Source organism: Anditalea andensis (assembly GCF_000714815.1).
GTDB classification, from domain to species: Bacteria; Bacteroidota; Bacteroidia; order Cytophagales; family Cyclobacteriaceae; genus Anditalea; species Anditalea andensis.
Map to the genome: position 1 here is coordinate 57,672 of NZ_JMIH01000013.1, position 57,671 is coordinate 115,342.

44 protein-coding genes and 1 tRNA gene (2 of these 45 cut by a window edge) are annotated in these 57,671 nt (G+C 39.3%); 21 read left to right on the forward strand and 24 right to left on the reverse strand.

Going from position 1 to position 57,671, the window contains the following annotated elements; genetic code table 11:
• The 6 genes from EL17_RS03180 to EL17_RS03205 all read right to left on the reverse strand — a co-directional run.
• Nucleotides 1-1,610, reverse strand: the 5' portion of a protein-coding gene (locus EL17_RS03180) for a polysaccharide biosynthesis protein (RefSeq protein WP_035070007.1). The gene continues 301 nt to the left of window position 1, outside the view; only the first 1,610 of its 1,911 coding nucleotides appear in the window; the start codon lies at nucleotides 1,608-1,610; the stop codon falls past the left edge of the window.
• A 376-nt stretch (nucleotides 1,611-1,986) separates the two neighbouring features.
• Entirely contained in the window at nucleotides 1,987-3,549 is a 1,563-nt protein-coding gene (locus EL17_RS03185) for an alpha-amylase family glycosyl hydrolase (protein ID WP_394332155.1), read from the reverse strand.
• Between the two features lie 75 nt (nucleotides 3,550-3,624).
• Nucleotides 3,625-4,686 (reverse strand): class II fructose-bisphosphate aldolase, encoded by a 1,062-nt coding sequence (gene fbaA, locus EL17_RS03190; RefSeq protein ID WP_035070201.1) that lies wholly within the window; start codon nucleotides 4,684-4,686, stop codon nucleotides 3,625-3,627.
• Nucleotides 4,687-4,929: 243 nt separating this feature from the next.
• Nucleotides 4,930-6,411, reverse strand: coding sequence for a hypothetical protein (locus EL17_RS03195; protein WP_164674933.1), 1,482 nt, complete (start codon nucleotides 6,409-6,411; stop codon nucleotides 4,930-4,932).
• Between the two features lie 77 nt (nucleotides 6,412-6,488).
• Nucleotides 6,489-6,752, reverse strand: coding sequence for a hypothetical protein (locus EL17_RS23030; protein ID WP_084166101.1), 264 nt, complete (start codon nucleotides 6,750-6,752; stop codon nucleotides 6,489-6,491).
• 589 nt (nucleotides 6,753-7,341) lie between these two features.
• Entirely contained in the window at nucleotides 7,342-7,833 is a 492-nt protein-coding gene (locus tag EL17_RS03205; protein WP_035070013.1) for a DinB family protein, read from the reverse strand.
• Between the two features lie 131 nt (nucleotides 7,834-7,964).
• Between EL17_RS03205 and EL17_RS03210 the strand changes: the two genes are divergently transcribed.
• Together EL17_RS03210 and EL17_RS03215 are read left to right on the forward strand one after the other, a co-directional pair.
• On the forward strand, nucleotides 7,965-8,936 hold the full coding sequence (locus tag EL17_RS03210) for a helix-turn-helix transcriptional regulator (protein WP_035070015.1): 972 nt from the start codon (nucleotides 7,965-7,967) through the stop codon (nucleotides 8,934-8,936).
• A gap of 53 nt (nucleotides 8,937-8,989) precedes the next feature.
• The gene (locus tag EL17_RS03215) at nucleotides 8,990-9,481 is read left to right on the forward strand and encodes a DinB family protein (protein ID WP_035070017.1); all 492 of its coding nucleotides are present in this window, start codon (nucleotides 8,990-8,992) and stop codon (nucleotides 9,479-9,481) included.
• A 707-nt stretch (nucleotides 9,482-10,188) separates the two neighbouring features.
• Here EL17_RS03215 and EL17_RS03220 read toward each other — a convergent pair.
• The 4 genes from EL17_RS03220 to EL17_RS03235 form a co-directional block, all read right to left on the reverse strand.
• A complete protein-coding gene (locus EL17_RS03220) occupies nucleotides 10,189-10,404 on the reverse strand; it encodes a hypothetical protein (RefSeq protein WP_164674934.1) in 216 nt (71 codons plus the stop codon).
• A 44-nt stretch (nucleotides 10,405-10,448) separates the two neighbouring features.
• A complete protein-coding gene (locus EL17_RS03225; RefSeq protein ID WP_084166102.1) occupies nucleotides 10,449-12,407 on the reverse strand; it encodes a glycoside hydrolase family 13 protein in 1,959 nt (652 codons plus the stop codon).
• Nucleotides 12,408-12,807: 400 nt separating this feature from the next.
• The gene (locus EL17_RS03230) at nucleotides 12,808-14,403 is read right to left on the reverse strand and encodes a RagB/SusD family nutrient uptake outer membrane protein (protein ID WP_035070021.1); all 1,596 of its coding nucleotides are present in this window, start codon (nucleotides 14,401-14,403) and stop codon (nucleotides 12,808-12,810) included.
• A 65-nt stretch (nucleotides 14,404-14,468) separates the two neighbouring features.
• Entirely contained in the window at nucleotides 14,469-17,471 is a 3,003-nt protein-coding gene (locus tag EL17_RS03235; RefSeq protein WP_035070023.1) for a SusC/RagA family TonB-linked outer membrane protein, read from the reverse strand.
• A gap of 552 nt (nucleotides 17,472-18,023) precedes the next feature.
• On the opposite strand from EL17_RS03235, the gene EL17_RS03240 reads away from it, so the two are divergent.
• The 9 genes from EL17_RS03240 (at nucleotide 18,024) to EL17_RS03280 (ending at nucleotide 29,210) form a co-directional block, all read left to right on the forward strand.
• Nucleotides 18,024-19,061, forward strand: coding sequence for a LacI family DNA-binding transcriptional regulator (locus EL17_RS03240; RefSeq protein ID WP_035070025.1), 1,038 nt, complete (start codon nucleotides 18,024-18,026; stop codon nucleotides 19,059-19,061).
• Between the two features lie 204 nt (nucleotides 19,062-19,265).
• Nucleotides 19,266-21,692, forward strand: a complete 2,427-nt coding sequence (locus EL17_RS03245) for a glycoside hydrolase family 31 protein (RefSeq protein ID WP_035070027.1) — start codon at nucleotides 19,266-19,268, stop codon at nucleotides 21,690-21,692.
• A gap of 24 nt (nucleotides 21,693-21,716) precedes the next feature.
• Nucleotides 21,717-23,087 carry an alpha-amylase family glycosyl hydrolase gene (locus EL17_RS03250; protein WP_084166103.1) on the forward strand — a complete coding sequence of 457 codons (1,371 nt, stop codon included), beginning with the start codon at nucleotides 21,717-21,719 and terminating at the stop codon, nucleotides 23,085-23,087.
• 3 nt (nucleotides 23,088-23,090) lie between these two features.
• Nucleotides 23,091-24,455 (forward strand): MFS transporter, encoded by a 1,365-nt coding sequence (locus tag EL17_RS03255; RefSeq protein WP_035070031.1) that lies wholly within the window; start codon nucleotides 23,091-23,093, stop codon nucleotides 24,453-24,455.
• Between the two features lie 96 nt (nucleotides 24,456-24,551).
• The gene (locus EL17_RS03260; RefSeq protein ID WP_035070035.1) at nucleotides 24,552-25,028 is read left to right on the forward strand and encodes a GyrI-like domain-containing protein; all 477 of its coding nucleotides are present in this window, start codon (nucleotides 24,552-24,554) and stop codon (nucleotides 25,026-25,028) included.
• Nucleotides 25,029-25,059: 31 nt separating this feature from the next.
• Complete coding sequence (locus EL17_RS03265) at nucleotides 25,060-25,824, forward strand: creatininase family protein (RefSeq protein WP_035070207.1); 765 nt, start codon at nucleotides 25,060-25,062, stop codon at nucleotides 25,822-25,824.
• Between the two features lie 204 nt (nucleotides 25,825-26,028).
• Complete coding sequence (locus EL17_RS03270) at nucleotides 26,029-26,622, forward strand: GNAT family N-acetyltransferase (RefSeq protein WP_051719784.1); 594 nt, start codon at nucleotides 26,029-26,031, stop codon at nucleotides 26,620-26,622.
• Nucleotides 26,623-26,910: 288 nt separating this feature from the next.
• Nucleotides 26,911-28,023: a PAS domain-containing sensor histidine kinase gene (locus tag EL17_RS03275; RefSeq protein ID WP_035070039.1), complete on the forward strand. Its 1,113-nt coding sequence runs from the start codon at nucleotides 26,911-26,913 to the stop codon at nucleotides 28,021-28,023.
• A 320-nt stretch (nucleotides 28,024-28,343) separates the two neighbouring features.
• On the forward strand, nucleotides 28,344-29,210 hold the full coding sequence (locus tag EL17_RS03280) for a type 2 periplasmic-binding domain-containing protein (RefSeq protein ID WP_035070042.1): 867 nt from the start codon (nucleotides 28,344-28,346) through the stop codon (nucleotides 29,208-29,210).
• 97 nt (nucleotides 29,211-29,307) lie between these two features.
• On the opposite strand, the gene surE is transcribed toward EL17_RS03280, so the two are convergent.
• The 4 genes from surE to dnaG all read right to left on the reverse strand — a co-directional run bounded on the left by surE (nucleotide 29,308) and on the right by dnaG (nucleotide 34,084).
• Nucleotides 29,308-30,090: a 5'/3'-nucleotidase SurE gene (gene surE / locus EL17_RS03285; protein ID WP_035070045.1), complete on the reverse strand. Its 783-nt coding sequence runs from the start codon at nucleotides 30,088-30,090 to the stop codon at nucleotides 29,308-29,310.
• Nucleotides 30,090-30,686, reverse strand: coding sequence for a hypothetical protein (locus EL17_RS03290; RefSeq protein ID WP_240485927.1), 597 nt, complete (start codon nucleotides 30,684-30,686; stop codon nucleotides 30,090-30,092). Before EL17_RS03290 ends, surE begins: the two co-directional genes overlap by 1 nt.
• A gap of 149 nt (nucleotides 30,687-30,835) precedes the next feature.
• Nucleotides 30,836-32,071, reverse strand: coding sequence for a bifunctional 3,4-dihydroxy-2-butanone-4-phosphate synthase/GTP cyclohydrolase II (locus tag EL17_RS03295; protein WP_035070051.1), 1,236 nt, complete (start codon nucleotides 32,069-32,071; stop codon nucleotides 30,836-30,838).
• A gap of 81 nt (nucleotides 32,072-32,152) precedes the next feature.
• On the reverse strand, nucleotides 32,153-34,084 hold the full coding sequence (gene dnaG, locus EL17_RS03300) for a DNA primase (RefSeq protein WP_035070053.1): 1,932 nt from the start codon (nucleotides 34,082-34,084) through the stop codon (nucleotides 32,153-32,155).
• Nucleotides 34,085-34,266: 182 nt separating this feature from the next.
• On the opposite strand from dnaG, the gene EL17_RS03305 reads away from it, so the two are divergent.
• The 6 genes from EL17_RS03305 (at nucleotide 34,267) to EL17_RS03330 (ending at nucleotide 41,752) form a co-directional block, all read left to right on the forward strand.
• Nucleotides 34,267-35,358, forward strand: a complete 1,092-nt coding sequence (locus tag EL17_RS03305; RefSeq protein WP_035070055.1) for an Mrp/NBP35 family ATP-binding protein — start codon at nucleotides 34,267-34,269, stop codon at nucleotides 35,356-35,358.
• 4 nt (nucleotides 35,359-35,362) lie between these two features.
• Nucleotides 35,363-35,611 carry a NifU family protein gene (locus tag EL17_RS03310; RefSeq protein ID WP_035070057.1) on the forward strand — a complete coding sequence of 83 codons (249 nt, stop codon included), beginning with the start codon at nucleotides 35,363-35,365 and terminating at the stop codon, nucleotides 35,609-35,611.
• 19 nt (nucleotides 35,612-35,630) lie between these two features.
• On the forward strand, nucleotides 35,631-38,708 hold the full coding sequence (locus EL17_RS03315) for a T9SS-dependent choice-of-anchor J family protein (RefSeq protein ID WP_035070059.1): 3,078 nt from the start codon (nucleotides 35,631-35,633) through the stop codon (nucleotides 38,706-38,708).
• A gap of 126 nt (nucleotides 38,709-38,834) precedes the next feature.
• The gene (locus tag EL17_RS03320) at nucleotides 38,835-39,602 is read left to right on the forward strand and encodes a PASTA domain-containing protein (RefSeq protein WP_035070060.1); all 768 of its coding nucleotides are present in this window, start codon (nucleotides 38,835-38,837) and stop codon (nucleotides 39,600-39,602) included.
• Nucleotides 39,603-39,614: 12 nt separating this feature from the next.
• Entirely contained in the window at nucleotides 39,615-41,444 is a 1,830-nt protein-coding gene (locus EL17_RS03325) for a T9SS type A sorting domain-containing protein (RefSeq protein ID WP_035070071.1), read from the forward strand.
• A gap of 2 nt (nucleotides 41,445-41,446) precedes the next feature.
• Nucleotides 41,447-41,752 (forward strand): rhodanese-like domain-containing protein, encoded by a 306-nt coding sequence (locus EL17_RS03330; protein ID WP_035070075.1) that lies wholly within the window; start codon nucleotides 41,447-41,449, stop codon nucleotides 41,750-41,752.
• A 234-nt stretch (nucleotides 41,753-41,986) separates the two neighbouring features.
• Here the strand turns inward: EL17_RS03330 and EL17_RS03335 are convergent, their stop codons facing one another.
• Nucleotides 41,987-43,105, reverse strand: coding sequence for a site-2 protease family protein (locus EL17_RS03335; RefSeq protein ID WP_035070078.1), 1,119 nt, complete (start codon nucleotides 43,103-43,105; stop codon nucleotides 41,987-41,989).
• A complete protein-coding gene (locus EL17_RS03340; RefSeq protein WP_035070080.1) occupies nucleotides 43,080-43,727 on the reverse strand; it encodes an HAD family hydrolase in 648 nt (215 codons plus the stop codon). The genes EL17_RS03335 and EL17_RS03340 overlap by 26 nt, the downstream gene beginning before the upstream one ends.
• Nucleotides 43,728-43,913: 186 nt before the next feature.
• On the opposite strand from EL17_RS03340, the gene EL17_RS03345 reads away from it, so the two are divergent.
• Nucleotides 43,914-43,987: transfer RNA gene (locus tag EL17_RS03345), tRNA-Ile, on the forward strand.
• A 242-nt stretch (nucleotides 43,988-44,229) separates the two neighbouring features.
• Here EL17_RS03345 and EL17_RS03350 read toward each other — a convergent pair.
• A complete protein-coding gene (locus tag EL17_RS03350) occupies nucleotides 44,230-45,438 on the reverse strand; it encodes an MFS transporter (RefSeq protein ID WP_035070213.1) in 1,209 nt (402 codons plus the stop codon).
• A gap of 256 nt (nucleotides 45,439-45,694) precedes the next feature.
• On the opposite strand from EL17_RS03350, the gene EL17_RS03355 reads away from it, so the two are divergent.
• Nucleotides 45,695-47,068, forward strand: coding sequence for a DUF5723 family protein (locus tag EL17_RS03355; RefSeq protein ID WP_164674935.1), 1,374 nt, complete (start codon nucleotides 45,695-45,697; stop codon nucleotides 47,066-47,068).
• A 141-nt stretch (nucleotides 47,069-47,209) separates the two neighbouring features.
• Here the strand turns inward: EL17_RS03355 and EL17_RS03360 are convergent, their stop codons facing one another.
• The 6 genes from EL17_RS03360 to EL17_RS03385 all read right to left on the reverse strand — a co-directional run bounded on the left by EL17_RS03360 (nucleotide 47,210) and on the right by EL17_RS03385 (nucleotide 54,559).
• Nucleotides 47,210-47,587, reverse strand: a complete 378-nt coding sequence (locus EL17_RS03360) for a DUF4174 domain-containing protein (protein WP_051719786.1) — start codon at nucleotides 47,585-47,587, stop codon at nucleotides 47,210-47,212.
• Nucleotides 47,588-47,833: 246 nt separating this feature from the next.
• The gene (locus EL17_RS03365) at nucleotides 47,834-48,676 is read right to left on the reverse strand and encodes a glycosyltransferase family 2 protein (RefSeq protein ID WP_035070084.1); all 843 of its coding nucleotides are present in this window, start codon (nucleotides 48,674-48,676) and stop codon (nucleotides 47,834-47,836) included.
• Nucleotides 48,673-49,734, reverse strand: coding sequence for a hypothetical protein (locus tag EL17_RS03370; RefSeq protein ID WP_164674936.1), 1,062 nt, complete (start codon nucleotides 49,732-49,734; stop codon nucleotides 48,673-48,675). Before EL17_RS03370 ends, EL17_RS03365 begins: the two co-directional genes overlap by 4 nt.
• Before the next feature lie 6 nt (nucleotides 49,735-49,740).
• Nucleotides 49,741-50,811: a glycosyltransferase family 4 protein gene (locus EL17_RS03375; protein ID WP_035070091.1), complete on the reverse strand. Its 1,071-nt coding sequence runs from the start codon at nucleotides 50,809-50,811 to the stop codon at nucleotides 49,741-49,743.
• 321 nt (nucleotides 50,812-51,132) lie between these two features.
• Nucleotides 51,133-52,590 carry a glycosyltransferase gene (locus EL17_RS03380; RefSeq protein WP_035070093.1) on the reverse strand — a complete coding sequence of 486 codons (1,458 nt, stop codon included), beginning with the start codon at nucleotides 52,588-52,590 and terminating at the stop codon, nucleotides 51,133-51,135.
• Nucleotides 52,591-53,047: 457 nt separating this feature from the next.
• Nucleotides 53,048-54,559, reverse strand: a complete 1,512-nt coding sequence (locus EL17_RS03385; RefSeq protein ID WP_051719787.1) for a BCCT family transporter — start codon at nucleotides 54,557-54,559, stop codon at nucleotides 53,048-53,050.
• Nucleotides 54,560-54,970: 411 nt separating this feature from the next.
• Between EL17_RS03385 and EL17_RS03390 the strand changes: the two genes are divergently transcribed.
• Both EL17_RS03390 and EL17_RS03395 read left to right on the forward strand, forming a co-directional pair.
• Nucleotides 54,971-55,828, forward strand: a complete 858-nt coding sequence (locus EL17_RS03390; RefSeq protein WP_035070095.1) for an AraC family transcriptional regulator — start codon at nucleotides 54,971-54,973, stop codon at nucleotides 55,826-55,828.
• Nucleotides 55,829-55,905: 77 nt separating this feature from the next.
• Nucleotides 55,906-56,622 carry an FAD-binding oxidoreductase gene (locus tag EL17_RS03395; RefSeq protein WP_035070097.1) on the forward strand — a complete coding sequence of 239 codons (717 nt, stop codon included), beginning with the start codon at nucleotides 55,906-55,908 and terminating at the stop codon, nucleotides 56,620-56,622.
• Between the two features lie 370 nt (nucleotides 56,623-56,992).
• Here EL17_RS03395 and EL17_RS03400 read toward each other — a convergent pair whose 3' ends face one another.
• Nucleotides 56,993-57,671 carry the 3' portion of an NAD-dependent epimerase/dehydratase family protein gene (locus tag EL17_RS03400; protein ID WP_035070099.1) on the reverse strand. Its footprint extends 266 nt past the window's final position, so the window shows 679 of its 945 coding nt (coding positions 267-945); its start codon lies beyond the right edge, outside the window; the stop codon is at nucleotides 56,993-56,995.

Here is a 57,671-nt window from a genome sequence, read left to right on the forward strand (position 1 = left end):
CCGCTTAATTTAATCATCTTTTTGGCAAGGTCTACTATTTTGACAGGTTCTCCCATATCGAATACGAATATCTCCCCACCATTACCCATAACCCCTGCTTCCAGTACCAGCTGACAAGCTTCAGGTATGGTCATAAAATAGCGGGTAATATCAGGATGAGTTACAGTAACCGGTCCTCCTCTTTGAATCTGGTTTTTAAATAGCGGTATGACCGAGCCATTAGATCCCAATACATTACCGAATCTGGTGGTCACAAATTTAGTTCTTTTGGCACCTGTTCCTTCCAAAGCATCATTTAATGACTGCACATACATCTCAGCTATTCTTTTGGAAGCTCCCATTACATTTGTCGGATTGACAGCTTTATCCGTGCTGATCATCACAAACTTTTCTACGTGATTGGAAACAGCGAGATCTGCCAGATTTTTGGTACCAAGGATATTACATTTTACAGCTTCTTCAGGATAAGCTTCCATCATTGGAACGTGCTTATAAGCGGCTGCATGGTATATGATCTGCGGTCTGTATTTGGTAAGAATCTTAGCGATAGATTTCCTCTTTCTGATATCCCCCAATAGCGTTACAATCTGCGTAGGAAGGTTCAAAGCATTCATTTCCTGCTGAAGATTATATAATGCCGACTCGGACTGGTCTAACATGATCACTTTCTCAGGCTGATAATGAGCAATCTGCTGAACCAGCTCACTCCCTATAGATCCTGCTGCTCCAGATACCAGTACTACTTTACCGAAGAGGTCCTCCTTGACCCTACTATTGTCCAGATCTATCGATTCCCTAGAAAGAAGGTCTTCTATTTTGACTTCTCTTATACCATTGGGCATCAGGCTCCCATTTATCCACTCGTTTACAGGCGGAATAATGGTAGCATGTATCCCTAAGCTCAGACATTCGTCTATAATCTGCCTTTTTCTATTCGAGGATAGCTTCTGCACGGAAATCACCAGTTCCTGCACATTATATTTTTGTACTATTTCTGGGAGCATTTGCAGTCCCATGTATATTTTAGCACCTGAAAGTTTTTTACCGGCCTTATTGATATCATCATCTAAAAATGCAACTACCCTTTTCTTTACTTTATTATCATTGGCAAAAATACTCTGTGCGAGAATACCTGCTTCACCGGCTCCGAACACTACTATAGGTGTGACATCTTTCTCATTTTTCTTAATGTATCCAAATAGCTCCTTTATTACCATTCTATATAAAATCAACCAGAATAAGGCTATCCCAGAAGCGATCATCAATACAGCAAAAGATATGATCCATCCCGCATCTAATAAGTAATAGGATATAATATTAGCTCCAGTTAATAAAAGGAAGTTTATACCGATCATTTTTGATAGGATCAAACCATCCCGCACGCTGGTATGGCGTACTATCCCCATGTAGCTTTTGGTAATGATCATGGAAAGGCAGCCTGTAAGGATAAACCATACAACCCCTTTTACAAGTGCTACCTGATTAAAATGAACGATTTCAAAATTGAACCTTAATAGGAAGCCTAATAAGATGGCATAAGATAAAACAATGCCGTCCAATAGCGCTATTACCCATCTGGGAAGAATATTTATTTTTTGAAGGAAGCCCATATGCTAAAAATTAATATGTTAAAGTTCAAATACTTGTTTTTGCATTTCAAATATAAATAAAAACTTTTCATAAAATGCATAAAGCTGTATAAATAATTAATTAAAAATAAATCTTATATCATTAAAACTACCAGAATACCGCCATATTCACCCCTTAACCTATTGAATATTAAGGTATTAATTTAAAACATGTCTTTTTTTGAACGAGTATTTCTTTTTAAATAAATTTTCAAAATTTAAAAGTTGGTTTGGTTAACCACTCTTTATCTAAAAATACAATTTAATAATCCAAAATGAATATTTTCCATGAAGTGGATAACATGAACATTAAAAAAAGCCTTTTCCAAAAGGGAAAAGGCCTAAGTATAGAAAATCATTATTTAAGAATAATCGAGCTATATGGTTTCAGTTTAATCTTTTTATGACTGAGGATAGCTGATTCTAGTTGATATAGCACATCGGTCACCCCCTCTGGCTGCTCTATCTCTACCTCCTGGTCGCTGATGTTATGAAAAACATGTGCTTTCTCACCCTGATAAGATCTAACATACGCCATAATTGCCTTTGGAGTGTCAACTGCAGCAGCCTGAAGGTCACCTAATGTCAGGACTTTGCTGCTCTGCCTTAATTGGATGACCTGTTTATAGTGACTGAAAAAACTTTCCGCGTGGTCTTTTTGCTGAGCTAAAGGTGTGACGGTCTTATCTGTAGAATGCTTAGGGGCTATCCAGGTAGTTCTGCCTGTATCTTTTGTTTCTACATCCCAAAGAAAAGGCTCTCTAATATGTTCATCAGGTTTTTCACCGAGCATACCGATCTCTTCCCCGTAATACAAATAAGGTGCTCCGGGCATAGTCATCAGTATGGCAAGGGCCTGCTTTGCTTTCATCCTGTCCCCATTGAGACTGCTGAGCAGCCTCGGCTGGTCATGATTAGATGAAAAGGTAGCATCTATAAAATCATCAGTGATATTGTTATAATAACTCAATATCTCTATCTGCCGCTCCACCAGCTTATGGCCATCTGTCTCTTTATATGCATCCAGGAGGGTATAGTGGAAATCGAAGTTAAAGAGTGCGGGCAATCCTGGAAGGTAAGGCGCTACTACTTCCTTCATATCATATACCTCTCCTACCAGGTAGACATCAGGTTTCACTTTCTCCATTTCAGCTCGGAAAGCTTTCCAAAAGGCGTGGTTGTCATCTGGCCTATCATCGGGGTATATGTGTTTGGCGGCATCCAGCCTGAAGCCATCTACACCTATTTCTTCAAGCCAATATCTGCCTATTTCGTATATTTCCTCTCTTACTGCCGAATTGTCAAAGTTGAGGTCAGGCATCCCTCCGGTGAAAAAACCATAATAATAATCCTCCCCTTCTCCTGGATCATGCCATTGTCGGATATTGTCCGAATCAAGAGTAGTTTTCTTTTTATTGATGTGATCGGCTATGGTATCTTTATGTGCCCATACATAGTAATCTCGGTAAGGATTCTCCCTACCTTTTTTTGCTTCCATAAACCAGGGGTGCTCGTCACTGGTATGGTTGATGATCATATCGATTACTATTTTAATGTTATTTTTATGTGCCTTTTCTATCAGTTGCTTAAAATCTTCCATTGTCCCATAGTCTGGGTGGATAGCTTTATAATCTGTCACATCATATTTATGGTAACTCGGAGATGGCATCAGAGGCATAAACCAAATCGCGTCCACTCCTAGCTCCACGACATGGTCTAATTTTTCCGTCACTCCTTTAATATCCCCTATACCATCATTATCTGTATCGTAAAAAGACTGGATGAATATTTCATAAGTGATCCCAGCCTTAGGCCATAGGTCGCCTGGTCTACCGTTACCGGGAAGCTCTGAAGTTTGGGCACAGCTAGACATCATCAGACCTGCACCGGCTATACAAAGGGCTTTTTTTATTATATGCATATCTTAATATGGTATTAAAAAGAAAAAGCCACTAATATCTTAGTGACCTTTTAGCTCTAATTCTTTACTAGTTAATTAATTTCTATCTATACAGTTCAACATGTCAAATGCTATTTCAAGACGTTTGACGAAATTCTCCTCCCCTTTTCTCAACCAGTTACGGGGGTCATAAAACTTCTTATTTGGTTTGTCATCCCCTTCTGGATTACCCAGCTGGGTCTCGAGATATCCTTCATTGGCATGATAGAATTTAAGGATACCTTCCCAGAATGCCCACTGCATATCTGTATCAATATTCATTTTTACAGAACCATAACTATTGGCTTCTCTGATTTCTTCCACAGTAGACCCTGAACCACCATGAAACACAAAACTTACCGGTTTCCCAGATGTCCCGTATTTTTCATTGATGAAATCCTGTGAATTTTTTAGTATTTTAGGAGTAAGACTTACATTACCTGGTTTATATACGCCATGAACATTACCAAATGCAGCTGCAATGGTAAAGCTGTCACCTATTTTCTTTAGCTCTTCATAAGCATAAGCCACTTCCTCAGGCTGGGTATATAATTTGGAACTGTCTACATCCGTATTGTCTACACCATCTTCTTCCCCACCGGTTACACCTAGCTCTATCTCTATACCCATCTCCAGCTTACTGAATTCTCTAAAATACTGGGCAGAGGTCTTTATATTTTCTTCCAGGCTTTCTTCTGATAAGTCCAGCATATGTGAACTGAAAAGCGGCTTACCAAAAGCTTGATAATATGCCTTACCTTCCTCTAAGAGACCATCTATCCACGGTAGTAGTTTTTTGGCGGCATGATCTGTATGAAGGACTACCGGTACACCATATGCTTCTGCCATTTTATGCACGTGCATAGCACCAGATACACCACCGGCTATAGAAGCCTGCTGCTTATCGTTGGCCAGGCCTTTTCCGGCAAAAAACTGAGCTCCTCCATTGGAAAACTGGATCATAACTGGAGAGTTTACTTTCTTAGCAGTTTCAAAAACTGCATTCACGGTACTAGTATTGATCACATTTACCGCTGGTAAAGCAAATTCGCTTTCTTTGGCATAATCTAAAAGGTCTTTAAGTTCCTGTCCGTACTTTACTCCTGGTTTGAATTTCATAAATTTAAAATTTTTATCAAGGTTAAATGGTATATGAAAAGACGCTGCCATTTGCCGACTTGATCTATCATATTACCAAAGATATAAACACTATACTAAAAAATCACCCCTTTTACAGGTAAAGTTCTTCGTTCCATCTGATATAAACAGCCAAAACCCTTATGGCTTGACAGGAAATCGATTGAGATTTAAAAAAAATTAAAATGGTCACAAAGTAAATGGATCACCTACTAGGTCATGAGATTATAATTCCACCTCACAATAACACAGATGTTCTTCACGAACAGGCTCAGTTTGGTAATCAGGCATCGTCACTTCCAGCATATATATGATCGATAAATGCTTAATTCTCTTTTCTGGATTTAATGAATTCCATTCAGTAATTAAATAGTCGCAAAGATAAGGTCTATAATGGGCATTGTCTATTGGAAGTATATTTTCACCATATTTTCGCCATCGATCATTTTTTACAAGATCTGATATCAGTTCCGGTCTTTCCATACTGAGTGGGGCACCATCCCTGAGCAAGTCTATGTTGTTGCCATTCTCCTGAACTCCTAAATATATAAACCAACCATCATCCTTATAGACTGAAGGGGCAAACATCCCCCACTGCTGATGAAGTTTAAATAGATCCCCTATCCATATCATATTATCAGGAATGACTTTTTTACCCACTGTCTGCATGTTCCAACCCAAAACATAAATTAAGGCCAGCGAGACGAGGATTTCAGAATATAAAACAGGTTTGGGTGGATGGATTGTTTTCTCTTTAGAAGATATATATTTTAAACGCAATCGGACAACAGCACCTTCCCATTTTTTGATGGTTTCTCTGAATCGATATTGTACTTTATCCAAGAAATCAGTAGGGATGAGACCTATCATAATCACTACTCCCGTTATGGAAAAAAGTCCTACGTTCATCGTCAGGAATATCCCAAACTGCAGTAAGGCTATAGCGACTATAATGACCATACGTATCCACTTGTTAAAAAATGGTACAAAAAGCAACAGTGGCAAAAAAAACTCAATATAAAAAACGCTTGCCGTCATATACGTCATCAGATCATAATAGGGATACATCAGCCTGCCTATAGGTCTGGTCAGCTGGTCAAGACTTAAGGCATAATATATGGCGGTATAATCAGTCCTCCACTCCGGAGAGGACTTAAGCAAGGCAGAAAAATAGTACAAAAAAGCTATCTGGCATATATATGCTATTCCCGCAAAAGATTCGTATACATGAGATTTTTTCACCTGTATATTTTTCAATGAATCAAAGGAATACAAATAACCCCAAGGAAGGAAAATCCCCCAGAATACCATCATCCTAAGCAGGTGGTCTCCTGCTTGAATTATAAGCGGGTTCCTATTATGTAAAGACATAAGAAAAATCCAGGTAAGGATGGTGCTCCACTTAGTCTTATACCCTACTAATAGGCAAAAAACGCAGGCCGCGTAGATAGCAAATAGGACGGAAAGTAAGTAGGGATGCTCCGTTAGATTGAAAAGTGAAGTGTAGTATGGGTTCCATAGATAAGCAAATAATGCCTTAAGCGGTAACACCCCCTGTCCGGAATAGAATGCCTTCAGATCAGAAATCCTAAATATAATATCCGTAAGCAATATTACAGATAGGGCTATGCGCATCATGGCAATAGCCCTTAGATCCACTATAAATACAGATCTGATACTTTTAACTAAAAAATTTTGTTCCTGCATATTCATAATTACAAAAAGGCCCTTTCAATAAAAGGGCCTTTTTGTATAATTGTTTGAAAAAATCAGAAAATTCAGCATTATCCTCCAGTAGTTCCTCCGCCAGTAGTACCTCCTGTGGTTCCTGTAGTGCCACCAGTGGTGCCGCCTGTAGTACCTGTAGTCCCACCTGTAGTAGTACCGTCAGTAGTTCCAGTAGTAGTAGTAGTATCAGGAGGAGCTGGCTGAGCGTCGTCATCATCGGTACAGGCACTCATTCCGAGCGCAAACATTAAACAGACTAACAATGTCATTTTCAAGATCGAATCCAGTTTTGATGGCTTTTTTTCATTAGAATTTGTCATAGAATTAAAATTTTAATTTAAACATTTTACTCAGATATAATACAGAACAAAGAGATAAAGTAAAAGTTTTAATTTTATTACACCATATTTTAATTTAAACAAGAATATTTATCACTACAACGTATAAAAATTACCTAAATATTATTATTATCTAATAATAGTAATAGATAGTAGTATTTTTAAACTGAATTTTGGATAGATTTTTTTTATAAAAAATTCTTATTACTTATAAAATTTAATTCAATGCTATCCTTCCGCAGTTGATACACAAACTAATGAATAATCAACAGGCTATTCGAATAATACTCTCAAGCCTACTGCCGGAATCTGCTTAGAACTTAAAAATTTTTCAGGAGGAATGTTTTTATCTTAGCGCCTTACTATAGGAAAATTTAAACGCCCCCTTTCCATCAAGTGTTTATGTAATCACAGGCCTACCAAACATATGAAAACGTGAAATGATAGGCACAAAAAGCATCATACTCCTATTTCAGTAAACCTAAAGGGTAATTAAACCTGAATAGAAAAGCCTACTTCAACCATAAATTTAGTGATACAGGGTACTGATTTAGCACCCTGTCTCTGAAAACTATCTTTCCCAAAAAGGAGGAGGGGTGATACCTAATGCCCGCAAATAAACATATGACTGCCCTCTGTGGTGGATTTCATTATCAATAAAATACAGAATAGTGGAAATGATGGTGCCCTCATATTGACCAAAAGCCAGTATGCTTTTTTGGAAAGCATCCGTAGAAAGTTTTTCCCACAAACCTGGAAGGGTTTCTGAAGTCTTATCCCACATTTCCAGCAGCTGTAGCTTGGTATTCACCATCAAATTCTCGTTTAGTTCTTCTTTTTTGCCAGTGGCGATTTCTTTAAGGCCTGGTTCAGCTATGGCTAAGAGTTCTTTGACCATATCTGCAAAAGGCCTCATCCCACCGATACTAAAGTTAAATAACTCATCCTCAGGAAAAATCGCTATCACTTTACGGGTAAGGCCACGGTGCGCCTGCCAGTGTTCAAAAAGCTGCTGAGGTGTAATTACCGCCTCCTGATTAATACTTGATCCTTTAGTTTCCATATATTTGTGTTTTTTTAATGATAAGCAAAGTAATCTGCCCATAGTGACAGCCATATGTCAGCAGTTATAAAAAATATTTCTATATTCAGAAAACACCTTTCATTAGAAACATAAAACCGGTTTTTTAGTACATGAACAGATTGGACAGATTGACCGCTATACTTACACAGATTCAATCCAAAAGATGGATTACATCTCATGAAATAGCTAAACGATTTAATATTACTATCAGAACGGTATACCGGGACATCAGAGCGTTGGAAGAAGCCGGTGTTCCCATCATAAGTGAAGCTGGAAAAGGATATTCACTTATAGAAGGATATAGACTCCCACCGGTAATGTTTACACGAGAGGAAGCGCTATCTTTTGTCCTTGCTGATAAACTACTTGAAAACATAAGTGACAAAGAAAGCGGCAAGCAATTTACTTCAGCCCTTTTCAAAATCAAATCAGTGCTGAAAAGCAGTGAAAAAGACACACTGGATTCAATGGGACCCCAGGTAAAGATCATCAGCAGGATCAACCCCACTCAAGGTCAGGATAACACGCTACACATTATTCTCAACAGCCTCTCTTCCAAAAAAGTCTTGGAAATGCAATACCTATCTTTTGATAAGGCAGAGGTTACCCTGAGGGAGGCTGAACCTATAGGGATATATTATTCCTTTGAACAATGGTACTTTATCGGCTGGTGCAGGTTGAGGAAAGCTTATAGAACGTTCAGGCTGGATCGGATCCAGTCCATTTCTATGAAAGATGGCAATTATACTACTCCTCATCCAAGTTTGAAAGATTATCTGGACAAAATAAAAAAAGAACAAAAGCTTACCAAGGTGGTACTGAGCATCGACCATTCCATGAGAAAATACATCCAGGTTGAGAAATATAAATGGGGTTTTGTAATGGAAACAGACAAAGGTAATGCAATGGAACTTACTTTTATGACTTCATCACTTGAAGGTTTTACGCGTTGGGCACTGATGATGGGTGATTTTATAAAGGTCATAGAACCCCAGATGCTGATAACAATGATGAAACAATTACTTGCACAGATTGCTTCAAAAATTGAAAAAAATGAACAAAATCCCGAACTGCTGACATAAGGCTGTCATCATGCTATAGTTTCTTTGGAGTTCATATTTAAACTTTCAAAATCATGACCATTCTGGAAACATTTAAAAAAGAATTGACCAATGAATCTGTTACTACCAAAAAAATGCTAAGCCTGATCCCAGCAGACAAATGGCAGTGGAAGCCACACTTTAAGAGTATGAATATCCTTCGCCTGGCTAATCATATCGCTGAACTGCCTGGCTGGATTGGCCAAGTTCTTAATCATGATGGGCTGGATATTGGCATTCATCCTTACATACCCAATGAATTTGCAAACACATCAGCTTTACTAGCCTTCTATGACAAACTGTATGAGAAAGCCCAGATTGATCTGTCAGCGGCACATGATATTGACCTTGAAAAAGTTTGGACACTCAGAAATGGAAATATTATATTCAGCACTGATACCAAATACAACATGCTAAGGATGTCTTTTAGTCAGGTGATTCATCACAGAGCCCAGTTAGGTGTTTATCTTCGAATGTTGGAAGTGCCTATTCCAGGTAGCTATGGAGCCAGTGCAGATGAAGAATAACTATGAACTTCAATAAAGCTTTAAGAACTCTAATCAAGTATATGAGTAAAAGAACTGCAAACTTATAGCTCAATCCTCCACCTAAAGTACACTGGACATCATAGGATAGGGCCTGCTCGCATCATCAAAGAATCTGTCATAAGCGACAAATAGGTTCGGGCAGGCCGTTTCTCCATGATGAAAACTTTAGCTTCAGACCTATAATTGACCTGATTTGGCATAAGCTTGAAATAAAATATAATCAGAATGATTTCTGCCATAAAGCTTGTTATGGGGATCTATACCGTAAATATCATTCATCACCACCCATTTATCCTACCCTATCCTCTTCCGTACAGTTGATGCTTCGCTAGCGGTAAGCTCTTAATCATTGTAAGTAGAATCATAGGCTTACCCTTTATTCACTCTGTTCGAAACTGCCTGTTTGATCCCCGGTACCCCATCGTCTTAGACATAAAACATGCGGTACTTATCACCCAACTTGGTAATGTCAGCATCTATATCAGTGACATCTTTTGTATTCAAAAAGAAGCCTTGGCGCTGTTTCATCCGGTCAAAGGCACCATGTACATAGGCATAGTATACCTTATTGTTTCCTGAGCCGTACAGATCTTCTGATCTTTCCCATTCGGTTTCCCTTATGCCCTCTCTCTGGGTAAATATATGCAGATAATCATGGCTACTTAAAAGGATCCATCCAGTCCCCTCTAGATATGTGGATCTCGTGTCCCCTTCTGCACCGCTACCGGATCACCTACTATTACCTGGCATCCATTATTCACATCCATAAAGTGGTATCCCTCTTTACGTAGGGCCTTATGGTGACCCTGTGTTTCATCTTTAAAATATACCAATAGATAGGCAGCCACTACATCTTCCTCGATTACATTTGAAAGGCAGCTTATCACGCATAAGCTATACAAAAAGAGAGGTAATATATCTTACATATTAAATTTTTTGAGCTTAATTATTTCGAAACCACCAATACTGCTGAACTCCTACCTTCCAAAAGCATGTTTATCTTTGTCCCTTCAATATTTACAACATTATCATTCAATACGTCAATATAGGTCAACGGTGTTTTGACAGTAAGGTGAATAAGTTTAGTTTCTTCACTTGTATTAAAAACAGCTATGGCTTCATCTTTACCGTCATACCTACTATAAGCCAAAACTTTAGCAGCATCATCCACTTTAATAAAGTCAATGTCCCCTAGGACCAATACGGGGTAATCCTTACGCAGCCTGATCAGCTTACGGTAATAATTAAAAACCTCATCATCAAAGACCACCTCATCTTTAGGCCTGCTTTTGCCTAAAGGATGAGTAGTCTCAGGACTAAAATTATAATCTTTCCAAATAAGTGGTTTACGTGTGCCGGGATCATCTGCACCCCACATCCCCATTTCATCTCCTGCCCAAATGTGAGGCGCACCTATATAAGTATATTGATGTGCCAATAGCAGTCTTAATGTCTGATAGGTTTCGGCATCTGGTTTGTGGATTTTGTAGTCAGGGTTTTCTTCTGGCTTTGCCTGGTACTTATTTTTGGTTTTATTGTAAAGGGAGGTAAGTGTTCGGGGCACATCGTGACTGGAAGTAAGGTTCATCATGGCATGATTACTTACTTCTCTTAAATTACTTCTAAAAGAATTTAAGCTATCTACAAATTCCGACACTGATATTTCATCCGGAGAAGCATTAAAAAAATGCCTTGCCGCTCGGTACCATCTATAATTCATGGGAGCATCGAATATATCTCCACGTAGAAAAGGTTCAGGATCTATCATGGTATCCGGCCACTGCTGCCACCATACCTCTCCCACCAGCATAGCATCAGGATTAACTTCGCGTACCACTTCTCTATACTGCCGCCAAAAACCCAGCGGGACTTCGGCTGCCACATCTAATCTGAAGCCATCTACTCCGTCGGATGGATCTCCATCTCCATTGGGATCAAGCCATCTTCTGGTTATTGCAAAAATATGATTTTTAACCGCTTCGCTATACAGGTCCCCTTCATAAGCGTTTATACCTTTAGTCATATCAGCATGGACTGTTTTTTTGATTTCCGGCAGATCAGGTACGCCTGCCCAACCGCTAAATTCAAACTCATTCATGGACGTACTGGGATCATCAAAAAGCTTGACATCATACCAATCCGAAAAATCAGACGCCTTTTGATGTTCAAGTATATCCTGCCAGGCCCAAAAGGTATGACCGGTATGGTTCCAGGAATAATCCAGAATGACTTTAATCCCCCTTTCATGGCAGGCCTCTATCACTCGGAGAAACATTTTATCAGCGGCAGTAAACTTCCAGGTATCAAGATCTTCCGGCGTCTCTGCAGCCATTATCCTGGTATCATTTTCCGGGTCAGGACCGAAATTCCTATCTATGTGTCTCCAGTGGCGCGCATCATACTTGTGCAGTGATGGAGCATCATTGAGTGGATTGAAATAAATGGCGGAAACTCCCAATGAATCCAAATAGTCCATCTGGTCCAGCACACCCTGCAAATCTCCTCCATATCTTCTGGCCTGTAGCTTCTGGTCTAGAGTTGAAATTTTGTTCCCTACAAAATCCTCTGCTTCATCCAATTCCTTAAAATAAGGATCCGGCTCATACCAATCCTGAGTCCACGGAGTGACGGACCACCCACTTGGTATCACTCCAGGATAAGCACCTACCATATCTATTGGCCTAGGATCATTATCTGGATCCCCATTTCGAAATCGTTCTACAAAAATCTGATACCAAACAGCTGTTTTTGCCCACTCCGGCGGATCTTCAAACGCTGTCGAGGAAACACTATACTCTTTAGAATACTGTACCCCAAAATCATCCTCCTGATTTACCAAAACCTGCTCCGAGCGGCAGCTTAATGTAACCAGTAATATTGTCATGTATTTAAAGCTTCTTTTCATTTTTTTACATTTTGTTTTTCGAAGATCTGGTGGGATCTTATGTAAAATACAATCATCCCATTGTGTGAGTTAGTCCCCCATGCTCAATTATATTTTTATAATATTTAAAGTATAATTAATGCATGCCTGTTTTACAGGTATTACTTAAAATATTATACATTTTATCATAGTCTGACATACAATATCGGTGATTTCATTTTTCAATAGAAAGCTTCAAAATTATGGGGTAATTAATTTATACTCCTCATAAGTATTAAATAAAATCTGACCCATTACCATATAACCTCTGAATTTTCGAAAAAAAAAGATACCGATTTAAAAACCGGTATCTTTTATATAACTTTTTTCAGGCGGTTTCATAAAATACAACACCTTTAGCTAGCCATGGTTAAATATACTTTTAGTACCCAGGATTTTGCTGTAAAGTTGGATTAGCGATAAGATCAGCCTGTGGCAATGGATACAAATTCCTGAAATCAGCTACTCCTGTCCCGTTAAAAGTTCCACCTTTCCACTGCCATACATAACTGTTTCCGGTAAATCTACCAAAACGGATCAGGTCGGTTCGCCTGGTAGCTTCCCATTTCAATTCTCTCGCCCTCTCATCTATGATGAAGTCAAGGTTCAGCTGAGTGGCAGTGATGTTACCACTGGCATTGCCATAGGCTCTTGCTCTCAACTCATTAATATAGCCTAGAGCCTGCTGGGCTGTTCCGCCTGTACCTCCTCTTAATACAGCTTCCGCATACATCAGATAGGCATCTGCAAGTCTAAACAATGGAAAGTCCACACTTACCTGATCACTTACGGGTCCAGCAGGTCTAGCATTGGTCTCCTTGGTTATATTACGGAATTTGATGACACCATATCCATCTTGGAATACAGAGATATTTTCTACATCCTTTTGCTGTCCATTTGTATGGAAAAGGCCTCTGGAATCAGGTATCCCATTCACGTTTGGATATAAATCCACTAATTCCGGTCTGGCTCTCATACCTGCCCATCCTCCTGGGACCCCAAAATTATAAAACTGGGCCATGTTGCCGCCTATTGCTCCATTCACTAAGAATGTAGCGCCGCCCCATGCCTGGGTATTTACCTGATCATAGGCTATAGGAAATATGATTTCATTTGACTGGTCATTGTCTGCAAAGAACAAATGTTCATAAACAGGCTCTAAGGTATAGCCAGCACTTATTACTTCATTTAATTGAGCTATAGCATCAGTGTATCGGGCTTCTCCGATGTACACCTCTGCATTTAGGTACATCTTGGCAAGTAACATCCTGGCAGCACCCTGATCTGCCCTGGCATATTCATGCTGTCTGGGGGCTACCATATCCGGTATAATACTCAGAAGTTCGCTTTCTATATAGGTAAAGAGTGACCTTCTATCTGTTTGGGGAGGAAAAAAATAATCAATGGCATCACCTTCTGTTACAAAAGGAACATTGCCATACAAATCTAAAGCATGATAGTAAGAAAGTGCTCTAAGGAACCTGGCTTCTGCTCTATATATCCTGGCAGTGACTTGATCTTGTTCAGAAATACCTCTTTCGGCCATATTGGCATCACTTGTTTCTCTGATAAATTCACTGGCGAGTGTAATCTGGTAAAATATCCTATAATACATAGCTGCAATAAAGCCATTGTCTGAAGACCATGTCAAAGTATTCAGCGTGGGCAGACCTTCATCGTTCCAGGAAATGATCGCCTCATCTGTAGGTATTTCCTGCAGTTTCCAGTATGCTCTCAGATAAGTAGAAGCTCCTTCATCCTGGCCACCTATATCTCCTCTGCCATCCGGACCGGACTGTCCTGCGATAGCCAGCCCGGCATACATCTTAGCCAGCACTTGTATATAATTATCAAAATCATTGTAAACCTGAACAGACGTTAACTCCCCATAGGGATCTATGTCTAAATCGGTACATGCCGTGACGGATATAAACATACCCATAGCCAAGGCTATTATTTTTAGAAATCTATTGTTCATCTCTTTTATGTTTTCTTAGGTTCCGAATCTCCTTAGAAAGAAGTTTCAGTATTTGAATGATTTAATTAAAATCCAAAATTTACCCCTACGGAGAAAATCCTTGGGAATGGATAAAAATTGTTATCTATCCCTCCAGGTACCTCAGGATCTATTCCTGAATAGTTGGTGATGACAAATGCATTTTGTACCGTAGCATTTGCTCTGAGATTTACATTACCGTTAAAGATACTTCCGAAGTTATATCCTAATGCTATATTTTCCATTCTGACAAAGGAGGCATCTTCTAGGAAATGATCAGATCTAAGCCTATAATTTTGGAAATCTGTGTTCAATATATCAGCATTCAAGTTATTTAAATAACCAGGGAACCTTAAGCTCTGGTAAGCTGTAGTAGATCGCACATTGTTATATACTTTTTGCCCCATATTACCCCTGACCACAAAGCTGAAATCCCAACTTTTATACCTTAATTGAGAATTAAATCCAAAGAAGTAACGTGGATCAGGAAAACCCGCTCTGTAAAGGTCCTGCTCATTGATTATTCCATCTCCGTTTCTATCCACGTATGCATCTTCAATAGGTGCTCCTGCATTATCATACACTTGCTCCCAGACATAGAATGAGTTGGGTTGGAATCCTACTGTATGAACCTGAATAGTATTGCCTGTACCACCTGCTATTTCCCCTACCAATATACCTACTGCATCTTCGGCTACATTGCTTAGACTAAGGATATTGGTCCGGTTATAAGTAAAATTGGCACCTATGTCCCAATTCATTTCCGTATTTCTTAAAATGTTGTAGTTAACAGCAAATTCAAAACCGTAGTTTTCAATATTTCCCACGTTGGTGAACAATTGGTTGGTCAGGTTAGTACCTGCTGGCACTGGTATGATGGCCAACAGGTCATTGGTCCTTTTATAGTAGTAATCCACAGCCCCGAATACCTTACCATTTAAAAACTCATAATCCAGACCAGCATTCCAGGTTTCGGTTTCTTCCCATCGGATATTTCTGTCATAACCTTCCGGCCTTAAAGTGTTGAAAAATTGGTTGCCAAATCTATATCTGGCCGCATCATCACTGACTGTATACCTTTGAAGGAAAGGAAAGTATGATCCAATTTCCTGCTGTCCGGTCATACCGTAACCTAATCTAAGTTTAAAGTCTGTAAGGACTCCATTATCTACAAGAAAGTTCTCTTCACTTATCCTCCATGCCGCAGCCAAAGAAGGAAATACGCCCCACCTATTTTCTGGACTGAACCTGGATGATCCATCTGTTCTTAAAGTAGCTGTAAGGAGATACCTGTCCCTTAAGCTGTAATTCACCCTACCAAAAAAAGAAATTAACCTAAATTGTGGTCTAGTTTCTATACCGGCAGGTGTCAGCTCCACTCCTGCTTCATTTACCCTAGCAAATTCTGGGTTTTCTATATAAAAATCCTGCCATGAATATCCAGCCGTCACGTCAAATCTACCGGCACGGTCAAAGTCCCTAACATAATTAAGGTAAAAATCTGCCAGCAGGTTTCTCTTGTTCTGTGCATAAGGTCCTATAGAACCACCTTCATTGAAACTTACAGCAGAATTAGATGGTATATAAACCGTACCTTCACTTCTACTGACGTCATAACCCAGATTTAAGTTTGCCCTTAATCCTGGTAAAAAAGGGAGGGTATAGTCTAACTGTAGATTACCAAGGCTCCTCTGCACTTCCCCCCTATCATCTTGCTGCTCTAGAAGACCCAGCGGGTTACGTGGTGCAAGAAGCTGTGGTGACCTTGGAATTATAGCTCCAAATTCATCCCTGGCAGGATTACCGGTAGCATCTAAGACTTGAGGATTTTTCCATTCAAAATACCCTCCAAATTGAGGATTTTCCGGATCATAAACAGGTTGCGTAGGATCAAATGCCGCTGCAGCACCTATGGCATCCTGGTTGGCAAATCTGTTTTTGGTAATAGCTCCCCTCACATTTAAGTTTACCTTGAGCTGATCATTAAATAAAGAAGGGCTTAGATTCAGACCAGCGGTAGTTCTATTCATATGGTCGGTTCTTAATACTCCTGCCTGATCCAGATACCCTACTGATACCCTATAAGGCAAACCTTTATAAGATCCGCTAATGTTTACATTATTATCAGAAGTTACTGCATCTCTAAATATGACATCCTGCCAATTAGTATTGGACTCCCCCAGAAGAGCGGCTTGTGAAGGTGTAGCTTGCTGTCCGACCACTTGCCTGAACTGATCTGCATTCAGTACATCTACTGTGCTAGCCACTTGAGAAACAGACACCAGTGAACTGACGTTCACGCTCAGCGCCTGATCTCTTTTACCTTTTCTGGTCGTAATTAAGATGACACCATTAGATGCCCTAGATCCATAGATAGCCGCTGCCGATGCATCTTTCAGGATATCAAATGTCTCAATATCATTTGGATTAAGGAAATTTAAAGGATTGGCTGAACCTGCCATCTCTGTATTGTCCAAAGGTACACCGTCGATCACGATCAGAGGATCGTTGGTAGCATTTAGGGAAGAACCCCCGCGGATCCGGATCCGGCCCCCTGCTCCTGGCGCGCCACTGGCTGGACTGATCTGTACACCTGCTATTTTACCGGTTATGAGCTGTTCTGGATTGGTAACCTGTCCCACATTGAAATCATCCCGGGTAACAGACCCAACAGATCCGGTAAGATCCGACTTTCTCTGTGTACCATAGCCCACTACCACTACTTCATCTAGCTGCTTGGTATCTCCTGCGAGCTCTACATTGATAATAGACTGGTTATTCACAGGGACTTCTCTTCTCGTATAACCTATAAATGTATATACCAAAACGGCATCAGCTTCCCTGATCTCTATAGTATAACTTCCGTCTATGTCTGTGGTAGTACCTCTGGTGGTACCTTTTATACTCACATTAACAAATGGAAGCTCTTCACCTGTATTTTGGTCGGTGACCCTACCCGTTACTGTTCGGTCCTGTGCCACAACTTCCTGCCAGCACATTAAAGACAGCATTATAACCGTAAATTTAATAACGGTATACACTTTTCGCATAACTGTTTATTTTTGGATTTATTTGTTAAATTATTTATACTTTTTAAACAAAAAATTCAATTCAATATAGATAAACGATTTTTTTAACTGAAATCGATTTTCTCTACTACAGAACCTTATTTTTAATTTTAGGAAATATTAACAAAAATTTAACCCTCTAGCAAATGATAATTCAGGAAAAATCCAGCTCAGTTATATGCAATCGAAACCGCAATCGATTTCGTAACTAAAATATTTATTTTATCTGCCAAATATTTTAGAAATATAACCATATAATAAAGCTGTTTTCGGAATTATATTCTGAAATTTATGTAATTTTCAGAGTTCAATTTCATGTCAATAAAATACAATTATTCATAAATTAGTAGGGAAATATGTAATTAGCTGATTATAAGCCTCTCCTATACCTAATAGATGACAGACAGGTATATGAAAAAGTATGTTTTATTTATTACCCCTACAAATGAAACAATAATAGGGATGGTCTATTATCTTTATCAAATCCTAACACTATAAAAAACCGTTAGTTAAGCTAATATTAATAACCCATATATGAGAATAGGACAAGCTACCATTAAAGATATTGCCAAAGCCTTAAATGTATCTGCCTCTACCGTATCTAGAGCATTAAAGGATTACCCCGGTATCAGCCAAGAAACGAAAAAGAAAGTAAAGGAACTGGCTGAAAAATTAAATTATCGTCCCAATGCCGTAGCTTTAAGCCTTAGAAAAAGTAAGACTTTCACCATAGGAGTCATCATACCTGAAGTGGTCCATTTCTTTTTTTCTACCGTAATCAGTGGAATAGAAGAAGTAGCTTTTGCCAACGGTTATAATGTGATTCTCTGCCAGACCAACGAAAACCTGGAGCGTGAAATATCCAGTGTAGAAACCATCATTTCCAATCAGATAGATGGACTGCTTATCAGTTTCTCCAAAGAAACCACTGACTTTTCTCATTTTAAAAAATTACTGGACCATCAGTTCCCCATTGTTTTCTTCGACAGGGTGCCAGACCTACAGGATACAGTAAATGTCACAGTAGATGATTACTCCGGCGCTTACGAAGCGGTGAAGCACCTGATTGACCAAAATTACAAAAAAATCATGCATCTGGCCGGACCAAAAAACCTTTTGATCAGCGCCAAAAGAAAAGAAGGATATACCCATGCCCTAAAAGAAGCCGGTATAGCCATAGACGAAAACCTTATCAGAGAATGCCGTATAGGTACCCAACAGGAAACCTATGAAATCTGTTTAGATTATTTTAAAGATGAAACTACCAGACCGGATGCTGTATTTGCCGCAAATGATGTGGCAGCAGCAGGTGCCATGAAAGCGGTGCAGGAACTTGGACTTAAAGTCCCGGAAGATGTAGGGATAGTAGGGTTCAGCGACTGGCAGTTTTCTGCCATGATGAACCCTCCACTATCCACGGTATCACAGCCGGGATTCGAAATAGGTGAAAGGTCCATGCAACTGCTGATTGACATGATCAATTCCAACAAAGAAGAAGCATTTGTGCCCAAGACTGAAATATTAGAAACAGCGCTTATCATAAGAGGGTCTTCTTCCAGAATAAAAAAATAATATATGGATAATGAATGGAAATTTCCTAAAAATCGATTGAATTAGATATCTATCTGATAGTCTAGCATAGTAAAAGTAGGGGAATGGTAAAAATATACTTTTATCGTGTCATACCTCCTTTTTTCCATATCAATTTCCAGTCTATTTTAGCCCATAAAGTATTCCTCTTCGCGTAAGGGGCTTTAAAAACCATACTGACCATACATGACCGCTAATATCAAACCACAAAAGGCCTCCCGAAATTTAAATACTGGTGCCATCACATCCTGGTGCCAAACAAAAACCGGAATGGAAGGAAAAACCCTATTGGCAAAATTTAAAATTTCTGTATACGCTCCAAATGCTATCAGGATACAGATGACAGCCGAGGATGGTTTCAGGCCAAATCCCTATTCGGTAACCGCCTCCCCCATTACAGAGGCTTTTAAAATTACGGAAACAGAAAAACATATCATACTCTCAACTGACGCAATATCAGCAGAAATAACCAAATCTTTATTTTCCATTAGATTTAAGGATAAAAACGGTAAAATAATCAATGAAGATGATCCCGGATTTTCTGTCTCATGGCTGGGAACTGAAGTCACTAATTATAAAAAAATCCAACCAAATGAACGGTTCATTGGCTTAGGTGAAAAAACCGGGGACCTCGATAGGTCCGGCAATGCGTATGTGAACTGGAATACAGACTACTTTGAATATGGAGAAGAAGATGACCCCTTGTATATGTCTATCCCCTTCTATATAGGTCTGCATGACCAGGGAGTATATGGTATATTTTTAGACAATACACATAAATCAGTTTTTAATTTTGGTGCTTCGAATAAGCGTTTCATGTATTTTTCAGCAGAAGATGGCGATATGGATTACTATTTCATCCATGATGAAATAGTAGAAAACATTATTACTGCTTATACTTTTCTGACAGGCAGGATGGAATTACCGCCGATATGGGCACTCGGATTTCAACAGTGCCGTTATACCTATTACCCCGACACAGAAGTCTTGACTCTGGCCGATAATTTCAGAAATAAGACCATGCCAGCAGATGTCATTTATTTGGATATCCACCATATGGAAAATTATAAGGTTTTTACCTTTGATAGTGAAAAATTCCCTGATCCAGTAAGCCTGATAAAAAAACTTAAATCTCAAGGTTTTAAAGTCGTGGTCATCTTAGATCCCGGCTTAAAGACTGAAGATGGCTACCTTCCGTATGAAGAGGCCAGGGCCCAGAAACTTTTGTTGACCTATCCAGATGACAGTATTTACGAAGGGCAGGTCTGGCCCGGATGGTGTGCATTCCCAGATTTCACCCATCCTGATGCCAGGGCTTGGTGGGCAGAAAAAATCGCTTTTTACGTAAATGCAGGTGTAGATGGCTTCTGGACGGATATGAATGAAATAGCCAGTTGGGGTCAGTTTACTCCCAATCTGATCAACTTTCAATATGAAGGAGAACTGGTGAGTCACCGCAAAGCACGTAATGTATATGGTATGCAGATGGCAAGGTCCACCAAAGAGGGATCGGAAATCCACCTCCCAAACAATAGACCATTTGTCCTTACCCGTTCAGGATTTGCCGGTGTACAACGCTATGCAGCTGCATGGACGGGGGACAATATGGCCACCGATGAGATGATGCTGGCCGGCATCCGGCTGGTAATTAGTATGGGCATAAGCGGCCTTCCGTTTTCAGGTTATGATGTGGGAGGATTTTCAGGTGAGCCTACTTCAGCTTTATTTGCCCGATGGATGACTTTAGGTGCATTTACCCCTTTATTTAGGGCCCACAGTATGATCAACAGTCATGATGCAGAACCCTGGGCTTTCGGAGAATTAGTAGAAGAAATCTCACGCAACTATATTAACCTTCGGTATCAAATGCTACCTCTCCTGTATTCTGCTGCTTATAAAAGCGCAAAAACAGGGTTACCCATTGCCAAAAGTTTAGCCATAGATCATCCACTTGATAATAAAATCTATGAACTGAAATTTCAAAACCAATATATTTTCTGTGACCAGCTAATGGTAGCTCCAGTTAAAAGCACTACAGAAATATGTAAAGTATATCTTCCTGAGGGAAACTGGTATTATTTCTTTGATGATTCATCTTACGATGGAAAACAGGAAATATATATGGAATCTCCATTAAACTATCTTCCAGTTTTTGTAAAAGGAGGAGCCATCATACCCCTCCAGTCATCTGTACAGCATACTAGCGAATCACATGATGGAATTTTATACCTTCACGTCTATAAAGGCCATGAAACATCAGTTATGGATCTTTATGAGGATGAAGGAGATGGTTTTGGTTATAAAAATGGCGATTTCTGCAAAAGGCTGATATCTGTAGACAGTCCTGAAGGAAAGATCAGGATTCATGAAAATAAGGGAAAAAGGGAAAGCAAATTCAAAAAAATAAAATTTTATTTCCACGGATTTAACCAGGAAACCATTATTTATGAAGAGCGGAACTATACTTTAAGAACTGAATCAATGGCATATTTAAATAAACTGACAGAATTTGATCCATTGCCAGACTATTTACATCCTTATTTTGAAATAAAGAATATCAAAACTCTTTTATTAAATTACGACCCGATGCCAATGGACCTAATATTAACTTAGCAGCATCAATACTACACGATATGAATGATGAATAATACTCACCGTTATATTGGAATTATTTTTATGGTCTTATTTATGATAAGCTGCCATCAAAAAACACCAGATCCATCGGCATCAGATGAGGTCCATGATTCCTCATTACCAGACTGGTCCAAGGACAAAAGTATATTGGAGATAAATATTGGGAAATATACGCCAGAAGGAACATTTGCCTCTTTTCAAAAAGAAATACCCCGGCTCAAGGAGTCGGGAGCGGGCATCTTAAAATTTACACTTATACATGAATCAGACACAGGTGACACGGATAACCCGGAAAAACATCCATACTCTATAAACGACTTTAAAAGTTTAAATTCACACTACGGTAGTCCAGAAGATTTTAAAAATCTAGTGGAAACTATCCATGACCATGGCATGTACCTTATATTGGAATGGCAGGCCGCACATACTTCCAAGAATCATGAGTGGACCCGTACCCATCCAGAATATTATATTATAGAAGCAGAAGGTAATCACTCCCCTTCTGCCAATGCATACAGTATGGAGGTGCCAGCTATAAATTATACTGAAGTAAAGGTGCAGGATGCTATGACTGAAGCAATGCTGTACTGGGTAACCAATTTTGGTATTGATGGCTTTGACTGCATAGATGCAGAGCTCGTTTCTATAAACTTTTGGACAAAGGTCCGAAAGGCTTTAAACCAATCTAAGCAGATACTGATGGTAGCAGAAGGCGCTCATCCCACTTTATATGATGCGTTTGACATAACATATTCCAAAGATATTTCCGAACTGCAGCTAGCTGTAAGCAACGGTAAGATAGCATCAGACCTATTAGACAGCGTGGTCGTAGAGGAGCAAGAACTATATCCAAACGATTACTGCAGAATGAGGTACCTCTTCATCCAAGATCATCATAATGAGGATTCAGGTTCTATGGATGCATTATTAGGACCGGGCCATGAGGCCATGGCCGTGTTCTTGTATACGGCTCCTGGTATACCTTTGATTTATGCAGGACAGGAAGCTTTAATTGGCCGACGTTCATTTTTATTGGATCAGGACAATAGACAGGGTGGTGAATATGAGATAGCGGGTTTTTATAGCGTATTGAATTATCTTAAAAAAGAAAACCAATCACTATGGAACGGTATTCATGGGGGTGAATACCGTAAACTGGAAGTATCTACTTTTCCGGAAGTACTATGTTTTAGCAGGATGAAAGATGATAATATAGTCATCACTATACTTAATCTTTCAGATCGAAAAGTGTATTATAACTATACAGATGCGATGGAAGGGACCAAAAGATTTTTTGGAAACGAAGATAACAATACAGAAATAGGATCTGCAATAGAAATGGAAGCCTGGGGATATCAGGTATTTATTAAATAAGCTATGGGAAGATATATCACAAAGAAAAAGTTAAGTTTTGGCCAGATATGGAACATGAGCTTTGGATTTTTAGGTATTCAAATGGGCTTCGCACTTCAAAATGCCAATGCAAGCAGAATCTTACAGACTTTTGGCGCAGACGTGGAGCACTTATCCCTGTTCTGGCTGGTAGCCCCCATCACCGGTATGGTCGTGCAGCCCATTATAGGGTACTACAGTGACCGTACCTGGACCCGTCTAGGAAGAAGAAGGCCCTACTTCCTTGCAGGAGCCATATTAGCTGCTATAGGTCTGGTGCTAATGCCAAATGCATCCATGTTTGTTGCTTACCTGCCTGCATTATGGATAGGCGCTGGATTTTTGATGATCATGGATGCATCGTTTAATATAGCCATGGAGCCTTTTAGGGCTTTGGTAGCCGACAAACTTCCCGTAGATCAGAGAACGCTGGGCTTCTCCGTGCAGACCATGCTGATAGGTGTAGGGGCGGTTTTGGGATCTTGGTTGCCTTATATGCTGACCAATTGGTTTGGGGTGGGAACTACGGCAGATGAAGGGGTTATCCCTATGAATGTGATCGTGGCTTTTATAATAGGTGCAGTGGTATTGGTAGGCACTATTCTATGGACAGTCATTAGCACTAGCGAGTATGCACCTGAAGAGCAGGAGGCTATGCAAAGCCCTGAACTTCATGAGGGCGAGCCTTCAAAAGGAATAATGGATATATTCACAGACTTTTGGAAAATGCCAAAAACCATGCGCCAGTTGGGTGCTGTGCAGTTTTTTTCCTGGTTTGCACTATTTTCAATGTGGGTATTTACCACCCCTGCCCTAGCACAGCATGTGTGGGGACTGCCTGCTTCAGACACCAGTTCGCTTGCATTTAATGAAGCTGCAAATTATGTAGGAGTCATATTTGGCGTATATAATCTAGTATCTGCACTTTTTGCACTAGCATTGCCCGTGATTGCAGGCAAGGTAGGCAGAAAATGGACCCATGCCATCTGCCTTTCAGCTGGAGGCATAGGCTTAATGTCAGTTATTTTCATTTCAGATCCCTCCATGCGTTGGTGGCTTAACGTGTCCATGATCGGTGTAGGGATAGCATGGGCCAGTATACTGGCCATGCCATATGCTATACTGGCCGGAGCTATTCCCTTGCGAAAGATGGGCGTTTACATGGGGATTTTTAATTTCTTTATAACCGCACCCCAGATACTGAACGGTTTGTTTGGAGGTTATTTAGTAAGATTTTTTTATGATGGCCAGGCTATTTATGCTTTAATCAGCGCGGGAGGGATACTTTTGATCGCGGCTTTTTGTGTGGTGTTTGTGGATGATAAAGACGATGCTATTACCGACAGCTGATTATGATGAATACAGATAAATCACTTTTTTAACATAGACTTTTTTATTGGCGCCAAAGTTTATATTTTTAATACTTGTATACATCATGATAAGGCTATGGAAAAGCTTCAACTGAAAACCACATATGTGGACACTTTTCGAGTGGTAGGGATCTCCCTCCCCTCCAAGACCGAAAACCTTAACCAAAAATCCTCGAGAGACTGTGGCGGTCTTTGGAAAAAATTTCATGAGGGTAATTATTCATCAATGATCCCTGATAAAATCAACGAAGATGTAATAGCGATATACCATCAATATGAAGGAAATCATTTAGAACCTTTCTCTTATATGATAGGCCATAAGGTTAAAGGAAACACTATCCCGCTTGAAGGCTTAGATTATATAGATGTCAGCACCGGAGAATATCTCAAAGTCAGTGTCAAAGGTGAGGATTACGAATGCTTGGTCACTGCATGGAAAGACATCTGGCAGTCAGACCTTAATAGAAGTTACCTATACGATTTTGAAATATACCACCATACTGGTTCTAATGGTGATCATATCGAAGTTGATATATTTATAGGCATCCAGTAAATTGCAGCTTTCCCAAATCAAGCCCGAAGAAATGAGACCCTATATATTATCAGAAAACAACTGGAAAAACCTAAAAGAGGCCCAAATTGAATTAGCCATTCTTCCCTGGGGTGCTACTGAAGCTCATAATTACCACTTACCTTACGGGACGGATATTATAGAGGCAGACCACCTGGCCGCTGAATCTGCCCGCAAAGCCTATGAAAAAGGTGCCAATATAATAGTGCTTCCAACCATACCTTTTGGGGTAAATACCGGCCAGGATGACATCTACCTCGATATCAATATAAACCCCAGCACCCAACTGGCCATATTAAAAGATATTATCACAGTTCTGGACAGGCAAGGCATACACAAACTACTGATAGTCAACAGCCATGGTGGCAATGATTTTAAAACCGCACTTAGAGAATTGGGTCTTCTTTTCCCAAATATGTTTCTAACTACCTGCAACTGGTTTCAGGCTATGGACAAGGAAAAATATTTTGATCATAAGGGAGATCATGCTGATGAGATGGAAACCAGCCTTATTCTACATCTATCTCCTCATTTAACCCTCCCTTTAGGAGAGGCGGGATTTGGAATAGAAAAAAAAGCACGCATTCGGGCCTTTAACGAAGGTTGGGCCTGGAAAGAAAGAAAATGGAGCAAAATCAGTGCTGATACAGGTGTAGGTAATCCTAAAGCCGCCACTAAAGAAAAAGGCGCACGTTTCTTTGCGGATGTGACTGATAAATTGGCTTTATTGTATATAGAATTATCAGACACAGACATAGATGATTTTTATGAAAAATAAATCAGTAGGATCCACCCAAAGAAGATTATAATTCAAATAATCTGACCATGATTTCTATTTGTAAATTAAGTAAAGTCAACTGAAATTAAAGTATTATTTCTATAATATTACTTGGCATAATATCTGGATAGAACAATCTAGAATAAATATAGCTTTATCTTTCAGAAATCCTTCAAATTTCTGAAAGCTCCAAATACAAAAGATATGTCAGCCCATCCGCCCATAGCATTAGATTTTCAGATTACATTACAAACAGAATTTATTGCCCTGCGTCCTATGCAGGCAACGGATTTCAGCCTTCTGTCACCCATAGCTGAATATCCTATGTGGAAATATTTTACCCAAGACCTTGCCGATGGCAATGAACTCAAAAGCTGGATCGACGATGCATTAGCGGCCCGTGAAAAAAACAGTAGAATTCCCTTTACCATCATAGAAAGATCCACTGGCAGAGTTCTAGGCTCTACCAGTTTTGGTAATATTTCTCTTAGGGACAGGAGAATGGAAATAGGCTGGACCTGGATAGGCAAAGACTTCCAAGGCACTGGAGTGAATGAACAAATCAAATACCTTCTGTTAAAATACAGCTTTGAGACATTGCATTTTGAACGAATAGAAGCAAAAACTGATGTGCTGAATACACCTGCCAGAAAGGCCATGAAACGAATTGGGATGATTGAAGAAGGTATTTTAAGGAGCCATACCTTAATGACGGCCGGCAGAAGAAGAGACACCATTTACTACAGCGTCCTGCTTTCCGAATGGAATGAGCTCAAAAAATTAAACAACTGGCCGTAAATTCCATTTACTAATACATAAATATACATAAACCTATAATTCATCCTCGAATTATTACCTTACAAATTCAATATTATTTAAATTTCATAATTTATAGTTTATATAATTATATTTAGGTTATATTTACAAAAATAAGATTAACATTATGGATCACCAATTGATTAATCGAGTTTACTTATTCGAGCTTTCATAGAGGATAAATTATATCATTCTTACCACGGTGCATGATCTTCGTGTAACTTAAACTGGCTACTGATATAACAAAAACTCAAATATTAAATTTGACTTATGAATATCAAAAAGCTAGACTTCCAGTTAAAAAACATCTATAATGACCTTCCCTGTGCCTGTATGGCTGTGGATGCAGATGGGATAGTGATCAATGTTAACAACACTTTTTTAAACTATACTGGGTATGACAGAGATCATATATTGAACAAATTCAAATTAAACGATTTTTTGATAAATGGAAAAGAGGATTTTATAGATCAGACCACAAATCCGATATGCCCATCTAATACCAGATCTGATACGGCAAATTTAAACTTACTTACCAAAAACGGCGAAATATTACCCTGTTCCATATCTTCACAGGTGGTGAAAGATGAATTTGCCAAACCCCAGTTTTATCATTATACCTTTATAGATATAAGCGATTTGGTACTCTCCACAGAAATCAATATGAGGGGGAAGATAAAGATGGAACAATCAGATTTAAAAATCAAAAAACTTACTGCCGAAATCCAGGATTTAAGCCATATCATCACCAATGAAATTCAAACACCATTAAAAAATATCTTAGGTTTAACTTCTCTGCTTAAAAAGAAATATGTTAACTCTTTTGATGTGTCTGGTTCACTGTTTCTGGATTTTATAAATGCTAGTGGAGAGAAAATGCGCCGTCAGTTTTCTGATCTTCACGTTAAATTCACTCAGAGTAAAAACATAATAAACAAAGAATATGTAAACCTGAATGAGGTATTAGATGATGTCCTCTATAAATTAGAGGATGCCATAGAGCAATCAAAGGTGGTCATCGAAATACCTGTGTCTCTGCCTATCTTATTCGGGGTTTATCAAGACCTAAAGCAATTGTTTTATAATCTGATCAAGAATGCTATCCAATACAAAAAAGGTAATGTAGCTCCTAAAGTCACCGTTTCTTTTGATGAAGATGAAGATTTTTATCATTTTACTATTGCAGATAACGGAAGAGGAATTCACCAAGATTATCATCAAAAAATATTTGAAGAATACTTTCATTTGGCTTCAGATGCAGCGGATTGTTCGGGTCGCGGCCTTGCAGAAAGCAGGGTGATTGTGGAAAATCATAAAGGTACTATTGGGGTGGTATCCAGTTACGGAAATGGCTGTACCATATATTTCAACATAGAAAAATAAAAAGATTCCCCTGGTACCAAGGCATTTCAAATTAACCCCTCAACCCAAATGCATCTACAATGATGTGCATCTAACACCAAATTTTAATTCTATATACCTAAGTAGAAGGCCATATGCAAATTAGGTATAACAGGTATATTTTTTATTAAAATTACGTACCCCACAGCTGAACGATCTTACCTATCCTTTTACCATATGTCGGTACTCTCAAGAAATAAAACATAATATCTAAACATTTCTGAAGATACCATTTTATCTTTATAGAATAAAAACAAGGACATACTTCATATTCCTAACTGTACGATCATCATATATCTTATATGCAAACCATAAATATCACGGGAGTACCGGAACATTTTAATTTTCCCTGGAAAAAAATAATAGAAAGCCAGCCCATATCCGAAGTCGAACTCAAATGGATAGATGAGCCAAGAGGGTCCGGAGCTATGAATCAAGCTATTAGGGAAGAGATAACCGACTTGGCCATCATTCTGACTGAAAGTTTCATTAAAGATGTATCTGAAGGAAATAAGGGTAAAATCATAGGCTTTCATGTTCAGAGTCCGCTGACATGGGGCATCCATATTCCTGCAGCAGCACCTGTAGAGGATATTTCCCAACTAAAAGACACGCCTTTTTTGATCAGCAGGTATGGATCAGGTTCTCATCTGATGGCCTACCTGCTAACCAAGCAGCACCAATGGGATCCAAAATCGCTCCAGTTTGATATCATCCATAATCTGGAAGGAGCTCGAGAGGCATTTAAATCAGGAGAGGTACGGACGTTTCTTTGGGAAAAATTTACAACCAAACCCTATGTTGATAAAGGCGAGATGAAAAGAATAGGTGAAATACCTACTCCATGGCCATGTTTTGTGATTGTCGCATCTGCAGCTGCACTGGAAAAGTATCCCGAGCAGATTAAAGCTATACAAAAAGAATTATATAAGATTTCGGCCCTTATACAGGAAGAAAAAAAATCATTTACAGACCAAATCAGCCTCTACTACCAAATCAAACCGGCCGATATAGAAGCCTGGCTAGAGCAGACAGAATGGGCCATAGACGCTTCCATTTCCAAAGCAGCACTAGAACAAACCATGCAAATCCTTCTTGATCTTGACCTTATAGATAATAAGATGACTTTGGATGAACTGGTGGCAGAGGATTTTGTAGAATTAATATAAAAAATACATAAAGGGCAGAAGGTCCGTAAAAAGGTTAAAACGAACTTTCTGCCCTAAACATAAAGCTTTATTCTTGAAACGATTGGAAAAGGACTATTTACCGCATTGCTTCCCAATCCCAATCTTCATTGATCTGAGTGATGGCATGATGTGCTGTAAGGTCATATTGACAGGGTACGATGGAGGCATAATTATTGGCAATAGCCCATTCATCATTATCTTCTCCTTTATCATAATTTACAAAATTACCGGCCAGCCAGAAATATTTTTGACCGTTTGGATCATACCTTTCTTTAAATTCTTCCTGCCATTTAGCCCTCGCCTGTCGGCATAGCTTTACTCCTTTAATAGGTTCGTTACGCTTAGGCGGGAAATTTACATTTAAAGCTACCCCTTTAGGCATACCGTGATCCAAGACTTGCTTGGCAATTTTATATACCAGGTCCTCCACATGTGAAAAATCAGCTTTGGAGCTGTAATCACATAGACTGAAACCTATAGAAGGGAATCCCTCTATCGCGCCTTCTATCGCAGCTGACATGGTTCCTGAATAGAGCACGCTGATAGAAGTATTGCTACCGTGATTTATCCCACTTACTACCAGATCAGGAGCACGATCCTTTAATACATAGTGCTTACCTAATTTCACACAATCTGCCGGTGTACCACTGGATTTGTATGCCAGTACATCGGTGAAAATTTCTTCTTCTACCAGTCGTAGGGTATTGCCAATGGTGATGGCATGCCCCATTCCGGATTGGGGACTATCCGGAGCTACTACTACTACATCTCCTAGTTTTTGCATTATATTTACCAATACACGGATGCCACGAGAGGTAATACCGTCGTCATTGGACACTAGAATCAAAGGTTTAGACATTATTCTTTTAATTTGTTATAATAAGCAGTGATTCTCAAAAGGTCTCCCCTTTGATCATGCTGTAATCGGTTTTTTCTGATAAAAAGTTTTATTTCCTGGGATTTGTCGTCCATCAGATTGATAAGATCTTTGCGTTTTTGGGAATATTTTTGAATGCGTCCATCCTGTAAAAAGTAGAAGTTAAAGGCCAGTTTATTCATACCCATCATCGGGCCCCTCATCATTGGATTCATATACATACCTCCCATTCCCATACCGCCCATTCGGTTTTCTACGGTGATGTACTCCCGGCATAATAAGGTCATGTCCTGGCCATCTGTCAGCAGCTCAAAGAATACCGGGACTTCATAATCCGTATTCATCGCGAATGGAAGGCTATAAAAAGTCCTTATTCCGCCATAGTATTCATCGAGAATTTCAAAATATTCTATAGAAGAAGAATTATAGGTTTCTATGCCCTGCTGCCCTCTACGCTGGACGATGTTGGTTTCCAGATCGTATTTTAATGTACCCGACAGCATGTCTCCGTTAGCCATCATGAGTTTACCCTGGTGCCATATCTGGCTAGGAAAATCCTGACCTATTGAAACTTGCATAGTCAGGCATGTTAAGATCACAATATAAAATATCTTCTTCATACTTAAAGCGCTTATCTACATGATCATAACGGAAATAATCTTTAAAATGTTAATTAGTTGATAATAAAAAAAATAAAAATACCCAGACACCCTGGGTATTTTATCATTTATTTTATTTTATCTATTTCCTTTTTAAGAATAGTATGCCCCATCTTATCCCTTTTAGTAGTAAGATACTTCTCGTTATGTACATTTGGGACCATTTCTAAGGGCAGATTTTCCACAATCTCCAATCCATATCCTAAGAGTCCGGCTCTTTTGGTAGGATTGTTGGAAATCAATCTGATCTGGGATACGCCCAAGTCTCTTAATATCTGAGCTCCCACACCATAGTCTCTTTTATCCATAGGAAATCCAAGTGCAGTATTGGCTTGAACTGTATCCATGCCCTCTTCCTGAAGTTTATAGGCTTTTAGTTTATTGATCAGACCTATACCCCTGCCTTCTTGGTTCATATATAATATAACCCCTTTACCCTCCTTCTCTACCATCTCCATAGCTTTATGCAGCTGAGGCCCACAATCACATCTGCAAGACCCGAAGATATCTCCTGTGATGCAACTGGAATGTACCCTTACCATCACAGGCTCATCTTTCTCCCATTCACCTTTGATCAGGGCCAGATGAATTTCATCGGTGTTGGTCTGTCTAAATGCTATGAGATCAAAATCACCCCACTCAGTAGGAAGATCTACTCCTATCTCCCGCTTTATAAGTGATTCATGTTTTAGACGATATGCTATCAGGTCTTTAATAGTGACGAGTTTGAGGTCAAACCTTTTAGCCACTTCCACTAGATCAGGCAGTCTGGCCATAGACCCATCTTCATTCATGATTTCCACCAATACACCTCCCGGTGCAAAACCAGCCAATCGGGCAAAATCCAGTGCTGCCTCTGTATGGCCTGTTCTTCTTAACACTCCACCTCTTTTGGCTTTCAAAGGAAAAATATGCCCGGGCTTGCCCAGTTCTTCTGGTTTGGTATCAGGATCTATTAATGCTCTAATGGTTTTGGCTCTGTCACTAGCAGATATACCTGTGGTACAGCCATGGCCGATCAGATCCACAGATACTGTAAAAGGAGTTTCATAGGTAGCAGTATTTTTGCCCACCATAAGTTCCAGTCCCAGTTCATCACACCTGTCCTCTATTAAAGAGGCACAGATAAGACCACGGCCGTGGGTGGCCATAAAGTTTATAATCTCGGGAGTTACTTTTTCTGCAGCACAGATAAAGTCACCTTCATTTTCACGATCTTCATCGTCTACTACTATGATGACTTCTCCATTTTTTATTGCCTCAATTGCTTCTACGATAGAATTGAGTTTGAATTCTTCTGCCATAATTATGTTGAAAGATCAAAATTTAGGTGCAAAAATACACCCTTTATTCTCTAAAACCTCCAATTCTGTTTTTTAGTTTGCTTAATTTGAGATCACTGTTCCCAAATGTTTGTCTATGGCTATTTGATAATTTTTTAGTTCCATATATACTCTTTGTAAATCCTCCACCTCAGCATCCGGAGCTGCTTTCATCTTACCCATTGTTTCATCCAGCATCTTTTTCAGGACATTTCGCTTTAGCCTAAGGACGGCATTATATACCGTTTTTGAAAGATTATCTTTCTCCAATACCGTATAGATCTGATGTTTGCTGATCCAAGATAGGGACATATCATATTTCACAGTAATCATGCTTATTATTTCTGTTTTCACTTCTGCATCATTGGTCTGGAGAAAATACTGGGGCTCAGGAAGTACACCTTCACTCAGTGCCTTTTTATATTGTACCAATATTTTTTGACAGACCGGTGTCTCAAAGTTTAGTTCTGCTATTTCCTGAAGTAGATACTCACAGACATGTAGATCATCTGATATTTTTTCAAACCCATAAGCTATCAGCAGCCTTAAAGTTTCCCTTTCATATTCTTCCAGCCTTTTGGCTACAGGCTGTGGTTTTTCTATAGGAAGCAATTCTTCAAACGGGGTATCCATAGAAGGTAACTGCTGTTCCCTTTTTGATTTAATATCAGCGTCACGTTGACCTTTGAGCAGTATCTTATTTAGCTCCGTCTGGACCAGTTCTTCTTCTATCTGTAATAATCTTCCCGACTCTTTTATATAAACGGACCGGATAAGTGGATCAGGAATTCTGGCTATGCTCTGCACCACCTGCCTTATGACATCTGCCCTCTTAATGGGGTCGTTTTTAGCTTCCTGATTATATAGATCTATCTTGAATTCGATAAAATCCCTTGCATGTTCCTTCAGATAGCTTTGAAACACTTCTGTTCCTACCTTTCTGGAATAACTGTCAGGGTCATCACCATCTGGAAACACGACTGCCTTCACATTAAGCCCGCCTTCCAACAGCATATCTATCCCCCTAAGGGAGGCTTTGATACCGGCTGCATCTCCATCGTATAATACCGTAACATTGTCAGAAAAACGTTTGATCAATTTGATCTGACCTTCTGTAAGCGATGTTCCTGACGAAGCCACCACATTTTCTATTCCTGCCAGATGTAATGAAACCACATCTGTATATCCTTCTACCAGATAACAGTTATCTGCCTGGCGAATAGCCTGCTTGGCTTGATACAGTCCATATAAAACGTCACTTTTATGGTATACCTCTGTCTCGGGAGAATTGATATATTTAGGCTGTTTTTTATCCTGGGTAAGTATCCTGGCCCCAAAAGCGATGGGTTTGCCTCCCAGATTGTGGATCGTAAATATAACCCTGTTTCGAAATCGGTCATAGATACGGGATTTATCCCCCTCCTTTTCCAGGACCAATCCCGCTTTTAACAATATTGCTTCGCTATGGCCCGCTTTCTTGCCTTCAGAGAGCATATGGTCCCAGCTGTCCATAGCATAGCCGAGGTCAAATTTTTCTATAATCTTTTGGTTAAAGCCTCTTTCTCTGAAATAGCTCATCCCAATAGATTTGCCCTCATCCGACTTTAGGTTTTCTACAAAAAGATTACGGGCAAAATTCAGGGCTATATAAAGACTTTCCCGTTCATTATAAGCCTGCACATCTTCGGGAGTACTGGCCACATCCTCTTCTATTTCAATCCCGTATTTTCCGGCCAGGTGTCTAATGGCTTCATTGAACCCAATACCTTCCACGTCCATGACAAACTGTATCGGGTCGCCCGCCTTTCCGCAGCCAAAGCATTTATAGATTTGTTTGGCGGGTGACACAGAGAAGGACGGGGATTTTTCATTATGAAATGGGCAGCACGCCCATAGGTTTTGGCCTTTCTTTTTTAAAGGGACATAATCATTCACTACGTCCTCGATATCCGCCCGTTCTTTTACTTTATCTGTAGTATTTCTGCTTAACCCCATTCATATAGTGATTCAAAGGCAAATATAACAAGAATTTCCATGCAGAAATCGGTGAAACTTAATAGCAGAATTAAAGGTTAGCTGTACAGGGTGTCCCACAGAAAAAACAGATATTTATCATTTCTTAGTTTCAAAAAGGATTATTTAAATTTAAATTGCACCCTAATTAGCATCTGCCAATAATGAACATTACTAAAGAACGCGTACTATCAGCCCTATCTACTGTAGAAGATCCTGATCTTAAAAAGGACCTTGTGAGTCTGGGAATGATACAGGACATAGTCATAAAGGGAAAAATGGTCAGCTTCAGTGTAGTACTTACCACACCAGCATGCCCTTTAAAGGAACTCATCAAAAACAATTGTGTAGCTGCTTTAGAAAAAGAGTTTGGTGATATAGTTCCGAATATTTTCATGACTTCAAATGTCACCACAGCTAGAAACAATGCCCCTCTCCTGCCACAGGTAAAAAATATCATAGCCATAGCTTCAGGAAAAGGAGGGGTAGGTAAATCTACCTGCTCGTCGAATCTGGCCGTGGCCCTGGCCAACACAGGTGCCAAAGTAGGACTTATCGACGCCGATATCTCGGGGCCGTCTATCCCCACTATGTTCAATGTGGAAGCAGAGCAGCCTGCTGTAGTACAGGAAAACGGAAAAAACATCATCATCCCGATAGAGCAATATGGCGTAAAACTGATGTCTATAGGTTTTCTAACCCCAGCCGAAAGTGCAGTGGTATGGAGAGGACCTATGGCGAGTTCTGCGCTTAAACAGTTTATAGGAGATGTACAGTGGGGAGAGCTGGATTATTTGCTTATAGACCTACCGCCTGGCACATCCGACATCCATCTGACAATGGTCCAGACCATACCCGTCACAGGGGCTGTTATCATCACCACCCCCCAAAAGGTAGCGATAGCCGATGCGACCAAAGGTCTGACTATGTTCCTCCAGCCACAAATAAATGTACCTATATTGGGAGTTGTAGAAAATATGGCTTATTTTACTCCCGAAGAATTACCCGAAAATAAATATTACCTCTTTGGGAAAGAAGGTGGCCAGAAACTATCCGCTAAATTTAACGTACCCTTTTTGGGAGAAATACCTATAGTGCAGAGTATCAGAGAAAGTGGGGACAGTGGGTATCCAGCTGTATTAAAAGATGGTATCACTGCTGAGGCATTTACGGCGATAGCTGAAAATTTAGCCAGACAAGTGGCCATCAGAAATGCGGCCAAAAACAAAACAGAGGTAGTACAGATAAAAGTATAATAAGATGCAAGCAGAAATGATGTTGAAAATAGAGGGTGCTTTAGACAGCATCCGACCTTATCTGCAGGCAGACGGGGGAAATGTGAAAATTGTGGGTTTGACCGACGAAATGGTGTTGCAGATAGAACTGACCGGTAACTGCAGTTCTTGCCCTATGTCCACCATGACATTAAAAGCAGGGGTGGAAGAAGCCGTAAAAAGAGATATTCCAGAAATCAAAAAGGTGGAAGCGATCAATATTACGCTCGCTTAATTTTATTAACTTATTCTAAATGAAAAGGATATTACTGATTTTAAGGATGAGATTGGTTTTATCCTTTTTATTTTTCATTTTTTCAAGCCCTTTATTTTCTCAAATCATGATGGGTAGCCATCATCTTCATCAGCATGATGAAAAGTGCGGCGCCCTGCATTTGGAACAAAAACAAGCCGCCGAACTGGGTATATATGGTACCCCAGAATATTTTGAAAGCTGGATGCAGGGCAAGATCCAGGAACAGGCAGCAGGGACTTCGATGCGGACCCTGCAGGAAGTCAGAACCATCCCCGTAGTAGTTCACATCATTCATAACGGCACACCCATAGGCGAAGGAGCCAACATTCCTTTAAGCCAAATACAGTCCCAAATCAGGACTCTAAATGAAGATTTCCGAAGACAAAATGCAGATGCCGCTAACACACCTACCGAATTTTTACCTATAGCCGCTGATGCCATGCTGGAATTTGTATTGGCAAGGCAGGATCCCCAGGGATTGCCCACTACTGGAATAAACAGAATAGAAGGATTTAAAGATATCTACGATCCTTCTGATGCTTCTTTAATATCCAGTTTGGCCCTTTGGCCACCGGAAGAGTATCTCAACGTATGGGTAGTTCCTTTAAATGCACCTTTTATCGGCTACGCTTCTTTTCCGGTGGCACCTCAGCTACCAGGACTTAATTTTCAGCCAAGCCTCCGAGAGCGAGATGGTGTCACCATAGATTATAGATATTTTGGTTCGGGTGGAAATGCAGTATCCAGCGCTCGTGGAAGGACACTTACCCACGAAATAGGGCATTTTCTTGGATTAAGACATATATGGGGAGATGCCCAAAACCTAAATGAAGGCTGTGATGTAGATGATTTTGTAACAGATACACCTAATCAGCAAAGACCAACATCAGGATGCCCCACCAGTTTAAGAGCTTCATGCGGGTCAAGGGACATGATAGAAAACTATATGGACTACTCTGCAGATCCCTGCATGAATCTTTTTACCCAGGGTCAGGTAGAAAGAATGAACGTGGTCCTGGCTTCAAGTGAAAGAAGAGCTTCTTTAATCAATAACAGGGCAACCTTATTTCCCGAAAATATACCTGCATTGAACCTTAGCCTCACCAGCATCATTGAACCTAATGATTTCTTCTGTGAAAACCCAACCGTTCCCCAGATACAGGTCAGAAATCTTGGCTCGACAGCAATTAATTCCGTATTTTTAGCTGTACGTGTGAATAGTGTTAACTTATACAACCAAACTATCCCCTTAAATCTACCCCTAGGAGAAAGTGCTATACTCACTTTAAATCCTGTCACTTTAAATGAAAGTAGTGATAATACTTTTGAAGTAGAGATCCTTCAATTAAATGGGGAAAGTGCCGCACAAAATGCCTCTCCAACTATCATTTCCAGTACACCCTCCCTGCAGCCTAAGATTAATTTACCATATCAATATGCATCCGGAGATATCAACAATCTCTGGAGAGTGGTCAATCCTGATCAGGGAATCACCTGGACACCTATAAATGTAAACTTGGATGGCTCTATACAAGAGGCCATTTATATCAATAATTATGAAAATGAAGAATTTGGTGCATTGGATTATTTTATCTCTCCACAATTTGACCTTACGGGATTAACAAATGCCCAACTCACCTTTGATATAGCCCATGCTCCATACAATGAAGAAGGTTTTGAAGATAGGCTTTGGGTGGTCGTCACTACAGACTGTGGCAGTACGGTAAGCCTCTTTAATTCTATATATCAACGAGAAGGAGTAGAAATGCAGACTGCACCTCCACAAAGAGAAGAATATTTCCCTACATCTGATAATGAATTTCGAAAAGAGGTAGTCAACTTAAGCGAATACGCAGGTCAAGCCAATGTAAGGGTAGCATTGGTAGGGATAAATGGGTATGGCAATAACATATTTCTTAAAAATATCCGGATCAGTCCCACGGAAGAATTTAATTATAACCTGAGAGTTAACGATTTATTGTCTCCCGGACCTATTGTAGACGGAACCCATCAGAGTGAAATATTAGAGTTGGAAAATACAGGCAACCTGCCCATTAGCACCTTCCTTATTTCACGGCAGCTAAACAATGCTCAACCTGTCACATTCCTCGGACAAGGTAGCCTCATACCCCCTGGTGAAACAGTACAGGTGAGTTTACCCCGTGCCACATTATTGGAGCGGACCAATCGGCTGAGATTTGTCGTCAGCAGACCAAATTACGACCAAAATCCAGACTCTCCTTCAGATCTAAATCGATTTGTCATTAGAAATGCGGACAGTATCCCTTCTCCGTGGCGACAATATTTTAATACTTCACCTCTGGCTCCATGGCAGACGATAAATCCAGAAAACAATCAGGCTTCATTTGGGGTGATAAATCTTTCATCGGTAAACAATGAACCTCAGGGGGCTTTAGAGCTAAGAAATATGGCACCGAATAACAGTTATTGGTTGGGAAGTCCATTATTTGATTTGAGCAGGACCCCTACTGCCAGCATATTATTTGACAAAGCATACAGCCATGAAGGAGGAAATCCCCGGTTACGTATACTCCTAAGTACCAACGGAGGATCCAGTTATGAGCATGTCCTCAGTAGCCAGATAGGTGATGAGATGGCCTCTGTCCCTGGCACCTCAGGTGTTAACCCAAACAATAGAGGAGATTTTGAAAGACAATTTGTAGACCTCACGCCATTTGCAGGAAGAGGTGGTGATAATGTGAGGGTGGCATTTGTCATAGATCAGGTTACAGCTGCTACCAATCCCGTGTTTTTGGATAATATAGAATTGTTTTTCACTAGTACACCAGAACCTGTCATTCCTGGACAGGGCTCAGCAAAAATATATCCAAACCCAGCTTCAGATGTATTTAACATAGCGTTTAACCTAGAGTCCTTTGAGGATGTCAATATACAGTTTATCAGTATGTCTGGTCAAATAATCCACGATGTGATATACCCTAGCACTTTGAACCAAACCTACTCTTTTGGCACACAGTTATTGTCTAAAGGAGTATTCATAGTCAAAATAAGGAGTAACTCTGTTAATGATACCAAACGTCTTATCATCAAATAATCACAAATCAATTAATTTTAACATATATTGAGATACTGTTCTTCCGGTTAGAACGTATTATTGATATTACAGGCGATGGATTATCATAAAATAAATCTAAATTTGCCTTCCATTTAATTAAAAAAAATGAGTACAGCGAAAGATGCATTTAAAAAAATAGGTCTACATATAGCGCTTATCCTTGGCGTATTGGCTATTCTATTGATAATTTTTTTTAGAGTTTATTTACCGGGAGTCACTAATCATGGAGAAACCGTTACGGTCCCCGACCTAGAAGGCTACCATTTTAATGAACTACAGGGTTTTTTATCTACCAAAGATCTAAAGCTGGAAGTAACTCCTGACAGTGGATTTATGGCGGATGCAAAGCCATTGGCAGTATTGAAACAACATCCAAAAGCAGGTGCTAAGGTCAAAAAAGATAGGAAAATATACATTACCTTAAATGCGCAAAATGCCCCGCTTATCAAAATGCCTAATCTTGTGAATTCACCTTTGAAAAATGCTCAGGAAATTCTGTCCAACCATGGCTTGGTAAGGGGAGACATTATATATGTCCCCGATATCGGCAGAAATGTAGTTTTGGAACAGAAATACAGAGGCAGATCCGTAAAAGAAGGGTTTGAAATCAGCAAAGGTTCTCAGATTGATTTGGTGGTAGGGGATGGATTAGGATCTCAATCGCTTCAGATACCTGATCTCATCGGGATGGATGAAACGGACGGAGAATTTTTGATCATAGGATCAGGCTTACGGATGGGCCGAATCTCCTATGTCCAAACAGATACCGTTCCCAAAGGCACCATCATACAACAGACTCCACCTGCAGGTATAGATGCCAAGACTGGGGAAATCATTGATATCTGGATATCGGAAATGGGGAATTATGAGTAATAAGTGAATTATATGGGTAACATAAAAATCTGGTTAGGCTGTGCATTTATTTTCTTTTATGCTGAAAATATCCATGCCCAGTTCAGTCAGTTACCTGTACCCCATACTAGACCATCGGATTCAGAGCACTTCCGTACGAAAGAACAAAAACTTTCCCTACCCTTTTGGGATGATTTTTCTTCAGGAGAAATTTCTGATCAAAAATGGGTGAATTCCGGGGTAACTTCATCTTTTACTGTAGGTATTAATCCCCCTTCTTTAGGTAGTATATTGTTAGACGGTGTGGATGCCAGAGGTAATCCCTATTCTCAGACCATAAGAGAACGCGGTGAAGGCGACCAGTTAACCTCTATGCCATTCGACCTATCTGTCCTTTCTCAGCAAGAGATGAACACGCTTTATTTGAGTTTTTTTTGGCAAGCCGGCGGTAGGGCTGAGTTTCCGGATGGAGATGATTTTCTGGAACTGTATTTTTTGGATTCCTTAGGCCAATGGAATAGGATATGGGATATGGCGGGCGGTGACCTTTCTAAGCAGGAGGTATTCACCCAAGAGTTGGTAAGGATACCCCCAGAGTATGCCCATACAGACTTTAGATTCAAATTTTCCCACCGCGGAAGGCTATCTGGCCCCTTTGATGGATGGGTGCTGGATTATGTCTATATGAATACAGGCAGGACGGCCAATAGCCTATATTTTGATGACAGAAGCCTCTCACAACTTCCCAATAGTCCTTTTGGAAAATACAGTGCTGTTCCGCTCTTCGAACTGCAAAGAAACCCTGATGCATATAGTGAGGCCGTCCAAAGTCAGTTTAACAACCTGTCCAATCAATTCAGAGCTATGGAGTATACCATATTGCTCCGAAACAGCCAAACCGGTGAGGTGCTCAAAACGCTTAATAGCAACACTCCATTCAATCCCGTACCACTCGCCAGGGAAAGGCGGAATTTCGGCAGTAATCCTATGTCCCCACTTTCCGCACGCCAGCCAGAAGAATTTGACCTTGAAACCATCATATACCTTACCACAGGAGATGGGTTCCATATAGAACAAATCCAACAGCAGGATACCACTTTTTATACAGAGGTGGATTTTAGAATCAATGACACTTTAAGAAATGTAAGCCCAGTAAGGGATTACTTTGCGTATGATAACAATAGCCTGGACTATGCTGCCGGTATCAACCAAAGATCAGGAATGCTGGCTGTGAGGTATTCTATCGAAGAAGAGGCTTTTCTAAAAGGAATCAGTATCAATTTCACCAATTTTTCCCAGATCAACATGCCCATAGAAGTGATGGTATGGAATGATCTACAGGGAGAGCCGGTTTTTGCCAGAGAACTTGGGATTCCAGAAAAAGAAACCATCAATGCCTTCAGCTATATACCTCTAGACACCCTTTTAAGCGTTTCTGACAGCTTCTATGTGGGTTTTAGACAGTTTACCAATGATTTTATCCATGTGGGGCTAGACAAGTCCAATGACAATGGAGGGGAAATATTTTTTAATGTCGTAGGAGAATGGGAACAAAATAATATGGTAGCGGGATCGCTTATGATAAGGCCCCATCTGACATTAGAACGGCCTACGGAAAACCGCGGTGAAGAACTGCCTCTAGGTATCAGAGCATTTCCCAATCCTGTAACTGACCTATTGTATCTAGAAGGCGATATTAAGGAGGTATTCGTTTTTGATACATATGGGAGACAAATTAATCTACCCATAGAGTCGTACGACTCCGGTAAAATCCTTAATTTTATGGGAAGGAATAAAGGGGTCTACATGATCCGTACCTATAAAAATACCAAATCAACTTCAATCAGAATATTAGTTAAATAATCATGGAAGATATTACTGCACAAGAACTAAAAGAAAGACTGGATAACAAGGAGGACTTTGCCTTTATTGATGTAAGAGAGGAATGGGAATATGAAGAGGATAATCTGGGAGCACTTAATATACCCTTAGGACAGCTCCCTCACCAGCTGGGCGAAATAGAAAAATATAAGGACCAGGAAATCATAGTGCACTGCCGCTCCGGTGCAAGAAGCGGTAATGCAAAGAAATTTTTGGAAACCAAAGGATACAACAAAGTTCGTAATACCCTTGGCGGTATTTTAGCCTACAGGGCTTTGGAACAAGATTAATTAAAGAAAGAGGCTTTCCAGGAAGAAAGCCTCTTTTTATATTGTGGTTTAAGAAAGCCTACTGTAACAGTAAGAAGCCTCTTCATGGTTAGTATTATCCAATCATCTCTTAACGTTTTTAAGGCAAGGAAGAATAGCCAATCGAAAGGAAATAAAAGTATCTTTCTTCAAGGGTGCATTTTCTATATCCTTTAGATCTATATAATCATTTATATAGCAGGTAACCTCATCCCGTTATGGCATGTCTATGATAATGGGATGAGGAGTAAAGCATAAAAGAAAAATCAATACCGCAATCCATCCTATAATTTTCTGGTTTCTGCTCAGGGATCGACCGTCTTCGACAGGCGGATGTTCTACACCCAATATCCTGCCTAAAAGAAAAGCAAAAAAGAGCCAACCGCTATATCCCTCTAGCCCTGGATATATAAAGGCCAAACCATATTGCGCCGCTACAATTAAAAGTACAGTCATCCATCTGGTTTGTTCTGACATACGTGTTTTTCTAAAACAGATATACACAAAACCTATATATAGTGGAAGGGCGAACATCAGGTAACTGGAGGTTTCATAAGGGGTCACCATGCCTAAACCTGCGTAGAAAATGAAAGCTATGTAAGCCACTAATGTGATCCACTGGTGGTGCTTTGGAAACAATCCAAATACCACATGTCCCCCGTCCAATTGGCCTATAGGCAACAAATTAATAGCAGTAAAAAAGAGCGTTAAAAATCCAGCAAAGAGATATGGATAATGCATCATTTCATTCATCGGCGGCATGGATTCTGGATCTGCCAAGGTTTTTTCCATGATATAGAACAATAGATTATATCCAAAAGATATATCCATCATTTCTACTGACGCATCAGTATCATCCAGTGGCTCCTGAAGGTATTCGGGATGAATTTCATAAATATAACTGGGATCCGGTAGGTGAGTAAAGCCATAAGTCAGCAAAGCCAAAGCGACTACGAAACCTGCAATAGGTCCAGCAACCCCTATATCAAAGAAAATCCTTCTACTCGGCACCCTACTTTCAATTTTGATCAATGCGCCAAAAGTCCCGATGGATGGTGCTCCGATAAAGCCCAACCAGCCTGGTATAAAATAAGGAAGAGACGATCTTATCTTATGATATATGGAAGCAAATAAATGTCCAAGTTCATGTACCAACAGTATACCTATAAAAGGAACGGAGAAATGCATGGATCGAAGAAAATACTCCCAAGTAAGCGGAGACTCAGAAGAAAGGATGGATCTGCCATAGATCCATTCTCCACCCGCCAGGGTGGTAGCTCCTAAAGTCAGTAAGAATAAAAGGGTATGTTTAAGGTATTGTTTTGTACTGTACATTCGAAAAGAATTCCACTAAAGCTTTTGGATGATTTATTTGGTAAGTATGCAATCCAGCATTATTGGCGGCGATGATATTTGCTTCCAGATCATCGAAAAACAAACATTTATCAGCAGTAGTGTTCAACTGCCGGATCATCTCTTCATATATGGCAGGATCAGGTTTTTTATAGCCCATTTCATAACTCAGGAATAGCTTGTCGAAGATAGAAGAAAATGTCTGCATGCCACAGTCTCTATGCAATATTTCTTCCACCTTTTTGTAATGAATCGAATTGGTATTACTTAACATGCATATGGTATAGTAGTTTTTTAACTCTTGGAGCAATGACATCCTTTCATATGGTATATGAAGCAGTAAAGCATTCCAAATAGTATCAATTTTTTCATCAGGCCAATCTTTCTTAAAGTCTGATCTTACCTTTTCCCTGAAAGCAGTCTCATCCACAATACCAGTTTCGAAGTGGGCATGTACATCTGACAGAAAAAAATTTTCAGCTAAATGAAAATCTTCCTCTGAAAGTTCTTCCTTTAACGATCTGATCGTTAAAGGAATATCTATATCAATGATCACGTTCCCTAGATCAAAGATTAAAAAATCGATATTTTTTAAATTTTTCATGTGTGAATTAGTTGGTATTTTGAATTCAAATATGTAACATTGCAGTCCCAAAAGCAAGGTAAATATGATCTAGTTGAAGGGTTTCAAACTGAAAAGTAGTTTGAAGATCACATGTCGTTATTCCAACTACATTGAATGTTGAAAAACCTATAAAAGAATTCAATAATAATAATAATAATAATAATAGGGCCTATAGCTCAGTTGGTTAGAGCTTCTGACTCATAATCAGGAGGTCCCTGGTTCGAGCCCAGGTGGGCCCACTATGCCGCTTAGTTTTCTAAGCGGCTTTTTTTTTTATTTATTAAATAATATGAATACACCTTTCTCATATTATACAGCCAAAAGCTATACCGCTATCCCTCCGCCAAATCTTCTCTGTAAACAAACCAAAGGTACTCCAATCATTTAAACAAAATCATTAGGAAAACACCTTTACACAGATTTCTGATGACGGGGATATTAAAGTCTGGGATGGTATATCCAATGCTGGTAGGGATAGGCATTAAACCACTACCTGTGCCTCTTTGTCTACCACTTTAATCCTTCTGATTAGCGGAATACAGAGCAGACTGATCACAATGGCACCATATCCCACCAATTCAAAATTTAGCAAGCTACCATCAGTGTCTTCTACCAGAACCATTCCAGCAACATAAGAAGCTATACCGGCACTTAACTGTTGGACTGCAGAATTAAAACTTAAAAAACTACCCCTATTTTCGGGCTTGGCAGTCCCGGTTATCAAAGCTGCTGCAGGGACCATTCTACCATTGGACGTGACAAAAAACATCGTAGAGATAAGCAGAGCGTAGGCTATGGGAGTGACACCCATATTAGTTATCACAGCTATAGGGACTACATTCAAGCTCATGAAGACTATAAATACTTTAATTTTTCCATATTTATCCGTCAGCCTTCCCACCCATGGAGAAGTAAAAATGGTAAAGAATCCACCAGCCATATAGATATAGGTGAGTTGCATTTCAGAAAACCCTACATTGGAAACCATATAGGGGCTTAGAAAAGGTATGATCATAAATTGTCCCAACATCATCATAATGGTGAGGGTAATAGCCCTCATCTGGTTTAGATTGCCTGTCACACGCTGAATAACCTGAATAGGGGAAGGCTTTAACTGTCCTGTGTGGATATGGGAAGTAATGCTGGGAACAAATTTATAAATAAGCAAAAAGATAATAACAGCCATAATCGCCAAAAAGAAAAATGGTGCATGCCAGCTAGAAAGGCTGGCGATAAACAGTCCAAAAGGAACTCCTACCACGGAAGCTACCGAAAATGCTGCCATAACCAATCCCATGGCTCTGCCTCTCCTTTCATCGGGAATGGCATCCCCTACTATGGCCAATATCAAGGCAGAAGTAAGTCCACCGAACAATCCAGAAATGATTCTGGCAGATAATAAAAAGACATAACTGGGCGCAAAGGCACAGGCAAGTGTTCCCAGAAAAAACCCTAGAAAAACCCACAGCAGTATTTTTCGCCTGTCATATTTATCTAGAAAGAAAGCTCCCAGAAAGCTACTTAATCCTGCTGCGAATGTATAAGATGAAACCAGTAATCCAAATTCCTGAGGTGATATGTCAAAGATCCGCATGAGTTGTGGACCCAAGGGCATCAAAATCATAAAATCTACTATATGCGTGAAATTAATGGCCGCTAGGGTCCATAGTAAAAGTTTTTCTTTGTTCATTCTTTTAAAATCTTCTCTGATAAACCCCTGCCCGCGCTTATAAGTTCTCCATATTTTTTCGTTTGTCCAATTACTTTTATCCTTCATGAAAAATTTGAATAACCAATTTTTCAACACAGTCCATATCGATTAGATAGGATCCAAGTTCTAAAAATACCTCCAAAGAGGTATTGTCTTCATGTTAGTTTAATTTTAATATTACAGCTTAATAACCCGGCCCATCCCACATTTTAATTACTTTTAAAACATGAAAACTATGAAACACTTCATTTTCACTATCTTATTCCTGTCCTTTTTTTGGGGGGCTTTCGCTCAAAATTCTTTTGTGGGTATCCAGAACAGTCCCAGAAAAGGAATGCTTCATACCATGATGAATCCTGCTGAAATCAACCATTTACATAGAAAAGTGGAAGTCAACCTTTTTTCCGTCGGTGGATCCCTGAGTAATAATAAACTCAGCTTTATGGACATTATCGATGGAGGTGATATTCTGGATATGGCATTAGAACGTAGAGACGGGCCTGTGAACGTGAGAACAGAAGCTCAGATACTAGGACCATCATTTGGATTTAACGTCAACAAATGGGGATTCGGTTTTACTTCCCAGATAATCATGAAAGCAGATATCACAGATTTAGACACTGATCTCGGCAGAGCTTTAAACCAAAATTTCGTGGAAGGTTCATATCAGGCCAGCTTTAATTCACCCTTTAATCAGAGAATAAATGCATCAGGTAGGATAGAGCTGGGACTCACAGCAGGAAGAGAAATACTGGAATTCCGAAATCATTTATTATCTGCAGGAGGCACAGTTAAATTGCTTATACCTACTGCCTATGTTAATATGGGTATGAATAATATGAGAGGTAGTTTATCAGAATATAATGGTGAGTTTAGGCTATCTAATGCCACAGGGGAGCTTAACCTAAATTACCCTAGGGGCTTTGAAGAAAGTGATTTTATAGAAATGGCCACACGGTATAATTTAGGAAGTATATCAGGTATAGCGTTAGATCTTGGCTTTACTCATCAGCTAAAAAACAATTTTGGTGTACCGGTTTTAAGTTCAGGTCTTTCCCTAAGAAATATAGGCAGCTTAAATTTGGGAGCAAACCAAATCAATCACAATTATAATATCAATATCCCGGCTTCCGAATCCTTCAGAATAGATCTATTAGAGGGAAGTCTAGAAGAAATAGAAGAACAGCTTTTGGCTAGCGGCTACTTTTCAAGAGATATTAGAGGAGGAGACACACGGGTTAGCCTTCCCACCACCCTATCAGTCTATACTGATTTCAGACTAAGCCGTTTTTTTCATATTGGCATTTTTGGTCAACATCGGCTATCAAATCTATATGATAACGGCCATATCATCTCTCAAAACGTTTGGGCCATTACTCCCAGAGTGGTACTGGGTGGTTTTGAATTATATTCTCCATGGGCAAATTATGAAGTTTCGGGCATCACCGGTGGTTTAGGACTAAGATTAGGGGGATTTTTTGTTGGTAGCCAGTCGCTTATCTCTGGATTACTATTGAGCGATGGTATGATGGCAGATGTACAGGTAGGTTTAAGTTTAGGATTTGGTAAAAAATTGATCCCCCAAAAAAATCTTACCCCCAATTTTTAATACAAATAATTTATATCATCCCTATACTGATCATAAATGCAGCTGGGAAAGTCATAATTGTAACCAATGGTAAACATCTAATAAAGTAATTATAAATATCATGTTTTAAAAAAAACTATAAACTAGTCCATGAAGTACTAATTAATAAGAACCGGATGATTTACTCATTTCAGACTTTCTCATCGGCATGCTGTCAATACTATTAAAAATAAGCGTCCAGTCTAATGGCTCTTCTTTCTTTAACTTAACGCCCCCATCTAAACCCAAAAGTACATACATGGTCCCTTTATAACCCATTTTATATTTAGTTTTTAAATGCTGGATGTATGCTGGTGAGAACATTAAGTTATGATTGGACGATACACTATCGCCTATTGCGTAATAGGCAATTTTTCTTTCGTCAATCTGCTTAGTTATACTATCGGTCATTACCAAATGGTCTACGGCATTATCTTGGAAATATAATACTACCCTATACTTCCATTTTAAATCCTCCAACGTTGACTGTGAATCCTGCATAAATAAAATCAAAAATAAAATGTTGTTAACCCATATGTTCATAGTACTATCAACCTCCACAGAGGCCTATTGTTTCTTATCATTCACTCCTGATTACCAGCGTGATTATGAAAAACGTTTATGATCATTAGAGCAACTTTTTATATGGTTTGTACCGTGATTTAATTTTTTGTACAACCTATAAAACTATATAAAGAATAACAAGGCATCACCAATGCACCCTACCCTTATTCCCACAAATCATGATTACATAAAAAGGGCATCCTCTCTAAAAGCTTTAGCTTTTTCTTCCGAGTTGGGATAGCGTATTATTTCTATAATATTTCCATCCGGTTCCCAATTTATTAATCCCATTTGTTTAAACGCTACCAGCCAGTTTTCCATAATCCAAGACCCTCTCTTGGCATAAAAATAGGTAGCATTTGATACTATGGCCTCAAGATGTCCAAGTGGCGGCACATATACCGGATGTTGTTGATGATAAACCTTAGCATTGATCAGCCAAAGTTTCATTCCGGCATCTTTAAGTTTCCACCCAAAATCAGTATCTTCTCCTCCATATCCTAAAAATTTCTCATCAAAACCTCCCACGTTCATAAAGCTTTCACGGCTCATCGCAAAACAAAGGGACCAGAACAAATTAAAATCATTTTCTTGTACTGCTTCTTTATATTGTGGTCGGTGGGGATGGGGAATAGCTATTTCAAGTAAATTATTATACCCCCCATGGATTTTTGGCAGATAATAAGGTGTGCCCATTAAAACCCTGTCATCTTTAAAATAAGTAATCATTTCTTCAAAATAAGACTGGTCTGGTATACAATCTACATCAAGAAAAAAAAGCTTGTCACAGGATGCTTCAGCGGCGCCTTGGTTTCTGGCTTTAGCTATGGGCAATCTTGTAGAATTATGCTCCATATGTACTACGGTTATGGCCATTTCGGAAAATTCACTAAGATCTAATCCCGGTTCATTTATTCCCACCACTATAATTTCTGTGGGATACAGTATGCTTGACTTTATTCCTATTAACTGGTTTCTGAGATGATCAATACGCCCACTGACGGTTATAATTAAACTAAAGGTCATGCTATAAGAGATAAATTAGGCACATTTGCCCATGTTGAAATTGATTTTTTCAGAGAGGAGGGTTGATATTGGAAATGTTCCATCCATACCATCATATTATTAGGCGCATTTTGGTCAATAAATCTATCTACATCGGATATCTTATATCCGGCTAACTTTTCAAAATCCCAGTCAGTTGACCAGTCGATAGCAAGTTTTGAAGAGGTCAAAAATCTATGCATCCCATATTGTTCATCATAAGGCCTATCTTCTGGAATGGCTATAAAAGATCTACCCAAACTCAAAATCTCAGAAGTCAGGTTTAACCCACAGTTAGCTACAACCACACCAGCTGCAGACATTACCATTTGAGGGTCTGGGTGTATACCTTTATAGCATATATTATCTGCATATTGTACTTTAGGTACATTCCCATATATATCCACCATACGGTCCGAAAATCGTGCAGCTATTTTAGGGAGGTAATTTACCAGTCGGCTGTTTCCCCCACTTCCGGTAAAGACACATACAGCATGCTCAGGTCCCGTTATACTATTGGACCTTTCTTTAAATCGACTAAAAAAGCCAGTATAGATAGTTTTTTGTTTGACCCACTGAGGTATTTCTGGACCATCCAGGTCAGCAGGATAATAAGCCAATAAAAAAGTAGCCCCCTGAAAGGCTTGAAGATGTGCAGGATCATTCCTATTGCCCGGAAGTCTAACATAAGCATAAGGAATACTGGCGGCTCTGCACAATGCAGCCATTTCCACACTTACATCGATAATCACTAAACGAATAGAACGATGAAGGATTTCTTTTAAAAAAAGCGCACTCCTTTCCTGAATTGATTTTTGTCCCACTGGTGAGTAATGCAGGTAATCCGGAGGGGGAAAGATACCTGGTTCAGCTGCCGTACCGTCAGGATCTTCTGCAGGCATCTCAATCACCTCTACATTAGGACCAAACTGAAATTTACTACTGGTAAATACCGGCATATTATATGCGGAACATTGTGCAAAAATCTGGGCATAAGTTGCATGCCCACTCCCATGTTGATGTGCGTAATAAGCTAGCATAAATCTTTAATTAATGATCAATGTTTTCGTAACAGCTACCCCTTTATAATATTCTTCGTACCTCCTTACCATCGATTCAATACCACAAAAATTCTCCGCCCTTTCCCTGCATTGTCTACGATCTAAAGACATAGCTGAAATGATGCCAGCGGCAAATGCATCAGTATCAAAAGGAGGAATGATCACCCCACAGGTATCATCTAGAATTTCACTTGCAGCACCTTTGTTCCAGGAAACCACAGGTGTGCCACAGGCCAGTGATTCAGCTAAGGTCAGCCCATATGGCTCATCCCAAGTACTGGTAAACAACATGACCTTGGCCCTTTGCAGCACTTCATTTATTTCTGCCTGTTTTAAATGCCCGATATACCTGACTGCATTGTCATCCAACAGGTGCTTCACTTCCTTATCAAAATACTCAGAATTACTGATAGGACCTGCTATGAGAATTTTTTTACCCGTCATTTTTGCAGCCTCTATAGCCAAATGTGTACCTTTTTCCGGGCAGATCCTGCCATACCAGAAGAGATATTCTTCAGGATGACTGTTATAGGTCCACTCATTCAGGCAAATCCCATTATAGATCACCTGGGCATTTATCAGATGCTTATAAGTTTGGGCAAGAGATCTGCTCACCGTTGTAAAAAACTGACGGGGGGTTTTGATAGCTTTCAGTGCAAAATCAAGTTCAGGAAATACAGGTGTATGAAAAGTAGTGATGAAAGGTACTGCAGATTGTTCTCCAAGTATAATTGGCAGATAATGTAAAGAGTGATTATGTATGATGTCAAAGCCACCTGCCTGCACGTCCATCATCACCCTACTGTAATATGTGGCCGCGGTCTGATCAAAAAGATTTTTGTTCACCTGATCAAACGGAACATGAAAAGCCGGAAGTGCGATATCCATAAAAGTTTTAATCGGTAAATCGGCTGCTGATTCAGGATGCGCGTAGAGCACCACCTCGTGACCAGCAGACTGAAGCTTTTTGACTAAATTATAGGTTATCATCTCTAGCCCACCAGCGTAGGGCTCAGATATAGGGAAATTGGCATGAGCAATGATGGCGATCTTCATCTGTATATAATTGATTTTTAAATGGTCTGATGTAATCTCACAATATAGATATTCATTCCATCTGCGTATGTGACGCTATGGTTATGCTCGATTTCATCGGTTTATATTTTATAATTTAAAGGCTAGAAAGAATCAAATATGGCACTTCTAATTATCAGAGTTTTACTCCATAAACCCTCCTAGTGCTCGATCTTATGTGTTTATAATTTTTACAAAGGCCATAAATCTTACTGTACCGTAAGGCTGGATGAGTTCAGTAAGAGCTCCCATGAAAACTATCAGAAATGTCTATCTCTATGAATAAAGTAATTATTTTGCACCTCATGGTTTTACAGTGTTTAGCTGAGATATATAATTGGTGGTTTTTACAAACTGTAGTGTGATTAAATTTAATCCCATATAATTTATAGAGGCAAATACAATGAACACATATCCCATGATAAGCATACCTTTGACTATCAAACATATGCCCATTAGGGTCATAAGCAGTGCCAAACCTATAGGAAAGACCGTATCTCCTCCTTCAGAAAGAAACTTATTAGTTCTTTTAAACGGTTTTTTCAAACCTATCATACTATCCCACCAACTAAATGTATGGACATCCAGCATACTGATATGAAATAAAAAGGTTTGAAAATGCACCATACTATAAAATCTGGTGGTAAAGCCGAAAAGAAAGAATTTTCCGATCATATAAACACCTATATTGATACTCACCAGATAAAGAATGGAATAAAAGGATTGGATTTTAAAAAATGGAAAAATCATCAGTATGCTTAATAGGGTAAGAAAGGAAAAACCCAGAAAATTAACCCAAGCTGTTAACTGTATACCTATATCTATTTTTTTTCCTATGGAAACTTCCTTCTTAAACATCAGGTTGCGCAAACACTGGATATTTCCAAATGCCCATCTTTCGCGCTGTATACGCATATCCTTGAGGGTATTGGGTAGCATCCCTTTTCCGATAAGAATATCTGCGTAAAAAGTTTTAAGTTGGTGTTCATGAAATTTGATCCCTATTTCAGCATCTTCTGTGATCGAAAATGTCTTCCATCCGCCTACCTGCTGTATGGCTGATATACTGTAAAGTGACAATGTACCTGTAGAAAGCATACTTTCAGATCTATTGCTACCTCTGGCAAATGCTTTGAAATAATGGTTATATTCTTCATTCATCCCACCTATAGTATCCTGACTAGTATAATTTTGGGGGAACTGTACCAAACAGGCATTTTCTCCCTGCGCCACCCCAACAGCCTTATTCAGACTATCAGCGTACAATTGATAATCGGCATCTACCACAAAAGCATATTTGGCTTTAGGGTCTGTTATTTCCAAGCATTTGGTTAGCGCACCAGCTTTGAACCCAGATAGTTTTTCGTAATGCCTGAATTTCACCAAGGCATACTTTTTACAGAATTGCTCTACTGGTTTCCATAATTTTTCATCTGTGGTATTATTATCTAAAACTATTATTTCATAATTAGGATAATCTACTCGTAGACAAGACTGTATGGTCCTGATCACTACCTCTGCGGGCTCGTTATGGGTGGGTATGTGAATAGAAATCATCGGGTAGGCTGTGAGTGTCTTAAAAGTTGGCTTTTTATACCTTCTCAATGCCCACTTTAGTTGATAGCCAATATGCACAACTGTCATGACCACCGAAATACCCAAAATCATAATAATCAAATCCGGTATATAATAAACGCCCAATATAATGGGAAATAGCAATAATAAACTTATCCTGGATTTGATGCCAAAAATAGATTCCATATGACACAGTGTTAGATTTTTAATTCTAAAATAAATATAGTGGCTGACATGGCTGCTTATTCATTTATTCTACATGGTCATATTAACTCCTATTGTTTACTTTGGTTTTAGAATTGGTATAAATTTCTTATTTTATCTTTTTTTTTTATTACTATATATTTAAATGTTTAAATTTATAAGCCTTAGAGCCGCTTCATTGCCAACCTTTTGACTTGCTCATCAGGATCAATTTATCCACTAAAACTATTTTGCTGAAGAAGGGTATAAGGCAATGAACTTTTTATAAGAAAACGGCCGTGCCTTATGAGAGTCATCCTTTTTTTGAGATCATTAACGCCTAATACCTATAGGAAAATTGACTATACTAACATATAATCCGGTAGAAGGTAAAGGTATTAGTTTAACCGAAGGGTAGGAAAACCCTTGCAAGATACTATGCACTAAACCTCTTCTACCTTTACTTTGGATGCTTCGTATTGAATGGATTAATGGGTGCTACCCAGATAAAGTATAGCATATAAAGGATCATGCCCAAAAACAAAAAGCTGAATGGCAGAGCAAAAAGTATAAGCATCTGACTCACCGAACTGAGCAGTTCCTCCTTTCCAACCATTATCAAAGAGCTGGTAAACAGCACCAGTACCACTCCCCAGAAAATACGAAGAGGCTTCCTGGGCTGAGGAGATCCATTATCTGTAAACATGCCCAAAACATAAATAGCGGAATCTATGGAAGTGATTAAGAAAGTGCCAATAAGTATAAATGCAAAAATCTGCGACATTCCACTAAATGGAAGAAAATCAAAAAAATTAAAAATCCCTGTATATATAGAATCAAAAAGAGATTCGGGATGATCTACTCCTTTGAGAATCAAAAAAGCCTCGGAACCGAAAACAGAAAACCAGAAAAAAGTGCCTATAGAAGGAATCAAAAGACTTCCTAATATCATAGACCTTATGGTACGGCCTCTAGATATTCTGGCTATAAAAACTCCCGTAAACGGGGCCCATGCCAACCAAAAAGCCCAATAAAAATAAGTCCATTCAGTGAGAAAAGGCAGGGGTACCTGACTTTTTCCTACATTTAGGCTCATAGGGATGAAATCTCGGAAATAGTAATAAAGCGAATGAACAAACCTTTGTAAGATTAACTGCATATCCCCCTGAAAGAAGCTAAAAAAGAGCAGAAAAAGAGCTAAAGAAATGTTAAAATTGGAAAGCAGCCTTATCCCCCTGCTTACACCCAAATAAGCAGAAAGGGTAGCTATACCCCCTACTAAAACCACGACCAATATGGTATAATAAGCAGGTAAACTTGGAATTCCTATTATATAAGCAAAACCTTCCGTCAACTGTCTACTTCCCAGTCCTACCGCAGCCACCACCCCCAGCAGGGTACTGATGACCGTCACTGTATCTATTGGAGTCACCCATCGAAGCTTTTGGTAAGAATACGGTAAAATGGCAGAACTCAGTATGGTCCCCTTTTTAAGATACAGATTGTAGGCGATGATCAGGCCAAACATACCATAAAATGCCCAAGGTGTCAATCCCCAATGAAAGAATGTATATTGCAGAGCATATACTTCCAGCTCATAACCGGGAGTGCCCGGTGGATGTTGAAAAAAATACACAGGCTCCTGTACCGCACGAAGCAGCAGTCCTGCCCCCATACCGGTACTGTACAGCATGGCTACCCAAGAAAAGAGTGGAAATTCCGGCTTCCCCTCTCCCAATCTGATACCTCCCCATTTAGAAACTGCCAAGATCAGAAGCAAAGCCACTATAAAACAGCCAAGATAAAGGTAGTAATGACCAAAAAGATTTAGGCTTCTCTCTGTATTAAGCTCCAACCAGTTTCTCATATGCGTAGGAAACAATCCGCCTAAAGCCATAAAGATGACGCAAAAGCTTCCGGAAGCTGCCAGAGTAGGGTTTGCACTAAAAGATAGTTTTCGGGAAGTGCTCAAATTAGTTTGTATTGGAATTTAAAAACTTTTCAAAAGATATATGTTTCGCACAGGAAAACCTATACGAAAAATTTTTGTTTTTTAAGAGATTGAATATAACCCCATAAACGGTTTCATATTGTAATAAAAATAGGCAGGAAATTTTCTATCCAATGGACCTTATAAACATTCTCTAAAGAAGAAGTATAATATTTATGCCCCAAGCCCTTCAGTTTACCTATTATTTTCTTAGCGAGATCACCTCATAACGTGGTACCTACTAAATTAAAACATCCGCCATTTTCCACCTACTGTCCTATTTAAAATAGTTTATACTGCTACCTTCCTCCTGCTTACTCTCTGTTCCGCTACAGGCCCACATTTAAAATTAAGATTTCAATGTTTATATTTGACTATCAAAGTGTAATATGAATGTCAGAAAATAACAATTCTATTCCTGTTAAATCATTCCCAAAAGAATTTGGCAGTGGTATAGCTATAGCTAAAATATCCTCGGATCATTTTAGGGTAGAAGAAGAAACCAGACATTCCCATCGCCACGACTATCATTTTTTTGTATTGCAGGTAAAAGGTATATCCCATACAGAAATAGATTTTGAAAAACATTTGATTGACCAACCTTCTATTTTATACCTAACACCTAACCAAGTCCACCGCGCTTTGAAAGTCGAAAAGATAAAAATGTACATTTTGCTGATGAGTCAGGAAAATCTGAATACTGCCTATAAGAATACATTGCAGAGTCTGGCACCGGTTGGGCCTTTATCAGTAAAAGAAGGAGACTTAGCTATTTTAAAACAGACCTTCTCTTTATGTTCAAACCTTTTTGAGAGAACCACTGAGAAATTTCATCATTCTATCTTAAAAGACAGTTGCAATGCCTTGATAGGCATGATCATCTCCCTATATTTAAAACAAATAAGACCATCTGAAAATTTCACACGATACGAAAGGATCGAGTTATCTTTTGTGAAATTATTGGACCAAAATTTTCACCATTTAAAACGTCCTTCTGATTATGCACTTAAAATGCATATTTCGGTATCCTATCTAAATGAATGTATCAAAAAAGTAACAGGTTTTTCGGTTACTCATCATATACAACAACGCATAATACTCGAAGCCAAACGCCTGCTTTATCACTCTGATTTATCAGTAAAAGAAATTGCTTCTGAATTAGGATATGATGATTACCCCTACTTTTCAAGACTTTTTACCAAAATCACAGGTAATACTGCGATGCAATTCCGAAATAAAAACCGCGATTGATCCAATACCTACACTATTTCGTCCTTTCATGAATATACCTGAGTGATGATATTTGCACTTAAATAAAAATCAAAGTTATGCCAAGTGCTCCTAAATGGTTATTTGATACTGTGGACATGTTCCTGTCCAAACTGCCAAGAGTGGAAGTAGTAGATACTGTATATTTATCGAAGTCGATTAAGAAAATACGTTTTCAAGGTGATTTTGATAACCTTAGCTTTCCTGTAGGTGCCTTTATGGACTTTAGGGTGAGTGACACCGAAGCGAGAAGATATACGGTATCTTACGTAGATATTGAGAATGAGATTCTAGAGTTTATAGTTCATTTACATGGCCAAGGAGTTGGATGCATGTATATGGACAATTTAAAAGTTGGTGATATCATCAATCTGAACAAACCCCGAGGGGAGCGAAATTATTATGACAAAACCAAAAAAAAAGTTGTCCTTTTTGGAGACGAGACTTCCTTGGGACTTGCTTGTTCATTTCATCGCGTATTAAAGAAAAATGGGCACCAATTCCAGTTTTATTTTGAAATGGATAATGAAAACAAGGATATATGCTCGTTATTGGGCCTTCAGAATTGCACCATATTCCCCAAAGACGGGAATTTTAGAGACCAAGGATGGGTTAGTCATCTGCCTATAATAACATCGGCTGAATGGCAGGATGCTTACTTTGTACTGACTGGAAATGTCAACGCTGCCAAAACTTTCAAAAAGGTAATAAAACAGCAGACCAATGGCAAGGTATATCTACACGGGTATTGGCTTGAAGGGAAAAAAGGGTTATAATGACCACATCAATCATACCTCACCCTTCCAATGAAGGTTAATTACGTACCATATCTGATAAATGCAATTTTAGAGTGGTTATCAAATAGGTAAGGATAATAAGTTGATTTCCAGAAAATCTGATATTGTAATAAAGTATATCTCTTTCCACTACCCATCTTTAAGTTTTGGTATAAATGTTCATGGATGGGCAGTTCTTTAACCCAGCACTTTTTAAGCAGCTATATTGGGTAAAAACGGCTTATAAATAACTGAATTTATAAACAATTAAATCTATACGTAATCGAATCCCCTATATTTCTATATTCTCCATTAGCACCAAAAAAACGAGTTTTCTACCTGCCGGGGGGTAGTAGAAATTTCTTTTCAATTAAAAATACCGATGGGACTCAAACCAGTCTACGGCTTCTTGTACCGCTTCATCTATTTTACGGGGCGATATTTTAAGCTCATGGTAAGATGCTGAGCCATCATAATAAAGGCAGTGATTAATTATAGAGGCATTGGTGCTGTTCAGCTGGGGGGATTTGCCGGTAACAGCCTTATAAAAAGAACCCAATGCTCCGCCTAATTGAATGGCTGGGGAGGGAATAGGAATGATCAGGTGATTACGGTTAGTAACTTTTGCTATTATTTTAAAAAAACTTTGATATGATTTATTATCGTTAGCCAAAAGGTATCTTTTACCATACACCGGCAATTCCAGCACCTTCTGAATAGCTTCCGCTACATCTCTTACATGTATGAAACTTTTACCTCCTGAAGGAGTAAAGACTATTTTATTACGCAGATAATGAAGGATTGATTGGCCAGAGGATGGCTTGCTGTCGCGGGGACCTATCATGAAGGAAGGATTTACTACCACACACTTGACCACCTGCTGTTCCAATACATATTTTTCGGCGGCAAGTTTACTCTGAACGTATTCGGTATCCAGGCTAAGCGTGGGATCGTTTAAAATAGGGAAAGTATTGGCAGTACTTACCATTACCACTTTCTCCACTCGTGCTTTTCCCGCTGCGGCTATTATATTCATGGTTCCGTGAAGG

What these genes read in the sequence shown, in the direction of transcription:
- EL17_RS03185 (WP_394332155.1), bottom strand. Translation starts at nt 3,549, where the DNA reads ATGCATATAATAAAAAAAGCCCTTTGTATAGCCGGTGCAGGTCTGATG.
- fbaA (WP_035070201.1), bottom strand. Translation starts at nt 4,686, where the DNA reads ATGAAATTCAAACCAGGAGTAAAGTACGGACAGGAACTTAAAGACCTT.
- EL17_RS03195 (WP_164674933.1), bottom strand. Translation starts at nt 6,411, where the DNA reads ATGCAGGAACAAAATTTTTTAGTTAAAAGTATCAGATCTGTATTTATA.
- EL17_RS23030 (WP_084166101.1), bottom strand. Translation starts at nt 6,752, where the DNA reads ATGACAAATTCTAATGAAAAAAAGCCATCAAAACTGGATTCGATCTTG.
- EL17_RS03205 (WP_035070013.1), bottom strand. Translation starts at nt 7,833, where the DNA reads ATGGAAACTAAAGGATCAAGTATTAATCAGGAGGCGGTAATTACACCT.
- EL17_RS03210 (WP_035070015.1), top strand. Translation starts at nt 7,965, where the DNA reads ATGAACAGATTGGACAGATTGACCGCTATACTTACACAGATTCAATCC.
- EL17_RS03215 (WP_035070017.1), top strand. Translation starts at nt 8,990, where the DNA reads ATGACCATTCTGGAAACATTTAAAAAAGAATTGACCAATGAATCTGTT.
- EL17_RS03225 (WP_084166102.1), bottom strand. Translation starts at nt 12,407, where the DNA reads ATGAAAAGAAGCTTTAAATACATGACAATATTACTGGTTACATTAAGC.
- EL17_RS03230 (WP_035070021.1), bottom strand. Translation starts at nt 14,403, where the DNA reads ATGAACAATAGATTTCTAAAAATAATAGCCTTGGCTATGGGTATGTTT.
- EL17_RS03235 (WP_035070023.1), bottom strand. Translation starts at nt 17,471, where the DNA reads ATGCGAAAAGTGTATACCGTTATTAAATTTACGGTTATAATGCTGTCT.
- EL17_RS03240 (WP_035070025.1), top strand. Translation starts at nt 18,024, where the DNA reads ATGAGAATAGGACAAGCTACCATTAAAGATATTGCCAAAGCCTTAAAT.
- EL17_RS03245 (WP_035070027.1), top strand. Translation starts at nt 19,266, where the DNA reads ATGACCGCTAATATCAAACCACAAAAGGCCTCCCGAAATTTAAATACT.
- EL17_RS03250 (WP_084166103.1), top strand. Translation starts at nt 21,717, where the DNA reads ATGATGAATAATACTCACCGTTATATTGGAATTATTTTTATGGTCTTA.
- EL17_RS03255 (WP_035070031.1), top strand. Translation starts at nt 23,091, where the DNA reads ATGGGAAGATATATCACAAAGAAAAAGTTAAGTTTTGGCCAGATATGG.
- EL17_RS03260 (WP_035070035.1), top strand. Translation starts at nt 24,552, where the DNA reads ATGGAAAAGCTTCAACTGAAAACCACATATGTGGACACTTTTCGAGTG.
- EL17_RS03265 (WP_035070207.1), top strand. Translation starts at nt 25,060, where the DNA reads ATGAGACCCTATATATTATCAGAAAACAACTGGAAAAACCTAAAAGAG.
- EL17_RS03270 (WP_051719784.1), top strand. Translation starts at nt 26,029, where the DNA reads ATGTCAGCCCATCCGCCCATAGCATTAGATTTTCAGATTACATTACAA.
- EL17_RS03275 (WP_035070039.1), top strand. Translation starts at nt 26,911, where the DNA reads ATGAATATCAAAAAGCTAGACTTCCAGTTAAAAAACATCTATAATGAC.
- EL17_RS03280 (WP_035070042.1), top strand. Translation starts at nt 28,344, where the DNA reads ATGCAAACCATAAATATCACGGGAGTACCGGAACATTTTAATTTTCCC.
- surE (WP_035070045.1), bottom strand. Translation starts at nt 30,090, where the DNA reads ATGTCTAAACCTTTGATTCTAGTGTCCAATGACGACGGTATTACCTCT.
- EL17_RS03290 (WP_240485927.1), bottom strand. Translation starts at nt 30,686, where the DNA reads ATGCAAGTTTCAATAGGTCAGGATTTTCCTAGCCAGATATGGCACCAG.
- EL17_RS03295 (WP_035070051.1), bottom strand. Translation starts at nt 32,071, where the DNA reads ATGGCAGAAGAATTCAAACTCAATTCTATCGTAGAAGCAATTGAGGCA.
- dnaG (WP_035070053.1), bottom strand. Translation starts at nt 34,084, where the DNA reads ATGGGGTTAAGCAGAAATACTACAGATAAAGTAAAAGAACGGGCGGAT.
- EL17_RS03305 (WP_035070055.1), top strand. Translation starts at nt 34,267, where the DNA reads ATGAACATTACTAAAGAACGCGTACTATCAGCCCTATCTACTGTAGAA.
- EL17_RS03310 (WP_035070057.1), top strand. Translation starts at nt 35,363, where the DNA reads ATGCAAGCAGAAATGATGTTGAAAATAGAGGGTGCTTTAGACAGCATC.
- EL17_RS03315 (WP_035070059.1), top strand. Translation starts at nt 35,631, where the DNA reads ATGAAAAGGATATTACTGATTTTAAGGATGAGATTGGTTTTATCCTTT.
- EL17_RS03320 (WP_035070060.1), top strand. Translation starts at nt 38,835, where the DNA reads ATGAGTACAGCGAAAGATGCATTTAAAAAAATAGGTCTACATATAGCG.
- EL17_RS03325 (WP_035070071.1), top strand. Translation starts at nt 39,615, where the DNA reads ATGGGTAACATAAAAATCTGGTTAGGCTGTGCATTTATTTTCTTTTAT.
- EL17_RS03330 (WP_035070075.1), top strand. Translation starts at nt 41,447, where the DNA reads ATGGAAGATATTACTGCACAAGAACTAAAAGAAAGACTGGATAACAAG.
- EL17_RS03335 (WP_035070078.1), bottom strand. Translation starts at nt 43,105, where the DNA reads ATGTACAGTACAAAACAATACCTTAAACATACCCTTTTATTCTTACTG.
- EL17_RS03340 (WP_035070080.1), bottom strand. Translation starts at nt 43,727, where the DNA reads ATGAAAAATTTAAAAAATATCGATTTTTTAATCTTTGATCTAGGGAAC.
- EL17_RS03350 (WP_035070213.1), bottom strand. Translation starts at nt 45,438, where the DNA reads ATGAACAAAGAAAAACTTTTACTATGGACCCTAGCGGCCATTAATTTC.
- EL17_RS03355 (WP_164674935.1), top strand. Translation starts at nt 45,695, where the DNA reads ATGAAACACTTCATTTTCACTATCTTATTCCTGTCCTTTTTTTGGGGG.
- EL17_RS03360 (WP_051719786.1), bottom strand. Translation starts at nt 47,587, where the DNA reads ATGCAGGATTCACAGTCAACGTTGGAGGATTTAAAATGGAAGTATAGG.
- EL17_RS03365 (WP_035070084.1), bottom strand. Translation starts at nt 48,676, where the DNA reads ATGACCTTTAGTTTAATTATAACCGTCAGTGGGCGTATTGATCATCTC.
- EL17_RS03370 (WP_164674936.1), bottom strand. Translation starts at nt 49,734, where the DNA reads ATGCTAGCTTATTACGCACATCAACATGGGAGTGGGCATGCAACTTAT.
- EL17_RS03375 (WP_035070091.1), bottom strand. Translation starts at nt 50,811, where the DNA reads ATGAAGATCGCCATCATTGCTCATGCCAATTTCCCTATATCTGAGCCC.
- EL17_RS03380 (WP_035070093.1), bottom strand. Translation starts at nt 52,590, where the DNA reads ATGGAATCTATTTTTGGCATCAAATCCAGGATAAGTTTATTATTGCTA.
- EL17_RS03390 (WP_035070095.1), top strand. Translation starts at nt 54,971, where the DNA reads ATGTCAGAAAATAACAATTCTATTCCTGTTAAATCATTCCCAAAAGAA.
- EL17_RS03395 (WP_035070097.1), top strand. Translation starts at nt 55,906, where the DNA reads ATGCCAAGTGCTCCTAAATGGTTATTTGATACTGTGGACATGTTCCTG.